Annotated in this window: 55 protein-coding genes, 2 tRNA genes, 5 pseudogenes and 1 riboswitch (1 of these 63 running past the window's edge); of the genes and pseudogenes, 32 read left to right on the forward strand and 30 right to left on the reverse strand. The window is 59.8% G+C overall.

The genetic code is table 11. From position 1 onward, the window contains the following. From AACY31_RS02590 to AACY31_RS02605, 4 genes and pseudogenes are all read left to right on the forward strand, one after another. Positions 1–499 (forward strand): RHS repeat-associated core domain-containing protein (locus AACY31_RS02590; protein WP_339503821.1); only part of this gene is annotated, 499 nt, incomplete at its 5' end. Between the two features lies 1 nt (position 500). Beyond that, positions 501–860 carry a hypothetical protein gene (locus AACY31_RS02595; protein ID WP_339483354.1) on the forward strand — a complete coding sequence of 120 codons (360 nt, stop codon included), beginning with the start codon at positions 501–503 and terminating at the stop codon, positions 858–860. Between the two features lie 182 nt (positions 861–1042). Beyond that, positions 1043–1153 (forward strand): annotated as a pseudogene (locus tag AACY31_RS02600) (PAAR domain-containing protein); the annotation flags it as partial. 273 nt (positions 1154–1426) lie between these two features. Next, positions 1427–1645 (forward strand): hypothetical protein, encoded by a 219-nt coding sequence (locus AACY31_RS02605; RefSeq protein WP_028621461.1) that lies wholly within the window; start codon positions 1427–1429, stop codon positions 1643–1645. Between the two features lie 66 nt (positions 1646–1711). On the opposite strand, the gene AACY31_RS02610 is transcribed toward AACY31_RS02605, so the two are convergent. The 6 genes from AACY31_RS02610 to dapA all read right to left on the reverse strand — a co-directional run bounded on the left by AACY31_RS02610 (position 1712) and on the right by dapA (position 6408). Continuing rightward, the gene (locus tag AACY31_RS02610) at positions 1712–2035 is read right to left on the reverse strand and encodes a hypothetical protein (RefSeq protein ID WP_339483353.1); all 324 of its coding nucleotides are present in this window, start codon (positions 2033–2035) and stop codon (positions 1712–1714) included. Between the two features lie 684 nt (positions 2036–2719). Continuing rightward, positions 2720–2809 (reverse strand) — tRNA-Ser (locus AACY31_RS02615). Between the two features lie 83 nt (positions 2810–2892). Further along, positions 2893–3606, reverse strand: coding sequence for a phosphoribosylaminoimidazolesuccinocarboxamide synthase (purC, locus tag AACY31_RS02620; RefSeq protein WP_339491474.1), 714 nt, complete (start codon positions 3604–3606; stop codon positions 2893–2895). A gap of 27 nt (positions 3607–3633) precedes the next feature. After that, positions 3634–4392 (reverse strand): MBL fold metallo-hydrolase, encoded by a 759-nt coding sequence (locus AACY31_RS02625; protein WP_339483351.1) that lies wholly within the window; start codon positions 4390–4392, stop codon positions 3634–3636. Positions 4393–4396: 4 nt separating this feature from the next. Then, on the reverse strand, positions 4397–5512 hold the full coding sequence (gene bamC / locus AACY31_RS02630; protein WP_339483349.1) for an outer membrane protein assembly factor BamC: 1116 nt from the start codon (positions 5510–5512) through the stop codon (positions 4397–4399). A 17-nt stretch (positions 5513–5529) separates the two neighbouring features. Next, entirely contained in the window at positions 5530–6408 is an 879-nt protein-coding gene (gene dapA / locus AACY31_RS02635) for a 4-hydroxy-tetrahydrodipicolinate synthase (protein ID WP_339483348.1), read from the reverse strand. Between the two features lie 315 nt (positions 6409–6723). Between dapA and AACY31_RS02640 the strand changes: the two genes are divergently transcribed. Together AACY31_RS02640 and AACY31_RS02645 are read left to right on the forward strand one after the other, a co-directional pair. Next, positions 6724–7284 (forward strand): glycine cleavage system protein R, encoded by a 561-nt coding sequence (locus AACY31_RS02640; protein ID WP_003184325.1) that lies wholly within the window; start codon positions 6724–6726, stop codon positions 7282–7284. Positions 7285–7294: 10 nt separating this feature from the next. Further along, a complete protein-coding gene (locus AACY31_RS02645; protein WP_339483346.1) occupies positions 7295–7768 on the forward strand; it encodes a peroxiredoxin in 474 nt (157 codons plus the stop codon). A gap of 138 nt (positions 7769–7906) precedes the next feature. Here AACY31_RS02645 and AACY31_RS02650 read toward each other — a convergent pair whose 3' ends face one another. Both AACY31_RS02650 and AACY31_RS02655 read right to left on the reverse strand, forming a co-directional pair. Beyond that, positions 7907–8977 (reverse strand): AI-2E family transporter, encoded by a 1071-nt coding sequence (locus AACY31_RS02650; RefSeq protein WP_339483345.1) that lies wholly within the window; start codon positions 8975–8977, stop codon positions 7907–7909. A 31-nt stretch (positions 8978–9008) separates the two neighbouring features. After that, the gene (locus AACY31_RS02655) at positions 9009–9248 is read right to left on the reverse strand and encodes a sulfurtransferase TusA family protein (RefSeq protein ID WP_339483344.1); all 240 of its coding nucleotides are present in this window, start codon (positions 9246–9248) and stop codon (positions 9009–9011) included. A gap of 98 nt (positions 9249–9346) precedes the next feature. On the opposite strand from AACY31_RS02655, the gene AACY31_RS02660 reads away from it, so the two are divergent. Beyond that, positions 9347–10780, forward strand: a complete 1434-nt coding sequence (locus AACY31_RS02660) for a M48 family metalloprotease (RefSeq protein ID WP_339483342.1) — start codon at positions 9347–9349, stop codon at positions 10778–10780. A 61-nt stretch (positions 10781–10841) separates the two neighbouring features. Here the strand turns inward: AACY31_RS02660 and AACY31_RS02665 are convergent, their stop codons facing one another. The 4 genes from AACY31_RS02665 to rpoE form a co-directional block, all read right to left on the reverse strand. Further along, positions 10842–12272, reverse strand: coding sequence for a DegQ family serine endoprotease (locus tag AACY31_RS02665; protein WP_339491477.1), 1431 nt, complete (start codon positions 12270–12272; stop codon positions 10842–10844). A gap of 234 nt (positions 12273–12506) precedes the next feature. Next, positions 12507–13454, reverse strand: a complete 948-nt coding sequence (locus AACY31_RS02670) for a MucB/RseB C-terminal domain-containing protein (RefSeq protein ID WP_339491478.1) — start codon at positions 13452–13454, stop codon at positions 12507–12509. A 12-nt stretch (positions 13455–13466) separates the two neighbouring features. Further along, the gene (locus tag AACY31_RS02675) at positions 13467–14054 is read right to left on the reverse strand and encodes a sigma-E factor negative regulatory protein (RefSeq protein WP_339483337.1); all 588 of its coding nucleotides are present in this window, start codon (positions 14052–14054) and stop codon (positions 13467–13469) included. Between the two features lie 31 nt (positions 14055–14085). Further along, positions 14086–14667, reverse strand: coding sequence for an RNA polymerase sigma factor RpoE (gene rpoE / locus AACY31_RS02680; protein WP_003172477.1), 582 nt, complete (start codon positions 14665–14667; stop codon positions 14086–14088). A gap of 559 nt (positions 14668–15226) precedes the next feature. Here rpoE and nadB point away from each other — a divergent pair. Beyond that, complete coding sequence (nadB, locus tag AACY31_RS02685) at positions 15227–16843, forward strand: L-aspartate oxidase (protein ID WP_339483336.1); 1617 nt, start codon at positions 15227–15229, stop codon at positions 16841–16843. On the opposite strand, the gene AACY31_RS02690 is transcribed toward nadB, so the two are convergent. Both AACY31_RS02690 and AACY31_RS02695 read right to left on the reverse strand, forming a co-directional pair. Beyond that, complete coding sequence (locus tag AACY31_RS02690) at positions 16812–17264, reverse strand: protein YgfX (RefSeq protein WP_339483335.1); 453 nt, start codon at positions 17262–17264, stop codon at positions 16812–16814. The two genes, nadB and AACY31_RS02690, sit on opposite strands and share 32 nt — an antisense overlap. Further along, on the reverse strand, positions 17248–17502 hold the full coding sequence (locus AACY31_RS02695; protein WP_003184348.1) for an FAD assembly factor SdhE: 255 nt from the start codon (positions 17500–17502) through the stop codon (positions 17248–17250). Before AACY31_RS02695 ends, AACY31_RS02690 begins: the two co-directional genes overlap by 17 nt. A gap of 149 nt (positions 17503–17651) precedes the next feature. On the opposite strand from AACY31_RS02695, the gene ygfZ reads away from it, so the two are divergent. Together ygfZ and AACY31_RS02705 are read left to right on the forward strand one after the other, a co-directional pair. Next, positions 17652–18593 carry a CAF17-like 4Fe-4S cluster assembly/insertion protein YgfZ gene (gene ygfZ / locus AACY31_RS02700; protein ID WP_339483333.1) on the forward strand — a complete coding sequence of 314 codons (942 nt, stop codon included), beginning with the start codon at positions 17652–17654 and terminating at the stop codon, positions 18591–18593. Between the two features lie 35 nt (positions 18594–18628). Next, positions 18629–19450, forward strand: a complete 822-nt coding sequence (locus tag AACY31_RS02705; protein ID WP_339483332.1) for an HDOD domain-containing protein — start codon at positions 18629–18631, stop codon at positions 19448–19450. Positions 19451–19601: 151 nt separating this feature from the next. Here AACY31_RS02705 and AACY31_RS02710 read toward each other — a convergent pair whose 3' ends face one another. Continuing rightward, positions 19602–20993 (reverse strand): sensor histidine kinase, encoded by a 1392-nt coding sequence (locus tag AACY31_RS02710; RefSeq protein WP_339483331.1) that lies wholly within the window; start codon positions 20991–20993, stop codon positions 19602–19604. Continuing rightward, complete coding sequence (locus AACY31_RS02715; protein WP_339483329.1) at positions 20986–21657, reverse strand: response regulator; 672 nt, start codon at positions 21655–21657, stop codon at positions 20986–20988. The genes AACY31_RS02710 and AACY31_RS02715 overlap by 8 nt, the downstream gene beginning before the upstream one ends. A gap of 235 nt (positions 21658–21892) precedes the next feature. Between AACY31_RS02715 and AACY31_RS02720 the strand changes: the two genes are divergently transcribed. The 5 genes from AACY31_RS02720 to AACY31_RS02740 all read left to right on the forward strand — a co-directional run bounded on the left by AACY31_RS02720 (position 21893) and on the right by AACY31_RS02740 (position 27304). Beyond that, positions 21893–23185 carry an OprD family porin gene (locus AACY31_RS02720; RefSeq protein ID WP_339483327.1) on the forward strand — a complete coding sequence of 431 codons (1293 nt, stop codon included), beginning with the start codon at positions 21893–21895 and terminating at the stop codon, positions 23183–23185. 78 nt (positions 23186–23263) lie between these two features. Next, positions 23264–24256: a Bug family tripartite tricarboxylate transporter substrate binding protein gene (locus AACY31_RS02725; RefSeq protein ID WP_339483325.1), complete on the forward strand. Its 993-nt coding sequence runs from the start codon at positions 23264–23266 to the stop codon at positions 24254–24256. A gap of 55 nt (positions 24257–24311) precedes the next feature. After that, positions 24312–24773: a tripartite tricarboxylate transporter TctB family protein gene (locus AACY31_RS02730; protein ID WP_339483323.1), complete on the forward strand. Its 462-nt coding sequence runs from the start codon at positions 24312–24314 to the stop codon at positions 24771–24773. 1 nt (position 24774) lies between these two features. After that, positions 24775–26289 (forward strand): tripartite tricarboxylate transporter permease, encoded by a 1515-nt coding sequence (locus AACY31_RS02735; protein WP_339483322.1) that lies wholly within the window; start codon positions 24775–24777, stop codon positions 26287–26289. Beyond that, positions 26282–27304, forward strand: a complete 1023-nt coding sequence (locus tag AACY31_RS02740) for an AbrB family transcriptional regulator (RefSeq protein WP_339483321.1) — start codon at positions 26282–26284, stop codon at positions 27302–27304. Before AACY31_RS02735 ends, AACY31_RS02740 begins: the two co-directional genes overlap by 8 nt. An 86-nt stretch (positions 27305–27390) precedes the next feature. Here the strand turns inward: AACY31_RS02740 and ung are convergent, their stop codons facing one another. Continuing rightward, on the reverse strand, positions 27391–28083 hold the full coding sequence (ung, locus tag AACY31_RS02745; protein ID WP_339483319.1) for a uracil-DNA glycosylase: 693 nt from the start codon (positions 28081–28083) through the stop codon (positions 27391–27393). 132 nt (positions 28084–28215) lie between these two features. Between ung and AACY31_RS02750 the strand changes: the two genes are divergently transcribed. Continuing rightward, positions 28216–29328, forward strand: a complete 1113-nt coding sequence (locus tag AACY31_RS02750) for an enoyl-CoA hydratase/isomerase family protein (protein WP_339483317.1) — start codon at positions 28216–28218, stop codon at positions 29326–29328. A gap of 197 nt (positions 29329–29525) precedes the next feature. Here the strand turns inward: AACY31_RS02750 and AACY31_RS02755 are convergent, their stop codons facing one another. After that, the gene (locus AACY31_RS02755) at positions 29526–29933 is read right to left on the reverse strand and encodes a hypothetical protein (RefSeq protein ID WP_339483315.1); all 408 of its coding nucleotides are present in this window, start codon (positions 29931–29933) and stop codon (positions 29526–29528) included. A gap of 172 nt (positions 29934–30105) precedes the next feature. Beyond that, a riboswitch (guanidine-I (ykkC/yxkD leader) is annotated at positions 30106–30206 on the forward strand. Positions 30207–30304: 98 nt separating this feature from the next. Between AACY31_RS02755 and AACY31_RS02760 the strand changes: the two are divergent. The 7 genes and pseudogenes from AACY31_RS02760 to AACY31_RS02790 form a co-directional block, all read left to right on the forward strand. Beyond that, positions 30305–30450 (forward strand): annotated as a pseudogene (locus AACY31_RS02760) (ABC transporter permease); the annotation flags it as partial. A gap of 229 nt (positions 30451–30679) precedes the next feature. Next, positions 30680–31297, forward strand: a pseudogene (locus AACY31_RS02765) (GGDEF domain-containing protein); the annotation flags it as partial. Next, complete coding sequence (locus AACY31_RS02770; RefSeq protein WP_339483313.1) at positions 31290–31508, forward strand: cysteine-rich CWC family protein; 219 nt, start codon at positions 31290–31292, stop codon at positions 31506–31508. The pseudogene AACY31_RS02765 and the gene AACY31_RS02770, both read left to right, overlap by 8 nt. Before the next feature lie 35 nt (positions 31509–31543). Beyond that, positions 31544–32236: a pseudouridine synthase gene (locus AACY31_RS02775; protein ID WP_339503825.1), complete on the forward strand. Its 693-nt coding sequence runs from the start codon at positions 31544–31546 to the stop codon at positions 32234–32236. A gap of 311 nt (positions 32237–32547) precedes the next feature. Continuing rightward, complete coding sequence (locus AACY31_RS02780; RefSeq protein ID WP_053178410.1) at positions 32548–33432, forward strand: alpha/beta fold hydrolase; 885 nt, start codon at positions 32548–32550, stop codon at positions 33430–33432. 162 nt (positions 33433–33594) lie between these two features. Continuing rightward, a tRNA-Gly gene (locus AACY31_RS02785) sits at positions 33595–33668 on the forward strand. 127 nt (positions 33669–33795) lie between these two features. Continuing rightward, complete coding sequence (locus AACY31_RS02790) at positions 33796–34377, forward strand: hypothetical protein (protein ID WP_339491485.1); 582 nt, start codon at positions 33796–33798, stop codon at positions 34375–34377. A gap of 1230 nt (positions 34378–35607) precedes the next feature. Here the strand turns inward: AACY31_RS02790 and AACY31_RS02795 are convergent. Further along, the gene (locus AACY31_RS02795) at positions 35608–36090 is read right to left on the reverse strand and encodes an Lrp/AsnC family transcriptional regulator (RefSeq protein WP_339475731.1); all 483 of its coding nucleotides are present in this window, start codon (positions 36088–36090) and stop codon (positions 35608–35610) included. A gap of 144 nt (positions 36091–36234) precedes the next feature. On the opposite strand from AACY31_RS02795, the gene AACY31_RS02800 reads away from it, so the two are divergent. The 3 genes and pseudogenes from AACY31_RS02800 to AACY31_RS02810 all read left to right on the forward strand — a co-directional run bounded on the left by AACY31_RS02800 (position 36235) and on the right by AACY31_RS02810 (position 38100). Further along, positions 36235–36864, forward strand: a complete 630-nt coding sequence (locus AACY31_RS02800) for a LysE family translocator (protein WP_339475733.1) — start codon at positions 36235–36237, stop codon at positions 36862–36864. Between the two features lie 608 nt (positions 36865–37472). Then, a pseudogene (locus AACY31_RS02805) lies at positions 37473–37649 on the forward strand (type II toxin-antitoxin system HicA family toxin); the annotation flags it as partial. Positions 37650–37689: 40 nt separating this feature from the next. Then, positions 37690–38100 (forward strand): type II toxin-antitoxin system HicB family antitoxin, encoded by a 411-nt coding sequence (locus AACY31_RS02810; protein ID WP_339476459.1) that lies wholly within the window; start codon positions 37690–37692, stop codon positions 38098–38100. Positions 38101–38252: 152 nt separating this feature from the next. On the opposite strand, the gene AACY31_RS02815 is transcribed toward AACY31_RS02810, so the two are convergent. Continuing rightward, positions 38253–38399, reverse strand: coding sequence for a hypothetical protein (locus AACY31_RS02815; protein ID WP_003198724.1), 147 nt, complete (start codon positions 38397–38399; stop codon positions 38253–38255). A 176-nt stretch (positions 38400–38575) separates the two neighbouring features. Between AACY31_RS02815 and AACY31_RS02820 the strand changes: the two genes are divergently transcribed. Further along, the gene (locus AACY31_RS02820) at positions 38576–38980 is read left to right on the forward strand and encodes a low affinity iron permease family protein (protein ID WP_339475736.1); all 405 of its coding nucleotides are present in this window, start codon (positions 38576–38578) and stop codon (positions 38978–38980) included. Between the two features lie 88 nt (positions 38981–39068). On the opposite strand, the gene AACY31_RS02825 is transcribed toward AACY31_RS02820, so the two are convergent. Together AACY31_RS02825 and AACY31_RS02830 are read right to left on the reverse strand one after the other, a co-directional pair. Further along, entirely contained in the window at positions 39069–39572 is a 504-nt protein-coding gene (locus tag AACY31_RS02825) for a DUF4142 domain-containing protein (RefSeq protein WP_339475739.1), read from the reverse strand. A gap of 343 nt (positions 39573–39915) precedes the next feature. Beyond that, positions 39916–41265 (reverse strand): sensor domain-containing protein, encoded by a 1350-nt coding sequence (locus AACY31_RS02830; RefSeq protein ID WP_339475742.1) that lies wholly within the window; start codon positions 41263–41265, stop codon positions 39916–39918. 248 nt (positions 41266–41513) lie between these two features. Between AACY31_RS02830 and AACY31_RS02835 the strand changes: the two are divergent. Beyond that, positions 41514–41727 (forward strand): annotated as a pseudogene (locus tag AACY31_RS02835) (CopG family ribbon-helix-helix protein); the annotation flags it as partial. A 74-nt stretch (positions 41728–41801) separates the two neighbouring features. Here the strand turns inward: AACY31_RS02835 and fos are convergent. After that, positions 41802–42218 (reverse strand): fosfomycin resistance glutathione transferase, encoded by a 417-nt coding sequence (fos, locus tag AACY31_RS02840; RefSeq protein ID WP_339491531.1) that lies wholly within the window; start codon positions 42216–42218, stop codon positions 41802–41804. A gap of 258 nt (positions 42219–42476) precedes the next feature. On the opposite strand from fos, the gene AACY31_RS02845 reads away from it, so the two are divergent. Next, on the forward strand, positions 42477–43712 hold the full coding sequence (locus tag AACY31_RS02845) for an aminotransferase class I/II-fold pyridoxal phosphate-dependent enzyme (protein WP_339475745.1): 1236 nt from the start codon (positions 42477–42479) through the stop codon (positions 43710–43712). Between the two features lie 13 nt (positions 43713–43725). Next, entirely contained in the window at positions 43726–44889 is a 1164-nt protein-coding gene (locus tag AACY31_RS02850; protein ID WP_339475748.1) for an MFS transporter, read from the forward strand. Here AACY31_RS02850 and yiaY read toward each other — a convergent pair. After that, positions 44886–46034: an L-threonine dehydrogenase gene (gene yiaY / locus AACY31_RS02855; protein WP_339475751.1), complete on the reverse strand. Its 1149-nt coding sequence runs from the start codon at positions 46032–46034 to the stop codon at positions 44886–44888. The genes AACY31_RS02850 and yiaY overlap by 4 nt on opposite strands. Positions 46035–46174: 140 nt before the next feature. Between yiaY and AACY31_RS02860 the strand changes: the two genes are divergently transcribed. Beyond that, positions 46175–47194: a DUF4917 family protein gene (locus AACY31_RS02860; protein ID WP_339503827.1), complete on the forward strand. Its 1020-nt coding sequence runs from the start codon at positions 46175–46177 to the stop codon at positions 47192–47194. 103 nt (positions 47195–47297) lie between these two features. Here the strand turns inward: AACY31_RS02860 and AACY31_RS02865 are convergent, their stop codons facing one another. The 6 genes from AACY31_RS02865 to AACY31_RS02890 form a co-directional block, all read right to left on the reverse strand. Further along, complete coding sequence (locus tag AACY31_RS02865; RefSeq protein WP_003198702.1) at positions 47298–47642, reverse strand: YegP family protein; 345 nt, start codon at positions 47640–47642, stop codon at positions 47298–47300. Between the two features lie 82 nt (positions 47643–47724). Next, complete coding sequence (locus AACY31_RS02870; RefSeq protein WP_339475757.1) at positions 47725–48306, reverse strand: DJ-1/PfpI family protein; 582 nt, start codon at positions 48304–48306, stop codon at positions 47725–47727. 140 nt (positions 48307–48446) lie between these two features. After that, entirely contained in the window at positions 48447–49664 is a 1218-nt protein-coding gene (locus AACY31_RS02875; RefSeq protein WP_339491493.1) for a class I SAM-dependent methyltransferase, read from the reverse strand. A 210-nt stretch (positions 49665–49874) separates the two neighbouring features. After that, positions 49875–50492, reverse strand: coding sequence for a TPM domain-containing protein (locus AACY31_RS02880; RefSeq protein WP_339475763.1), 618 nt, complete (start codon positions 50490–50492; stop codon positions 49875–49877). 27 nt (positions 50493–50519) lie between these two features. Next, positions 50520–51263, reverse strand: coding sequence for a TPM domain-containing protein (locus tag AACY31_RS02885; RefSeq protein WP_339503829.1), 744 nt, complete (start codon positions 51261–51263; stop codon positions 50520–50522). A 40-nt stretch (positions 51264–51303) separates the two neighbouring features. Next, a complete protein-coding gene (locus AACY31_RS02890; RefSeq protein WP_339475768.1) occupies positions 51304–51912 on the reverse strand; it encodes a LemA family protein in 609 nt (202 codons plus the stop codon). A gap of 251 nt (positions 51913–52163) precedes the next feature. Here AACY31_RS02890 and bglX point away from each other — a divergent pair, with 251 nt between their 5' ends. Beyond that, positions 52164–54344 carry the 5' portion of a beta-glucosidase BglX gene (gene bglX, locus AACY31_RS02895; RefSeq protein ID WP_339475771.1) on the forward strand. Its footprint extends 111 nt past the window's final position, so only the first 2181 of its 2292 coding nucleotides appear in the window; its start codon is at positions 52164–52166; its stop codon lies off the right edge, out of view.

The raw sequence follows: 54344 nt of genomic DNA on the forward strand, positions 1-54344 counted from the left end.
GGACATCCGCAATTCGTTGCGCTTTCAAGGGCAGTACTTCGATGTGGAAACCGGGCTGCACTACAACCGCTATCGGTACTATGATCCACAGGTCGGGCGGTTTATTGGCAAGGACCCGATTGGGTTTGCGGGTGGACTTAATGTCTATGCGTATGGGCCGAATCCAGTTGGGTGGATTGACCCGCTCGGGCTGGCAGCCAACAGAGGAAGAATCCAAGCTCAAGGGACAAAACTTGAACAGTCGGTAAGTTGGAACCAAGACTCACCACTTACCGCTGCTGATGCAAAATTAAAACTAGATGAACTCAAGGGAAAACTAGGCCGTCAAGATTTGAGAGCTAGGGAAGAAGCCTTCGGCAAAGCCGAACGCTTTATTGATAATGCTTGCGCCTGTGGTGGTGTTAGCGCCCCCGTGAGCAAGACATTTATGGTGAGAGATACCGCACACGAACGTGTGGATATAGAAGTTACCTCTGGAACAGCATTTACGGATAAATAATATGTTCAACGATTACCTATCCACCCCAAGCACATACAAAAAACTTGAAAACCACATCAAAGAGCTTTTTATCGAGCTTGTAATTTCACACAACATAGATCTTGAGAGTTTTATTACTCCTTTCTATAAAACTACTTTTTCCAACGGAACCCCCTTTATGGACGCAAATCCCATATTTTCGGTAAAACATCAAAAAACAGGGAGCATATTAAAAATAGTTTTGGATGAAAACCTCAGAAAAACCACTTCCACCACTAAAGAGTCAGAACTAGGGCATGAAACATCCATCATTTCAGCTCAAAAAAACCTCACATCAATTAAAAATGAAATATCTAAGTGGCTCAAAACACTTACCACTTAAATTGGTCATTTTCTATCGCCAGCGCCCACACATATCATTAGCTTAATCGCCAGTAACCACCACAATTTTTCAATCCATAAAACAAGACGAGGCAGTATGAATAAACCGCCCATCTCCACCTTTCCTCCAGCAGAGCGAGACAGCTGTCTTCACCAAGCAGCCAGAGAGAGTGTTATGAAATGATGCCAATAATTCGACTCGGAGATACCACCGACCACGGTGGTATTGTCACCGAATCCATCCCCCACACCAACCTCAACGGTAAACCGATGGCTGGCAAGGGCCACATGGTGAAGGTAGAAGCATAAGGTAGGACTCTCTTAAGAAACGTCTTTTCTAGGCGGTTTCAGGCTACCTGAGGCGTTCTAGTGCCTCTTCCGTCTCTGAGTCAGGAGTAGCTAGTGAGCCACCCCAAAGCTCGGATATTTGGTATTCTGCCGATAGGATCGGTTCTCATTTATAATCTGGTCTTAACCGCTGTGCCCTAGCGCCAAGATTTGCGAATACTGAACCCTCTTCTAAGCTTGCTACCACCGAAACGTCACAAGCATGCAAGGGAAGGCGCCATGGCTCACGAAGTAAAAATCAATCTTCAATCTATGCTGGTGCAGCGTCAGGACGTAGAAGTTGAAGTGAAAAAGGATGGTGGCAAGCTCGGCACTATTCTCATAAGCCAAGGCAACATCGAATGGCTTCCATCAGGCAATCATGTAAATAAATACAATCTCACCTGGACGCAATTCTCTGAGTTTATGGAAGAACACGGAATGCCAAAGAGGATGTAATGCTGACGCTTCGTATGTGAGCCCTGCGTGCAGGGCTTTCTTGACCAGCCCTGCACGCTAAGGACATCAAGATTTGAGAGGCATGTCCTTTACGTAAAAATCGAATCTGTCAGTTGCTCCCGACTCAAACCCTCGCTCGAATTCTTTATCCCAACCAAATACGATCTTGGCAGGCCCTACGAGGTATCCCGTGCGCGTTGTTCCGTGCTCCTCGGGTGTTTTTATAAAATACTTTGGTTCATCCTGCCTGATGGTGCCTCTCAGCATCTCTATCAAAAGGTCCACTTTGGCTGGATGCTTGAGCTTTTTTGATAACTCGGTTTGCCCCGCTTTCTCGTTACCCTCGATTTCATACCGGTAATAGCACGTAGCCTTTTCATCCGTGTCCATGTGGCAATCTCCTGATGGGTAGTGGTCGAGCCTAGACCATCAGAGAGATATTTGTCCTTGGAGCCCGCCAAACAAGGTTGAACACTACGTTAGCTATGTCTCAGGGGGGTTAATATTTTCCTCACCAGAGCTAGCCCGGTATATCTCGCTCAGCTTGTCTGTGTTTTGGAAGGCAGGGAGCCTTTTCAAAAGGGACGGGCTACCGTCCCCTCGTAAACATTAACTAGCGGGTGTGGCACGCATCAGCACAGGTCTTGCAACCATCAGCCGTGGGATAAATTTTCTTTGCTGATGCGACTGCCGTAGAACAGCCAACATGCTCCCCAAGAGATGTCTTATCGCTTGGCATCCAAATGCACCCTGCTTTGTGAACCTCATGGTCGCCCCTCGGTTGCGGCTGGTTGTTGACATAATAAATAGGCATGGAATTTCCTTCCGTTGATTGCCGAATGAACCCGCTTCTCCGTTTGGGGCCCTTGTCTCAAAACCCAGAGAGCAGGCAGCACGACTCAGCCTAGCCCAGTAATGGCTCATAGCAATCAACGTGATCAGATATACAGCAGGCAACATCAGCTAGAGACCTACAGGAAAGCAGATCACAGGCACGATAGTAGTAGAAAGGAGTAGTAGAACCAGAAACGAAAAAACCCCGTAACTCATTGAATTACGGGGTTTTTCTATGTATGGCGGAGAGATAGGGATTTGAACCCTAGGTACTGTCGCCAGTACAACGGATTTCGAATCCGTCCCGTTCGGCCACTCCGGCATCTCTCCAGTGGCGCGCATCATACCAGCACATTCGCCGGAAGCGAACCCCCGAGCGAAATTTTTTCCGTGCTATCAGATGCTTGCGTCGATTACAGCGGCACACCCAGACGCTGGGCGACTTCTTCGTAGGCTTCGATGACGTCACCGAGGCCTTGGCGGAAGCGGTCCTTGTCCATCTTCTTCTTGGTGTCCTTGTCCCAGAGGCGGCAGCCGTCAGGGCTGAACTCGTCACCCAGGACGATGGATCCGTCGCTGAACACGCCGAATTCAAGCTTGAAGTCCACCAGCAGCAGGCCGGCGTCGTCGAACAACTTACTCAGCACGTCGTTGACCTTGAGGGACAACTCCTTCATGCGGACCAGTTGCTCGGCGGTGCCCCAACCGAATGCCACGACGTGGGATTCGTTGATGAACGGGTCGCCCTTGGCGTCGTCCTTCAGGAACAGCTCGAAGGTGTAAGGGTTGAGCCTCATGCCCTCTTCCACGCCCAGGCGCTTGACCAGGCTGCCGGCGGCGTAGTTACGCACGACGCATTCGACCGGGATCATGTCCAGCTTCTTGACTAGGCATTCGTTGTCGCCCAGCAGCTTGTCGAACTGGGTCGGCACGCCGGCGGCTTCGAGTTTCTGCATGATGAAGGCGTTGAACTTGTTGTTCACCATGCCCTTGCGGTCCAGCTGTTCGATGCGCTTGCCGTCGAACGCCGAGGTGTCGTTGCGAAACAGCAGGATCAAGCGGTCAGCGTCGTCGGTCTTGTAAACCGACTTGGCTTTGCCGCGGTAGAGTTCTTCACGTTTTTCCATGATGGGCTCCGCTTGCTAAGTAGTGGGCTAGGCGATATGTCGCCAGTCGAGCCCTGAATCTTGATCGGCCAGTTGCAGCCAGTTCGGGTCGCACCCGAGGGTGTCGACAAAACATTGCCGGGCCAGCTGCGGCAGGTTGTTCTTGCTGCTCAGATGGGCCAGGACCAGGTGTTGCAGGCCTTGCCAGCCCAACTCGGCCACCAGGAACGCCGCCTGGTGGTTGTTCAAATGTCCGTGCTCCCCGCCTACCCGCTGCTTGAGGAAGTAGGGGTAGTGACCACGCGCCAACATGTCGCGGCAGTGGTTGGACTCGATCATCAACGCATCGAGGTCCCGGTAACTGTCCATCACCTTGTCGCAATACGACCCCAGGTCGGTCAGCAGTCCAAAACGCCGCTCGCCGTCACTGAACACATATTGCGTCGGTTCCCGGGCATCGTGCGCCACGCTGACCACGCTGATATCCAGGCAACCGATGCGCAGTTGCTCGCCACCGACCACGAACCCGGCCGGTTCGATGGGCTTGCGCAGGCCTCCCAGCGTCCCACGACTCAGGTACACCGGCAGATTGTAGCGCCGAGACAGCAAACCCACGCCATGCACGTGGTCGGCATGTTCGTGGGTCACGAGTATCGCGCTCAGCTGCGCCGGGTGCACACCCAGGCGCAACAGGCGCTTCTCGGTTTCCCGCAGGGAGAAACCACAATCGACCAACACGTACGTGCCGGCGCTGGCTACCAGCGTGCCGTTCCCCTGGCTACCGCTGCCGAGAACGGCAAAACGCATCGGATCAGCCCAGGTTGTCCTGAATCACGCCCAACACCTTGCGGGCCACATCGGCCGGCGCCACGGTGTTGATGTTTTTCTCGACGGTGACCTGGACGTTGTCGCCGACCTTGCTCAGGCGAACCTGGTAACGCTCGGCACGGGCTTCGATTTCTTCCTTGTTCGGCTTGCTGCCGAACAGGCCACTGAAGAAGCCGGGTTTCTCGTCTTTCCTCTCGGCCTTTTCAGCCAGGTTGATGTAGTACAGGCCCAGACTGCGGTTGATGTCTTCAACGCGCCACTCGCCCTGCTCCAGCGCACGACCAACGCTCGACCAGGCACGGTCCAGGTCGGAGCCGACGTTGAGCACCGGATTGCCGCTGCCGTCTTCGTTCAGGCTGACGCGACTCGGCGCATCGAACTCCTTGGACGCCAGCATCGAGACCGAACCGCCCTGCTCCGCGTTACGACTCATGCTGGCGAGCATGTCGTCCACCAGCGCAGCGTCGAGGCCGGTATTGACCGAACGGTTGGTGAAGGCCACATCGGCGGTGCTGCCGGCAGGCCGCTCAGCGCTGACCACATAAACTTCACTGGTGTTGCGCTGCACGCCCGGCTCGATGCGTACCCGCACGCGGGTTTCGCTGTCGGCCGCGACACCGGCGGCGCTCATGCGCTTGGCCATGGCGGCAGACAGTTCATCGGAGCGCTGCCAGGTGGTGGTGAACTCGCCGGTTTGCGGGCGCTGCTCGTCAAGGCGGAAACCGTTGTCCTGGAAGAACTGGATCGCCACAGGCCAGACTTCGGCCGGTGGGTGCTGGCCCATGACCCAGCGGGAGTCGCCACTCTTCTGCAGGGTGTAATCGCTGGCATCGGCCACGGCCGACAGCGGCTGTGGACGTGGGACGATGTATTCGCCCTTGACGCTGTCGTCAGCTACGTTGCGCGGGATCGGCAGCAGCGGATCGAGGCGCTTGGCAACGTTGACGTCTTGCGGCAGTTGCATCGGTGCAGTCTGTTGCGCCTGCAGGTAATCGCTACCACGGTCGCGGAAGTAACCTTCCGGCCCCCAGACCCATCCACAGCCGCTGGTGCTGGAGATAATCAAGGCAAGTGCGGAAAGTCCGGCCATTCGCTTCATGCGTTGTACTTCCTCAATTAAACCAGGACGCCGGACTGGCGCATGGCCTGCCGCAGCGGTTCGTGACAGGGGGTGCTCAGCCAGGTCAGTGGCAGGCGGATGCCTTCGTGCATCAGGCCCATTTCAACCAAGGCCCACTTCACCGGAATCGGGTTGGCCTCGACGAACAGATCCTTGTGCAACGGCATCAGTTTTTCGTTGATTGCCCGTGCAGTCTCGGCGTCGCCCTTGAGCGCGGCCTCGCACAGGTCGGCCATTTCGCGCGGGGCAACGTTGGCAGTGACGGAGATGTTGCCCTTGCCACCCAGCAGGATCAGCTCGACCGCGGTCGGATCATCGCCGGACAACACGATGAAGTCCTTGCTCACACCATCGACGATAGCCTTGGCGCGCTTCATGTCGCCGGTGGCTTCCTTGATGCCGATGATGTTCGGGACGGTGGACAGGCGGATCACGGTCTCGGCCTGCATGTCGCAGGAGGTGCGGCCGGGAACGTTATAGAGGATCTGCGGGATGTCGACAGCTTCGGCAATGTACTTGAAGTGCTGATACAAGCCTTCCTGGGTTGGCTTATTGTAGTACGGAACGACCAGCAGGCAGGCGTCGGCGCCGGCTTCCTTGGCGTTGCGGGTCAACTCGACGGCCTCGCGGGTCGAGTTGGCGCCGGTCCCGGCGATGACGGGAATGCGACCGTTGACCTGCTTGACCACGGCACGGATGACTTCGATGTGCTCATTGACGTCGAGGGTTGCCGACTCGCCGGTAGTACCGACGGCGACAATGGCATGGGTGCCGTTCTCAAGGTGGAAGTCCACGAGTTTGCTGAGGCTGGCCCAGTCAAGATGCCCTTGTGCATCCATGGGTGTGACCAGTGCCACCATACTGCCCGCAATCATGAAACCGCTCCTGCCGGAAAAAGAGAGCGGTAATGGTACTGGCGCCAAGATGCTTGTACAAGCGAACTACCATTCCCCTAGGCGATGGTTTTCGCTACCCTTCAGGCTTTGATCGGTACCGATAAGCTCATACGCCGGTTTCCAGCCTCCGTTTTCGTCGCCGCAAGCCCCGATCCCGGGTTTGTCCTGGTGCATTTGCGCTATCGCGAAATGCAGCGCAACCCCGGACACAAGGCTTGAGCCGTTCGTTTATTCGGGCCTGGCGCCGTGTCGAGCGGCAAAGGTATCGACCGCTCATCGCTTTAGGAATGCTGCATGTCCACCCCCACAGTCCGCGAACAATTCCTTGTTATCAGTGCCCTTGGCGCCAACCCCATGGAGCTGACTAACGTCCTGTGCCGCGCCAGCCATGAAAATCGCTGCGCCGTCGTGACCTCACGCCTGACCCGTCATGGCGAATGCAGTGCCCTCGTGCTCGAGATCTCCGGCAGCTGGGACGCCCTGGCTCGCCTGGAAGGCAGCCTGCCGGTGCTGGCCAAGAAGCATGCCTTCACCGTCAACGTGGTGCGTAGCGCCGCGCTGGAAAACCGTCCCCAGGCCCTGCCCTACGTGGCCTACGTGAGTTCGGCCTACCGTCCGGACATCATCAACGAGCTGTGCCAGTTCTTCATGGACCATCACGTCGAGCTGGAAAACCTGACCTGTGACACCTACCAGGCGCCACAGACCGGCGGCACCATGCTCAATGCCACGTTCACCGTGACCCTGCCGGCCGGCACCCAGATCAGTTGGCTGCGCGATCAGTTCCTGGATTTCGCCGATGCGATGAACCTGGATGCCCTGATCGAACCGTGGCGCCCACAAAACCCAATGTAAGGAAGCGTTCATGGCCGTTGCCGTCGACCAACCGGTTACCGATTTCCAGGCACCCGCCACCAGCGGGCAGACCGTCAGCCTCGCCGCCCTCAAAGGCAAACAGGTGGTGATTTACTTCTACCCCAAGGACAGCACCCCCGGTTGCACCACCGAAGGCCAGGGCTTTCGGGATCAGTATGCGCAGTTCCAGGCTGCCAACACCGAAGTGTTCGGCATCTCCCGGGACAGCCTCAAGTCCCACGAGAACTTCAAGTGCAAGCAGGAGTTCCCGTTCGAGCTGATCAGTGACAAGGACGAGACCGTCTGCCAGCTGTTCGACGTGATCAAGCTGAAAAAGCTCTATGGCAAGGAATACCTGGGCGTTGATCGCAGCACATTCCTGATCGACAAGGACGGCGTGCTGCGCCAGGAATGGCGTGGCGTGAAGGTGCCGGGGCATGTGGATGCGGTGTTGGCGGCGGCTCAAGCCCTCAACAAGGGCTGAAGTTTTTCATTGTCAGTACTGGCCCCTTCGCGAGCAGGCTCGCTCCCACAGAGTCTATGGAACACCGCAAATCCCCCTGTGGGAGCGGGCTTGCTCGCGAAGGGGGCATCAGCCTCATCGACTCAACCAGATTGACCGCTATAGCAACGGCGCCACCACCGACTCCTTGCTCGGCCACGCATCCAGCACCGCCTTGAACAGCGTCGCCAGGGGAATCGCAAAGAACACACCCCAGAACCCCCACAGCCCACCAAACAGCAGCACCGCACAGATAATCGCCACCGGATGCAGGTTCACCGCCTCGGAGAACAGCAGCGGGACCAGCACATTGCCGTCCAGCGTCTGGATAATCCCGTAGACCGCCATCAGGTAGATGAACTGATCGCTCCAACCCCACTGGAACAGCGCAATCAAGGCCACCGGCACGGTCACCACCACGGCGCCGACATAAGGCACCACCACCGACATGCCCACCAGCAGCGCCAGCAGGGCTGCGTAATTGAGCCCCAGGGCGACGAAGCCGATGTAGGTCACGCCGCCGCAAATGAAAATTTCGATGACTTTCCCGCGGATATAGTTGGCGATCTGTCGGTTCATCTCTTGGGCCACCCGGGTAATCAGCGCCCGCTCACGAGGCAGGTAGCCACGGACCCAACGCCCGATCATTTCCCGGTCCTTGAGGAAGAAAAACACCAGGATCGGCACCAACACCAGGTAGATCATGATGTTGACCAAAAGCGGCAGGCTGGACAGCGAAAACGTCAGCGCCCACTGGCCGAACTTGCCAATCTGGCCGCGCACCACTTCGATGGTCTGCAACACTTGTTCATCGGAGACCAGGTGCGGATAGCGCTCCGGCAGCAGCAACAACAGGGATTGCCATTTGGCGAGCATCCCTGGCAATTCATTGAACAAGGTCACCAACTGGTGCCAGAGCAGCGGCACGATCACCACGATAAACACCACCAGCACCCCCATGAACAGGGCGAACACCAGCCCGACTGCCACAGTGCCGGGTAACCGTAGACGCTCCAGCGTCGTCACCAACCCTTGCATCAGGTACGCCAGCACCATCCCCGCCAGCACCGGCGCCAGCATGCCGCCCAGAGTGAGCACGGCGGTAAAGGCCAGGAATAGCAGCACTGCCAGGACCACAGCTTCTTCATCGGAGAAGTAGCGCTGGATCCAGTCGCGTAACACTTTGAACATTAAAAATCCTTAAGAGACGCTGTCGGTTTTTTCAAGCCTTCTTCAGCCAGTAACGGTAGACGCCGTGATCGTCTTCTTCATGTAGCAGCGTATGACCGGCCAATCGGGCGAAGGTGCGGAAATCACGCTGAGAGCCCGCATCCGTGGCGATCACCTTGAGCACACTGCCGCTGGCCAGGCGATTGAGTTCCAGCTTGGCCTTGAGCAACGGCAACGGACAGTTCAAGCCGCTGGCGTCCAGTTCGGCATCGTGGGCTACAGCTTCAGTCATGGGTTCACTCCGCGGCAGATCGTTGAGCGGCCTAGAATATCTGGTCCCGGGCCCGGTGTCCGGCTACAGTAAGGTCTTTGTCGACTAAGGCTTCGTGCATGACATTTCTGCGCCCCACCCTGCTGACGCTCGCTTGCCTGCTTGCCTCACCGGGCTTCGCCGACGACCTGCCGTCACTTGGCGATGCCAGTTCTGCCATCGTCTCGCCAGAACAGGAGCACCAACTGGGCCGCGCCTGGCTGGCCCTGCTGCGCAGCCAGGTTTCACAGCTCAACGATCCACAGCTCAAGGACTACGTCGAATCCAGCGTCTATAAACTGGTGGAAACCAGCCAGGTCAACGACCGGCGCCTGGAATTCATCCTGATCAACAGCCCGCAACTCAACGCCTTCGCCGCACCTGGTGGAATCGTCGGGGTCAACGGCGGCCTGTTCCTCAACGCACAGACCGAAGGCGAATACGCCTCGGTCATGGCCCACGAACTGGCGCACTTGTCACAACGCCACTTCGCTCGCGGCGTCGAAGCCCAGCAGCGCATGCAAGTGCCAATGATGGCCGCGCTGCTGGCCGGCATCGTGATTGCCGCCGCCGGTGGCGGTGATGCAGGGATCGCGGCCATCGCCGGGACCCAGGCCGCAGCCATCCAGGAACAACGGCGCTTCTCGCGCCAGAACGAACAGGAAGCCGACCGCATCGGCATCCAGAACCTGGAAAAGGCCGGCTACGACCCGCGGTCCATGCCGACCATGTTCGAGCGCCTGATGCGCCAATACCGGTTCGACGCCAAGCCCCCGGAATTCCTGCTGACTCACCCGGTGACCGAATCCCGGATTGCCGACACCCGCAACCGCGCCGAACAGGCCAAGCCGGGCGGTATCGAGGACAGTGTGCGCTATCAACTGATTCGCGCACGGGTCCAGTTGATCTATGAAGAAACCCCGGGCCTGGGCGCCAAGCGCTTCCGGGCACAGCTGGATGAGAACCCGAAGAACGACGTGGCGCGCTATGGCCTGGCGATCGCGCAAATCAAGGGCGGCCAGCTGAATGAAGCACGAGAGAACCTCAAGCCGTTGCTGGCCAAATCGCCTAACGAGATCATCTACAACCTCGCCCAGGTGGACTTGGACATCACCAGCAACAAACTGGCCGACGCTCAATCGCGCGTCGACCGGATGCTGAGCCAATACCCAGGCAACTATCCGCTCAACCAGGTACGCGTCGACCTGCTGCTCAAGCAGAACCGCCCCGCCGATGCCGAGAAGGCCCTGGAGCACCTGCTCAAGGCCCGCCCGGACGATCCGGACGTCTGGTACATGGTGGCCGAGACCCGCGGGCTGTCGGGCAATATCATCGGCCTGCACCAAGCTCGTGCCGAGTACTTCGCACTGGTGGGCGACTACCGTCAGGCCATTCAGCAGTTGGACTTCGCCAAGCGGCGCGCCGGCACCAATTTCCCCCTGTCGTCACGCATCGATGCCCGGCAGCGGGAACTCATGGAGCAGGAACGCATGGTCAAGGACATGATGGGCTGAGCATTCGCCAGGCAAAAAAAAAACGCCTCTTTCGAGGCGTTTTTTTTCAGCGGCTAACCGATCATTCGGCCAGTTTGAAGGTGATGAAGCTCGCACGCCCCTGGCGCAGGACCCGCATCGAGACCGAACGGTTCTTCGGCAACGCCTTGGCGATGTCGGTGAACTCCTTGGCGGAGCCGATGGCTTGGTTGTTCAGGTGCGTAATGATGTCGCCCGGCTGAAGACCGATCAGGGCGGCAGGACCATCCTGCACCTCCTTGATCACCACACCGCCCTGGAGCTCCAGGGTGCGCTTCTGCTCTTCGGTCAGCTCAGCTACCGCCACACCCAGACGGTTGCTGCTGCGCTCGACGCCAGACTTGGACAGCGAATCCAACTCCTTGCCTTCTTCAGGAATGGCACCGACGGTCAATTCGACATTCTTGCGCTTGCCTTCACGAATCACTTCCAGATTGGCCTTGGCGCCGGCCTTGAGGGCACCTACCAAGTGCGGCAGGTCGGCAGACATGACGATCGGCTGGCCGTTCATGCTCAGGATCACGTCACCCACTTGCAGGCCGCCCTTGGCAGCCGGGCCACCTTCCTGGATCTGCGCCACCAGCGCACCGGCCGGTTTTTCCAGGCCGAACGACTCGGCCAGGTCCTTGTTCACTTCCTGGATGACCACGCCCAACCAGCCACGGCTGACCTTGCCTTCGCTTTTCAGTTGGTTGGACACGTCCATGGCAACGTCGATCGGAATCGCGAAGGACACGCCCATGAAGCCGCCCGAACGGGTATAGATCTGGGAGTTGATGCCGACGACTTCACCCGCGAGGTTGAACAGCGGGCCACCGGAGTTACCCGGGTTGATCGGCACGTCGGTCTGGATGAACGGCACGTAGTTTTCGTTCGGCAGGCTGCGACCGATGGCGCTGACAATACCCTGGGTCACGGTGTGGTCGAAGCCGAACGGCGAACCGATGGCCACGACCCACTGGCCGGCTTTCAGGTCCTGGGATTTGCCCAGCTTGAGCACGGGCAGATCCTTGCCTTCGATTTTCAACAGCGCCACGTCGGAACGTGGGTCGGTACCGATCAGCTTGGCCTTGAGTTCGCTGCGATCGGCCAGGCGCACCAGGATTTCGTCGGCATCGGCGATCACATGGTTGTTGGTCAGGATGTAGCCATCAGGCGAAATAATGAAACCCGAACCCAGGGATTGCGCTTCGCGCTGGCGACCACCGCCGGGCGAACGGGGTTGTTGCGGCATGCCGCGCTCGAAGAACTCACGCAGCATCGGCGGCAAGCCTTCCAGGTCCGGCATTTGCTGGTCCGATACGCGGCGCTCCGGCAGCTTCTGGGTCGTGCTGATATTCACTACGGCGGGCGAAGCCTGCTCGACCAATTGCGTAAAGTCGGGCAACTCGACCGCCACGGCAGGAACGGCCTGGCCGAGCACAAGCACGGTGGCAAGAATGGAGAGATAGGTTTTCAAGCGTAGTATCGACATACGGCTCCCGTTACGACGAGCATGGTTAAGCGATATGGAGCAAGGAATACCAGAAAAAGATACGCCGGTATTTTTGTTCCGGAAACAGGCAAGGCCAGGGCCGAGCGGCTCTGACCTATAGAAAAAAAGCTGAGTTTTTGCAAATGAAAATACTGACAGGAAGTTTCGGCACTTCGATCAAGCCCTGGCATCATCAGCCTCTCGCGCAATCGAACCCCCCATGCTGCCAGCAGGCTATTGAGTCGCCGTGACGTCGGCGCGCATGGAAAGCGCAATCCGTTCCGCCGTGCCTATAGGGATCTCACCGACCACCGTGACCATCATTTCACCCTGGGGTGTCGTGAGCCTGCGGGAGACGGCAGCCGTCGGGCCTAGCTGAGTACGAGTATCAGTGGCGCTGGCGCCGTTCAACGGCTCCAGGAACACCGAGAAGCGCGCCAGGCCGTCGTCGTACATCAAGCTGTTGACCTGGACCTGGGTGTCCGGGTCCTTGCGTACAGCGCTGCCAGTCAGTTCGAAACCGGGCGGAAGCCAGTCCGAGTGCCAGGCGTTTTTCACCGCGACGGCCTTGCCAGGATCCTGCGCGACAGCCTTGCATTCGGCGCTGGCTTGCAGATCACCGTCTGTCGGCGCGGCAACGTTCAAGCGGGTGAACTGGAAACGTTCGAGTAACTGGCCCTTGTCATTGAGCAACAGGGACTTGAGCGGCAGGCCGGTCTCTTTGTCCAGGTGCAACTCAAAGCCATAGCGATGCTGGTCCTTGGGCGTCAACGCTACAATGACCGCTTGACGCCCGGCCACGCGCGACTTGCCGATGACGGCCAGGTCATACCAATTCTTGAGTTTTTGCGGATCGAGCGTACGTGAGGTGCCGTCAGGCGTATTGCCCAGCCCCACGATCAAGGAGCCACTGACGCATTGAGTATGCCCATCAATGCGCAGGACTTCCTGTGCCGAGCCGTCGAGCTGGAGTAACCGCTCTCGGACTTTGCCATCCTGGACGCGATGCCAGATGTTATGGGTAGAAAAACTACCGTTGCGCTCGTAAACGAAAGTGCCCTGGAAGCTCTGCTGTTGCTCGGCTTGACTCAGGCGGTTCAACCAATCCTGAGCCTCATTGGCATGGACTGGAATCGCACACCAGCCACCAAGCAGAAGCGCGAATAGAGGTATGGCGCGCAATGGTTTTCCTTATTAACGGTTTTCCAGGCTGGCTGCGCGGGCGTAAGGCAGCGCGCTTTCAGTACCTTTCAGGGCAGCTTGCTGAGCATGCTGACGCAGGTAGTTGGGCAGACGCTGATCATGCCAGCCAGGTTGGCCTTGCAGAACACCGTTGACCATCGGGCCTGCGGTTTCCGAGCTTTCACTGTAACCGGCCAGTACCGCCGGGCCCTGGACCTGTGGAGCCGCCAAGCCTGGCTGGTTGGACTGCTGCGCCATCTGCACGCCGGCAATCTCATCCTGGTTGTACAGGCGCACACCGGCCAGTACGGCCACGGTGACCGACGCGGCTACTGCCAGGCGACCCAGGCTGCGCCATGGTCCGCGAGAAGCTTTTGCCGGTACGGCTTCGTCAGCCAATGCAGCGGAAACGGCCGCAGCGATGTCCAGGCGTGGAAGCAACAAGTCCTTGTGCATCACAGCCCGGGCGATCTGGTAACGAGCCCAGGTCTCACGAGTTTCAACATCGTCGAAGGCATTCAATACCCGACGCAATTCCAGTTCGTCCGCTTCGTTATCCATCACTGCGGACAGCGATTCCTGCAGGGCTTCACGACTCATGGCGTTCCTCTCTTGGCTGTCGCCGCTGTCTCTAGTTTTCCTGCAACAAAGGTTGCAGGGCTTTATCAATGGCCTCCCGGGCGCGGAAAATCCGGGAGCGCACGGTGCCTACAGGACATTGCATGACGCTCGCAATGTCTTCGTAACTCAGACCGTCGAACTCGCGTAAAGTTAAAGCCGTACGCAAATCTTCGGGCAGTTGCTGGATGGTTCGATGGACAGTGCCTTCAATTTCATCCCGCAGCAATGCACGTTCCGGTGACTCGAGGTCCTTGAGACCATGATCGCCATCATAGAACTCGGCATCTTCAGAACTTACATCGCTATCCGGCGGCCGACGGCCGCGTGAAACCAGATAGTTTTTCGCCGTGTTGATGGCGATGCGGTAAAGCCACGTGTAAAACGCGCTGTCCCCGCGAAAATTACCAAGTGCGCGGTAGGCCTTGATGAAGGCTTCCTGAGCGACATCCTGCGCTTCATGGGTGTCGTGCACGAAACGCACGATCAACCCGAGAATTTTGTGCTGGTATTTAAGCACTAGCAGATCGAAAGCTCGCTTGTCGCCGCGTTGGACGCGCTCGACCAGCTGCTGATCCTCTTCCTGGGTTAGCATGAACACTCCTCGATAAGCTCGAAGGAGGCTTGCATTACTAATTGACCGGGCTTGCAAACATAGACTCGGGCTTTTCGCAAAAGTTCTCCCCCTTCCAAGCAAGTTTCCGGCGCGCTCTGATCTCGGCACGCACGAAAAACGCAGCAGGAGATCCCCCGGCTGCGCGAATAATCTGTCGCCGGGCCTGACGGCAGAGACTCCAATCGAAATCTTGCACCAACCCGACGCTGCTCCCTTTTGCAGACAACCGTCTATTGAACGTAGACGCTCGGCAAAAGTTCCCGCTATTTATAGCGCTGTGCACTGAATATCAGGCAACCGTGACGAGATAAACAGCGTTCTGTCCTCGAAACGGCGGCCTTATCAACGTTGCACCAAAACCGACGATCCGACGAAGCGTGTCGCTTTTCTGTCACGCTGGTTTCACATTGCCATGAATGCCCGGCTATTGTGCCGATCCCCCCCTCTATATACTAGTGGGCTGCGTGGCTGCCTGACCCGTTGAACCGGTGTCTTGCGCCAACCCCGACCCGGGTCGCCTTGAGCGGAAACCATTCGAATGAGCCAACAGTTTCAACACGATGTTCTGGTAATCGGCAGCGGAGCCGCCGGATTGAGCCTTGCACTGACCTTGCCTGCGCATTTACGCATTGCAGTACTGAGCAAGGGCGACCTGGCCAATGGCTCGACCTTCTGGGCCCAGGGCGGTGTCGCAGCCGTGCTGGACGATACCGACACCATTGAATCCCACGTCGACGACACCCTCAACGCCGGCGGCGGCCTTTGCAATCCACAAGCGGTGCGTTTCACCGTGGAACACAGCAGGGAAGCCATCCAGTGGCTGATCGACCAGGGTGTGCCGTTTACCCGGGATGAACAATCGGGCACCGAAGACGGCGGTTTCGAGTTCCACCTGACGCGCGAAGGCGGTCACAGCCATCGGCGCATCATCCATGCGGCCGACGCCACCGGTGCGGCGATCTTCAAGACCCTGCTCGCCCAGGCGCGACTGCGGCCGAACATCGAGTTGCTGGAGCAGCGCGTCGCGGTCGACCTGATCACCGAAAAACGCCTGGGCCTGGACGGTGATCGCTGCCTCGGTGCCTACGTGCTCAATCGCGGCACCGGTGAAGTCGACACCTACGGCGCGCGCTTCGTCATCCTGGCATCCGGTGGCGCAGCGAAAGTCTACCTTTATACCAGCAACCCCGACGGCGCCTGCGGCGATGGCATTGCCATGGCCTGGCGTTCGGGTTGCCGGGTGGCGAACCTGGAGTTCAACCAGTTCCATCCCACGTGCCTTTATCACCCGCAGGCCAAGAGCTTTTTGGTGACCGAAGCCCTGCGAGGCGAAGGGGCCCATTTGAAGCTGCCCAACGGCGAACGCTTCATGCAGCGCTTCGATCCGCGCGCCGAACTGGCACCACGGGATATCGTCGCCCGGGCCATCGACCACGAAATGAAGCGTCTGGGTATCGATTGCGTTTACCTGGACATCAGCCACAAGCCCGAAGCGTTCATCAAGAGCCACTTCCCGACGGTGTACGAACGCTGCCTGGAGTTTTCCATCGACATCACCAAGCAGCCGATCCCGGTGGTACCGGCGGCGCATTACACCTGCGGTGGCGTGATGGTCGACCAACAGGGCCGCACCGACGTGCCGGGCCTGTATGCCATTGGCGAAACCAGCTTCACCGGCCTGCATGGTGCCAACCGCATGGCCAGCAACTCGCTGCTGGAGTGCTTCGTCTACGCCCGCTCGGCGGCGTCAGACATCCTGGCGCAATTGCCGCAGATTGCCGTTCCAGCCGCCCTGCCCTCGTGGGACGCCAGCCAGGTCACCGATTCGGACGAAGACGTGATCATCGCCCACAACTGGGACGAACTGCGGCGATTCATGTGGGACTACGTGGGCATCGTGCGCACCAACAAGCGCCTGCAACGGGCGCAGCATCGGGTGCGCTTGCTGCTGGATGAAATCGACGAGTTCTACAGCAACTACAAAGTCAGCCGTGACCTGATCGAGCTGCGCAACCTGGCCCAGGTGGCCGAACTGATGATTCGCTCGGCCATGGAGCGCAAGGAAAGCCGGGGCCTGCATTACACGTTGGACTACCCGAACCTGCTGCCCGAGGCACTGGACACTATCCTGGTGCCGCCCACCTACGCCGACTGAACCTCAGCCGTACCCGCAGGCGCCGATGGACATCCGGCGCCAGCGCGTCGCGGGGTACGCACAGCGAGCGGACTCGCCGTTCACCCTGCAAGCGAAAACGCAGCACGATGATCATCGGCAGCGCCAGGCTATCGGGGCGCAGCTGCACAGCCCGCCACCCATCGGCCCGGCTCCAGAGTTGCCAGCCAGCGGCATTTCGACGCAATCGGCAAAAGGCCCGACGATGGGTCAGCAATACATGTCGGGGGATTACCCAGGCGCCATGGGCCAAGCACAATACGACGCCAAGCGCCGAGAACCCGGATGGGACGGACAACAGGAACAAAGCCCCCAGGGCGAACACCTGGGCCAGCAGATAGGCCGCCAGCAGTTGCCCGGAGGCCTGCCAGCGGCATTCGAAGGGATTACTTGGGCTGGACACGGTCCAGAATCATCCGGACCATGCGCTGCAACTCAGGGTCTTCAGATTCGCTACGCTCCATGAACCAGCCGAACATGTCCTGATCCTCGCATTCGAGCAGGCGGACATAGCACGCGCGGTCCACTTCATTGAGATGGGGATAAACCTCTTTGACGAATGGCACCAGCAACACGTCCAGCTCAAGCATACCGCGGCGGCTGTGCCAGTAGAGGCGATTCAGTTCAACATCTTCGACCATGGAGCGCTCCTCAAATAGAGCGCAAGTATACAGCCCCCGCCGCAGTGGAACAGACCGCTTTGGTCGGGCACCACCGATCCTTTGTGAACTACCCATTTCAAGGGCGCCCCCTTATGATGTCTACCAGACCTTTTACCCTGCGATGACCCATGGCTGATTCCGCTTTTTTCTGCACCCTGTCCCACGAAGGCGTCCTCGCGGTCCGCGGCGTGGATGCCGGCAAATTCCTGCAAGGCCAATTGACCTGCAATCTCGACTACCTGAGCGACAGCCGGGCCAGCCTCGGCGCCCGCTGCACCCAGAAAGGCCGGATGCAATCAAGTTTCCGCATCCTGCTCGAAGGCGACGGTGTGTTAATGGCCATGGCCGCCGAACTGCTCGAACCGCAACTGGCCGACCTGAAAAAATATGCCGTATTCTCCAAATCCAAGCTCACCGACGAAAGCGCGGCCTGGGTTCGCTTCGGACTGGAAAACGCCGACAAGGCACTGGCCGGCCTGGGCCTCGAACTGCCGAGCGACACCGACAGCGTGGCTCGCCATGAAGCCTTGATCGCCATCCGCGTATCTCCCGGCCGCGCCGAACTGTGGGTGCCCGCCGAACAGGCGCAGACGCTGCGAACCCGTCTGGGCACAGAATTGGCCGAGGCAGGCTTGAGCCCTTGGCTATTGGGCCAGGTCCGCGCCGGGATCGGCCAGGTCATGCCGGCCACCCGCGAACTGTTCATCCCCCAGATGCTCAACCTGCAAGCCGTCGGCGGCGTCAGTTTCAAGAAAGGCTGCTACACCGGCCAGGAAATCGTCGCCCGCATGCAATACCTGGGGAAGCTGAAGCGACGCTTGTATCGCCTGCAGCTGGACGCCAGCGAACTGCCGGAACCCGGCACAGCGCTGTTCTCCCCCACGCATGGCAGTTCCATCGGCGAAGTGGTGATTGCCGCCCGCGGCGAGGGAAACATTGAGCTGCTGGCGGTCTTGCAGGCCGAAGCAGCAGAAGACGACAATTTACACCTCGGCACCTTGGAAGGCCCACGCCTTCAACTGTTGGACCTGCCTTACGAACTGGACCGCGACCGCGAAATCCAGCGTTGATCGCAGCATTTGTCGCAACACCCTAGAGAACCGAAATGAGCTATTTGGCGGATAAGGTCCAACGGGATTTGGTGCAGGCCATCGATAACGATGACTTGGTTCTGCCAACATTACCGGAAGTGGCCCTGCAGATTCGCCGGGCCGCCGAAGACCCGGAAATCAGCGTCAGCAACCTGAGCAAAGTGATTGGCCGCGATACGGCCCTCTCGGCACGCCTGATAAAAGTGGTCAACAGCCCGCTGTTGCGCGCCACCCAGGAAGTCACCGACCTGCACACGGCCATCACCCGCCTGGGCGTCAACTACAGCAGCAACCTGGCCATCGGTCTGGTCATGGAGCAGATTTTCCACGCCCGCTCCGAGGTGGTGGAGCTGAAGATGCGCGAAGTCTGGCGCAAGAGCCTGGAGATCGCCGGCGTCAGCTATGCGCTGTGTCGCGGTTACACCCAACTCAAGCCCGACCAGGCTGCGTTGGGTGGGCTGGTGCACCAGATCGGCGTGCTGCCGATCCTGACGTATGCGCAAGACAACAATGAATTGCTGTCGGACCCGGTCAGCCTCAACCATGTCATCGAAACGATTCACCCGGTGCTGGGGGACAAATTACTCAGCGTCTGGGAATTTCCGGAGCAGTTGGTGAAGCTGCCGGGGTTGTATCTGGATTTCACCCGGGACTCCAGGCAAATCGATTATGTCGACCTGGTGCAGGTCGCGGCGCTGTATTGCTACAAGGACACCGACCACCCCCTGGGCAAGATTGACGTGTTCGGGGTTCCCGCCTTCAAGAAACTGGGCATCGACCCGGAGAACCCGGCCCGGTGCGCGGATATCGAAGAAGCGCGGTCGATGTTCTATTAAGCAGGTCTGACACCGACGAACTCGTAGTCAGGCCTGCATTTGTGAGCTGTGGCAACAGGATTTGTGGGAGCAACGCTTGCTCGCAAAACAGTCGCCTCTTTATATAAAGACCGTCTCGCCATTATCGCGGGCACGCCTTGCTCCCACAGACTCAGTCTGAGCTTGCAACAAAGCTCACCCGTACCTTCAACCCGCGCGCCTGCCCGTCGTGCAGGGTGATCTGCGCCAGGTGCGCACGGCAGATTTCGCCGACGATCGCCAATCCCAGCCCCGAACCGGCCACTTGCTGGTTGCGTCGATAGAACCGTTCGAACACCCGGTCCCGCTCGTGCAGCGGAATGCCAGGGCCATCGTCCTCGACCTCCAGCACCGCCGGCGCAGAGACCCGCAGGATTACATTGCCGCCCGATGGGGTATGGGCCAGGGCGTTGTCCACCAGGTTGCTCAACAACTCGTTCAATAAGGTCGGCTCGCCCCGCAGCCATACCGGCTCGTCGGCTTCCAGGGCCAGCGCCACCCCTCGCGCATGGGCCAGCGGGGCCATGGCCATGCCCAGCTCACGGGCCAACTGACTGAGATCAAGCCGTTGCGCGCCGCCCTCGGCAATGGCCCGGGCGCCGTTTTCCACGCGCGCCAAGGACAGCAGTTGGTTAGCCAGGTGGGTTAGCCGGTCAGTGCCCTGGGCCGCAGTTTCCAGGGTTTCACGCCAGGTCGCCGGTTCACTGGCACGCAAGCCCAGCTCAAGACGCGCCTTGAGCGCGGCCAAGGGCGTGCGTAGCTCATGGGCGGCATCAGCGATGAACTGCGCCTGACGCTCGAATTGCCCGCGCAGACGCTCGGTGAAATGGTTGAGGGCCCGCACCAGCGGCCACAATTCGTGCTGCACTTCCACCAGTGGCAACGGCCGCAAATCGTCCCACTGGCGCTCCTCCACCGCCGTGCGCAAGCGCTCCAGCGGGCGCAACGCCGCGCTGACTGCAAACCACACCAACAGCAGCGCGCCCACGGCCAGCATGCCCAGGCGCAACAGCGTGTCGGCCATCAGTCCGCGGGCCATACTGACCCGCGCCTCTTGAGTCTCCGCCACACGAATTTCCGCCATGCCGTTCATGTTCGGCTCGCTCACGGCCTTGAGCAGGCTCACCACCCGCACGTTCTGCCCCTGGTACTGGGCGTTATAGAAGCGGGCCAGGGCCGGGTAGTCGTCCGTGCGCGGCGTCCCGGGCGGCGGGCCGGGGAGGTTTTCGTAGCCGGAAATCAACTTCTTGTCGATGTCATTGACCTGGTAATAAATCCGTCCGGCGCTGTCGTAGGCGAAAGTGTCCAAGGCCACGTAAGGCACATCCGCGCTGAGACTACCGTCACGCTGCGAAAGGCCCGCGGCGATGGTGCGGGCCGAGGCCAGCAGGGTCCGATCGTAGGCGGTGTCGGCAGCCTCGCGACCGTTCCAATAGGCGCTCAAACCGCTGGCAAGCATCAACACCACCAGCAGCAGGGCCAGGTTCCGAAGCAGCCGCCAGCGCAGGCTGTCGGGCTTATGCATTGCGATTTTCCAGCAGGTAGCCCAGGCCGCGGAACGTCACGATCGCCACCGCATGACCATCGAGTTTCTTGCGCAAGCGATGGACATAGATTTCGATCGCATCGGGGCTGGCCTCTTCGTCCAGACCGAACACCTGGGCCGCCAGTTGCTCCTTGCTCATCACCCGCCCCGGCCGGGCGATCAACGCCTCCAGCACGGCTTGCTCGCGGGACGTTAGGGTCAACAGTTCATCGTCGAGCGTAAAGCGGCGTGTGTCCAGGTCATAAACCAGTCCGCCACAGCGCTGCTGGCGTTCGCCGCCCAGCACGCTACGGCGCAACAGTGCCTTGACCCGGGCCTCCAGCTCAGTGAGCTCGAATGGCTTGGCCAGGTAATCGTCGGCACCGAGGTTCAGGCCATGGACGCGGTCCTTTACGTCGCTGCGGGCGGTCAACATCAGTACCGGCAAGGTCTTGCCGCGAGACCGCAGACGCGCCAGCACCTCGAAACCGTCCATGCGCGGCAGCCCGACATCCAGGACCGCCACGGCGTATTCCTCACAGCTCAAGGCTAGGTCGGCCGCGACGCCGTCGTGCAGCACGTCCACGGTCAAACCGGTGCTCTTGAGCGCCTGGGCAACGCTTTCGGCGAGCTGCAGATGGTCTTCGACGAGCAGGACACGCATGGGTTATTCCTCGATTCAGGGATGGCCGACACCATTCTTTGGCGCGGAGTTTACAGCCGCATCCGCCACTGTGAAGCCAAAAAATACGCTGAAAACTGTTGAAAGGTTGGCGAAAGGTTGGGCCGTTAGAGTCCTCTCCACGGACAGTCTCGACTGCCGTCGCGACGCACATCGTGAACGAAAAACGCCTCGAAGCGTTTTCGCCAAAATAAGAACAATAAAGCGGAGTACCACCATGCTGTCCATGCAGCCCCAGGCCCCAGCGCCTGCTCGCCTTTCCCGCTTCAACCAGACCGCGCTGGCCAGTGCCGCCGCCCTCGCCGGCTTTTCGCCGATGAGCCAGGCAGCCTTCATCGAAGACAGTACGGCAACCTTCGAAACCCGCAACATGTATTTCAACCGCGACTTTCGCGACGGCACCAGCGCGCAGCAATCCAAGCGCGACGAATGGGCCCAGGGGTTCATGCTCAACCTGCAATCGGGTTACACCGAAGGCACCGTGGGATTCGGCATCGATGCCTTGGGGATGCTCGGCGTCAAACTCGATTCCAGCCCGGACCGTACCGGCAGCGGCCTGTTACCCACCCACGATGACGGTCGCGCCGCTGACGAATATGCCAAGCTGGGCCTGACCGCCAAGGTGAAAATCTCCGCCACGGAGCTGAAAATCGGCAGCCTGATCCCGGAGCTACCGATCCTCAAGCCCAACGATGGGCGCATCCTGCCGCAAACCTTCGAGGGCGGCCTGCTGAGCTCCAAAGAGATCAAGAACCTGACCTTCACCGGCGGGCGCCTGGACAAAGCCAAGGATCGCAACGACAGCAATTACGAAGACATCGCCCTCAACAACAAGAACAGCCGTTTCTCCGGCAGCGTGGCAGGCGATCATTTCGACTTTGCCGGTGTGGACTACAAGTTCACCGACAAGATCACCGGCCGTTACCACTTCGCCCAGCTCGGCGAAGTCTACAGCCAGCATTTCCTCGGTCTGGTCGCCTCGCAAGCCTTCGGCCCCGGCACCCTCGGCACCGACCTGCGACTGGCCATCAGTGACGATGACGGCGCCGCCCGTGGCGGCAAGATCGACAACAAGTCCATCAATGGCTTGGTGAGCTACGCTTTGAGCGGCCACAAGTTCAGCGCCGGTTATCAGCATATGTCGGGCGACAGCGCCTTCCCGTATGTCGATGGCAGTGACCCGTACCTGGTGAACTTTGTACAGATCAACGACTTTGCCGGCGCCGACGAACGCTCCTGGCAGGCACGCTACGACTATGACTTCGGCAAGATCGGGATTCCCGGCCTGAGCTTCATGAGTCGCTACGTGAGCGGCGACAACATCTCGCTGCGCAACGGTGACACTGGCAAGGAATGGGAACGCGACAGCGAGATCAAGTACGTGGTGCAGAGCGGCACGCTCAAGGACGTTGCCGTACGCCTGCGCAACGCGACCTACCGTTCCAATTACTCGGCCCGCGATGCGGATGAAATGCGCGTGCTGGTGAACTACAGCGTCGCACTCTGGTAATGGACCCACTGCCGGATGCGCCAGTGTCCGACAGCGTCAAACATGCAATACACAACAACAACTCCTGTGGAGACAACAATGAACCTATCACTGCGTAAAGTAGCCCTGGCCGCCGGATGCCTGATGTTCGCCGGGCAGTTGCTCGCCGCCGATCCATCCAAAGAGCCCAAGCGCCCCGAATGCATCGCCCCGGCGGCACCAGGCGGCGGATTCGACCTCACATGCAAACTGGCGCAAAGCGCGCTGGTCAACGAGAAACTGCTGACCAAACCCATGCGAGTGACCTACATGCCCGGCGGTGTCGGCGCGGTGGCCTACAATGCAGTGGTCGCCCAGCGTCCGGCCGACGCCGGTACGCTGGTGGCCTGGTCCAGCGGTTCGCTGTTGAACCTGGCGCAAGGCAAGTTCGGTCGTTTCGATGAAAACGCCGTGCGCTGGCTGGCGGCCGTTGGTACCAGTTACGGCGCCATCGCGGTGAAGAGCGACTCGCCCTACAAGAACCTCGACGATCTGGTACAGGCCCTGAAGAAAGATCCAGGCTCGGTGGTGATCGGCTCCGGCGGTACCGTCGGCAGCCAGGACTGGATGCAAACCGCCCTGGTCGCCAAGGCCGCCGGTATTGACCCGCGCAAACTGCGCTACGTAGCCCTTGAAGGCGGCGGTGAAATCGCCACTGCCCTGCTCGGTGGCCATATCCAAGTGGGCAGTACCGACATCTCCGACTCCATGCCGCACATCCTGAGCGGCGACATGCGTCTGTTGGCGGTGTTCTCCGATAAACGCCTGGACGAGCCGGAAATGAAAGACATCCCGACCGCTCGCGAGCAAGGCTACGACATCCTCTGGCCGGTGGTCCGCGGCTTCTACCTCGGGCCAAAGGTCAGCGACGAAGACTACGCCTGGTGGAAAAACGCCTTCGACAAACTGCTGGCCTCCGAAGAGTTCGCCAAGCTGCGCGACCAGCGTGAGCTGTTCCCGTTTGCCATGACCGGCCCGGAACTGGATGCCTATGTGAAGAAACAAGTGGCTGATTACAAGGTGCTGGCCAAAGAGTTCGGCCTGATCCAGTAACCGTCTCTGTTCTCGCGGCGGCGCTGGTACTGTCAGCGCCGCCCAGGAGTTAGTCATGCTCACCATCCAACGTATTTTTGCCGCGGTGTTGCTACTGGTCTGTATCGGCCTGGCGCTGATGGCTTGGCCCTATCAAGCGGCCTTCTCCTACGAACCGGTCGGTCCCCGCGCCTTTCCCTTGCTGATGATCGGGTTGATGGGGCTGGCATTGCTGTACATGCTGTTCCGCCCGACGCCCATCGTGCACAGCGACGAAGACCCGCACCTGGACCGCGAAACCTTGCAGAAAATCGGTATCTGCGTGGCACTGCTGCTGGTATTCGCCGGGACCTTCGAACCCCTGGGCTTCATCCTTGCCAGCATCCTGACCGGCGTGCCGATGGCGCGCCTGTACGGCGGTCGCTGGGTGCCGAGCGTGGTGATCATCAGCCTGATGGCCATCGGTCTTTATCTGTTGTTCGACAAGCTGATGGACGTGCCGCTGCCCCTGGGCCTGCTCGACGTCCTGGAGAATTGATATGGATACCCTGAATTATCTCGGCCAGGGTTTTGGCGTTGCACTGACCCCCTATAACCTGGTCACGGCATTGGCCGGCACCCTGATCGGCACCGTGGTCGGCCTGCTGCCGGGCCTGGGCCCGATCAACGGCGTGGCGCTGCTGATCCCGATTGCCTTTGCCCTGGGGCTGCCGCCGGAATCGGCGCTGATCCTGCTGGCGGCGGTGTACCTGGGTTGCGAATACGGCGGGCGTATCAGCTCGATCCTGCTCAACATCCCGGGTGAAGCCTCTACCGTAATGACCACCCTCGACGGCTACCCGATGGCCCGCCAAGGCCTGGCCGGCGTAGCGTTGTCGCTGTCGGCGTGGAGTTCGTTCATCGGCGCATTCATCGCCACCTGCGGCATGGTGTTGTTCGCTCCCCTGCTGGCCAAATGGGCGATTGCCTTCGGGCCGGCGGAATATTTCGTCCTGATGGTGTTCGCCATTGTCTGCCTCGGCGGCATGGCCGGCGACCGGCCGCTCAAGACGTTCATCGCAGCCCTGATCGGCCTGTTCCTGTCTTGCGTCGGGATCGATGCCAACAGCGGCGTGTATCGCTTCACCGGTGACAACATCCACCTGACCGACGGCATTCAGTTCGTCGTGTTGGTGCTGGGCCTGTTCTCCATCAGCGAGATCCTGTTGCTGCTGGAAAAAACCCATCGCGGCCAGGAAGCGGTAAAAGCCACCGGGCGGATGATGTTCAACTTCAAGGAAGCGGCGTCAGTCTTCACCGTGAACCTGCGCTGCGGCGTGCTCGGTTTCATCATGGGCGTGCTGCCGGGTGCTGGTGCGACCCTGGCCAGCGCCGTGGCCTACATGACCGAGAAACGCATCGCCGGCGCCAGTGGTACATTCGGTCAGGGTGACAAGCGCGGCCTCGCCGCCCCGGAAACCGCCATCGGTGGCGCGGCCTGCGGTGCGCTGGTGCCGATGCTGACCCTCGGCGTTCCCGGCTCGGGCACCACCGCGGTGATGATCGGCGCGCTGTCGCTGTACAACATCACCCCTGGCCCCCTGCTGTTCCAGCAACAGCCAGACATCGTCTGGGGCCTGATCGCGTCGTTGTTCGTCGCCAACGTCATGCTGGTGGTGCTCAACATTCCGATGATCCGCGTCTTCACCCGGATCCTGGCCGTGCCGAACTGGGCGCTGGTACCGGTCATCGCGATCATCACCGGGATCGGTGTCTATGCGGTGCACGCCACCACGTTCGACCTGTTCCTGATGATCGGTATCGGCATCTTCGGCTATATCCTGCGCAAGCTGGAATTCCCGCTGTCGCCGGTGCTGCTGGGCTTCATCCTCGGAGGCCTGATGGAGCAGAACCTGCGGCGCGCACTGTCAATTTCCAACGGTGCGCTGGAGATCCTCTGGTCGAGCCCGATCACCCTCGGCTGCTGGGTGCTGACGGCGATCATGTTGTTCATGCCATTGTTGCGGATTTGGCGTCGCCGCGCCGCACAACGTCGCCCCCTGGCCAATGTCTGAAACGACCTTCAGACAATGGTGGGGAACACCGCTGGTCGGCCTGGCCGGCGGTTACCTGGCCAGCCTGATCGGCTGGCCTTTGCCCTGGATGGTCGGCTCGTTGCTGGCGATCATTCTGGTGCGCTGTCTCACGCCGTGGCAGTTGATGGAAATCCCCGGCGGCCGTAAATGCGGCCAATGGGTGGTGGGCATCGGCATCGGCCTGCACTTCACCCCCGTGGTGATGGAGCAGGTCCTGAGCCACTTCGGCCTGATCTTTTTCGGCGCGCTGATCACCAGCGTATCCAGCGTGGTGAGTGTCTGGCTGATGCGTCGCACCGGCGAGGACCGCGCCACCGCATTCTTCTCGAGCATGCCGGGCGGTTCCGGCGAAATGGTCAACCTCGGCGCCCGCAACGGCGCGGACCTCAGTCGTGTTGCGGCGGGCCAGAGCCTGCGGGTGCTGGTGGTGGTGCTGTGCGTGCCGGCGGCCTTCAAGTACCTGTTGGGCGAAGGCGCCCCGGTGCAACATCCCACGACGGTGGACTGGCTGTGGCTGGCGATGCTGTTCCCGGCGGGCGCCCTGCTCGCCTGGGTCTGGGAACGCTTGCGCCAACCCAATCCCTGGTTGTTCGGGCCGTTGCTGGTGAGTGCGGCGGTGAGCGTCGGTTGGGACCTGCACATCGGCCTACCCAACGGCGCCAGCCAGATCGGCCAGTGGCTGATCGGCAGCGGATTGGGTTGTCATTTCAACCGACAGTTCTTTCGACGGGCACCGTCGTTCATGGGGCGCACCCTGGTCGGCACGGTGTTGACGATGCTGATCGCCACCCTGGCAGCCTTGGGCCTGAGCACCCTGACCCACTTGGACCTGCGTTCACTGACCCTCGGCATGATGCCCGGCGGCATCGCGGAAATGAGCCTGACGGCCGAGACGCTGCAACTATCAGTGCCATTGGTGACGGCGTTGCAGGTGATGCGCTTGCTGTTTGTGCTGTTTCTGGCGGAGCCGTTGTTCAGGTATTGGAACCGGTAGGAACTGCCGAAGGCTGCGATCTTTTGATCTTTATCTTTCGCTTGGGATTCAACAGGCAGTGAAAAGATCACAGGCTTCGCCAGCGCCTAGAGCGGGGGCAATCGCCAATCAATGGGCGCTTCGCCATGTTGCTCGAGGAACTTGTTGGTCCGACTGAAATGCCCGCACCCCAGAAAGCCACGATAAGCCGACAACGGCGACGGGTGAACCGAGGTCAGCACCAGGTGCTTGGTGGCGTCGATCAGTTTCTGCTTGCTCTGGGCATGGGCGCCCCATAGCAGGAAGACCAGGTTCTGCTGGTGTTCGCTGACCACTTCGATGACCCGGTCGGTGAAATGCTGCCAGCCCTTGCCCGCGTGGGCGTTGGCGTTGGCGCGCTCCACGGTCATGGTCGTATTGAGCAGCAACACGCCCTGGTCGGCCCAGCTTTGCAGGTAGCCGTGACTCGCGATGTCGATGTTCAAATCGCGCTTCAATTCCTTATAGATGTTCACCAACGACGGGGGCGCCGGCACGCCCGGTTGCACCGAGAAGCACAAGCCATGGGCCTGGCCCGGGCCGTGGTACGGGTCCTGGCCGAGAATCACCACCTTGACCTTGTCCAGCGGCGTGGAGTTGAGGGCATTGAAAATCAGCGGTGCCGGTGGATAAATTTCCTTGCCGGCGGCGTATTCCAGACGCAGGAATTCGCGCAACTCTGCCATGTAAGGCTGGTCGAACTCGGCACGCAGTGCCTGCTTCCAGCTCGGTTCAAGTTTGATACGGTCGTCGGCAGTCATGGTTGCATCCGGTAAAAAACAATGGGCGCACCCTAGGAAAGCCTACATGGCTTGTCAATTGATCTGACGCAGAGCCGGCACTTTCCTACGCAGCGGTCATACTGATTATTCAAATTTCTGATCGAGGTCACGATGAATCTGCACTTCGAAGAGCTCACCGGCATCGACGGTGCCCGTATCGGCATCGCCACCCTGGACGCCGAAAAATCCCTGAACGCCCTGTCCCTGCCGATGATCAACGCCTTGCGTGACCGTCTCGATGCCTGGGCCCGGGAACCGCAGGTCGTTTGTGTGTTATTGCGCGGCGATGGCGCCAAGGCATTTTGCGCCGGCGGTGAAGTGCGCAGCCTGGTAGAGGCCTGCCGAGCCCACCCCGGCGAAGTGCCGCCGCTGGCGGCACAATTCTTCGCGGCGGAATACCGCTTGGACTTCAACCTGCACACCTACCCCAAACCCCTGCTGTGCTGGGGCCACGGTTATGTGCTGGGCGGCGGCATGGGGCTGCTGCAAGGCGCCAGTACCCGCATCGTCACACCAAGCAGTCGCCTGGCAATGCCGGAGATCAGCATCGGCCTGTACCCGGATGTCGGCGCCAGTTGGTTCTTGTCACGCCTGCCCGGCAAGCTCGGGCTGTTTCTCGGCCTGACCGGCGCGCACATGAATGCCCGGGACGCCATCGACCTGGGCTTGGCCGACCGTTTTTTGCTGGATGAACAACAGGACGACCTGATCGAAGGCCTGCTGCAGCTCAATTGGCAGGAACAAACCGAGATGCAGCTCAACAGCCTGCTCAAGGCCCTGCAACAGGAAGCGGTCGGCCAAATGCCCGAAGCCCAATGGCTGCCACGTCGGCAGAAAATCGATGAATGGCTGGATGTCAGCGATGTGCGCTGCGCCTGGAAAGCCCTCAGCCTGCTGGTGGACCACCCGGATCCACTGATTGCCCGGGCGGCCAAGACCATGACCGACGGTTCGCCGTTGACCGCTTATCTGGTCTGGGAACAGATCGCCCGGGCCCGGCATTTGTCCTTGGCCGGCGTGTTCAGGATGGAATACACCTTGAGCCTCAACTGCTGCCGCCATCCGGAATTCAGCGAAGGCGTGCGCGCGCGGCTGATCGACAAGGACCACAAGCCCCATTGGCACTGGCCGGACATCAACCATGTGCCCGAAGCGGCGGTTGAGGCGCACTTTCACAAAGCGTGGGAGGGGCGGCATCCGTTGGCGGATTTGTCCAACGAGTAAAACCCCTGGGTGACACTCTGTGGGAGTGACATCTGTGGGAGCAAAGCTTGCTCGCGACAGCGATATACCAGTCACCGGGAAGCTAACGGATCCCCTGTCATCGCGAGCAAGCTTTGCTCCCACAAACGTTATCCCACAGGTTTTATTGCACGCACAAAAAAGCGGCGCTCAATGCGCCGCTTCTTGTTGCCCAAAGGTCAGCGGTGGTTGCGTCGTCCATCGTGATCGCCACGTCCACGATCATAATCACCGCGTCCCCGATGATCACGCCCGCCTCGACCCCGTCGGTCATCATTCCAGCCACCCCGGTTATGGCCGTCCCAGCCACCCCTATTCGGATAAGACCGGTACGCCGCTCGCGGTGGCGAGTAGTGGCGTGGGGCGGGTTGGTAATACCGCGGCGGCGAGTAATAGCGCGGCGCCGGTTGGTAATACCGCGGGGCGTAATAGCCACGCGGTGCCGAATAATACCCACCACTGTAATAGGCCGGCCCGGGGGAGGTATAGACCTCGGAACGGTAGTAGCTCGAGTCTGCATCGTAGTAAGGTACGCAGGCCGAAAGTGTCAAACCGAGAAACGCAATGAGCAGCAGTCGTCGATACATGGCGGCCTCCTGGACCGCGAATGGGCCACATCAGCGACGCTGATGGGCGACAGTCATCTATTGGGTGACTGACGATTAATCTGACAGTGAAATCGGGATCTGGTGCGTCCCAGTAACAAGTTGAAACATGTAGCTTTTTGCCTCATGCCGTTGCGCAGCGGCACCACCATTTGCAATGGCAGACTAGGGTTCCGACTCGCTTCTAGCGAGAGGTTGGTCCGAGAGTTGACGACCTCCAGTTGAGGTTACATGGCGGGACAAAGCCCGGTAGCCAAGGCATCGTCCTCAAGGGCGAGGGCAAGAAGCTGCGCTTTGACCCGACCTACGTACAGCTGACTGCCGACGCCCCGCTGTAAACCGCAAGGCCTGGCATGCGCCTGAACAACCGCTACCCGGATCGTCCCAGCCTCTTGTTGCTGGTGATCCTGCCATTCGCGCGGGTGTTGTTCGCCTTACCCTCAGCGGCGAATACCTGCTCTGGCAAGACACCGCGTCGAGCCTGCGTCGGTTGGGCATCGAAAAATACATGACCTCGGTGCGCAAACCTGCAAATCCGAATGTCTTTTCCCACAAGGCCACTAAACTGACTTCATTGGGTCTGCGCCAAGGGAAACGCCATGTCGCTCCGTTCGCCGTTGTATTCCCAGCGCAAGCCGCTCCTGGCCGTGGTGGCGCTGCTCGGTACAGGTTTCCTGATCATTGCGTTGCTGGGCTATTACGCAGCCCATGCCTCGGTACGCGATCACATCCTCAAGACACTGTATTTGAACCTGCTGATCGGCATACTCGTGACGCTGGCGGTCCTGGCAATCCTCTGCCGGTTGATCAAACGCTACCAACAGCGCATCGACGCCCAAGCCACCCTCGACAGCCTGACCGAATTGCCGAACCGCCGTGGCTTCGACCTGCTGGCCGTGCAAGCGCTGCACGAAGCTCAGCGCGAGCCCAAACCCTTGGCGGCGTTGCTGCTGGAATTGGACGATTTCAAGCAGTTGGACACCACCCATGGTCACATCGCCACCGATCAACTGCTGACCGGGTTCACCCGCGACCTGACGCAAAGCCTGCGGCATTCGGACATCGTGTGTCGCTGGAGCACTGAAGCCTTTGTCGTCCTGCTCAAGGACACCGATGGACAGACCGGTCTGAAAATCGCTGAGAAAATTCGTCAGCACATCGAAAAGCAGCGCTATTTCTGCAGTGGAAAACAATTGCTGGTCACCGTCAGCCTCGGCCTCACCACCTTGCAGGACGAAGACACCTTGCACAGCCTGCTGTCGCGGACCGATCATGCGCTGCAACGCGCCCGGCAGACCGGGTGCAACCGAACCTGCGTGGAAATGCCTCACTCCAGTTATGAATAAACCCGACCTTTGCCCGGCCTGCGGCGGTGCCAATGACTGCACCCTGGCCGACCCTCGAACTGCCGACCGGGCTTGCTGGTGTTACGGCGTGAGCATCGACCCGGCCGTGCTCGAGGCATTGCCAGCCGCGCAGCGTGATCAGTCCTGCCTGTGCCCACGCTGCGCCCAGGTCGAAGCCCAGTTACGCGCCAAGCCCCAGCCGATCGCGTAAGATGCCCGCCCTCCGTTGCCTTGCCTGAATTGCCCATGCGCGTCGACCGTTTCCTCAGTAATCTGCCGCGATTCAATCGTCAACAAGTGCGCCTGTTACTGGTGGAACGCCGGGTGCGGATCGATGGTCAGACCGTCAGCGATCCCCATGCCCCCGTCCGTGAATTCAGTCGCGTTGAAGTCGACGACCAAGTGCTGCAAGCAGGCCGGCCGGCGCGCTACTTCATGCTGCACAAACCGCCCGGCTGTGTCAGTGCGACCCGCGATCCGCAACACCCCACGGTGCTCGATTGGCTGGACGAACCGGACAAGGACGACCTGCACATCGCCGGGCGCCTGGATTTAAACACCACCGGGCTGATGCTGATCACCAATGACGGCACTTGGTCGCGGCGCCTGACCCAACCGCAAACCAAACTGCCCAAGGTCTACTACGTCGAAACCGAGCAAATCATCGCGGCCGAATACGCCGACACCTTCGCCCGGGGCCTGTACTTTGCCTTTGAAGACCTCACCACCCAACCAGCAGAGCTGACACTGCTGGGGCCCAGATCGGCGCGGTTGAGCATCGTTGAAGGGCGCTATCACCAGGTCAAGCGCATGTTCGGCCACTTCAATAACAAGGTGCTGCGCCTGCACCGCGAGCGGATGGGCCCACTGACGTTGGACGCCCATCTTGAGCCGGGCCAGTACCGCGCCTTGAGCCCTGAAGAAGTCCATCTCATCTGAACCTGCTACCGCTGGGCAGAAGTGTCGAACAATTTTTTGATAGGTACTTGCGCAACGGGCGCCCCCCTGCTTGAATCAGGTCGTCGGCCGAAATGTGACCGACGAGTCACAACATACTTCCAAGAAACTTTTTGCCGGCTGAAACCCTCGGGTTCCGCCTTGTCCCGCCGGCGAACTGCCCACCTATAACAATACCCGTCGACCGTTTTTTTTGGATCGACATGGGCTTTATCTTCCAGGCGTATGCCTACCTGTCACATTGCCCGTGCAATCTCATTGCGCGCATACCCGCTTGCCAGGAGTCTTATGACATGAGGCCAGAAATCGCTGTGCTGGATATACAGGGTCAGTATCGGGTTTACACGGAGTTCTATCGCGCAGACGCCGCACAAAAGACCATCATCCTGGTCAACGGCTCAATGGCCACCACTGCGTCGTTTGCACAGACCGCCAAAAACCTCTACCCGCAATTCAATGTTGTGCTGTACGACCAACCCTACGCGGGCAAGTCAAAAGCTCACAACCGACATGAGCAAATGCTGACGAAAGAGATCGAGGGCCAGATTCTCCTGGAACTGATCGACCACTTCGCCGCCGAGCACGTGCTGTCGTTTTCCTGGGGTGGCGCCGCCACGCTGACCGCCTTGGCGCAGCGACCAAGGCGCATCGAAAAAGCGGTGATCAGTTCGTTCTCGCCGGTGCTCAATGCGCCAATGCGCGACTACCTGGAACGCGGTGTGGATTACCTCGGCAGCCTGGACGGCGACCGTGTCGGGCACTTGGTCAACAGCACCATCGGCAAGCATTTGCCGCCGCTGTTCAAGCGCTTCAACTATCGCCACGTCAGCAGTTTGGCCGAGCATGAGTACGGGCAGATGCACTTCCACATCAGCGATGTGCTCCACAGCGACCAGCTGTGCTACGTCAACGCCGCGAAAAAGATCAACGTACCGGTGTTGTTCCTGAACGGCGAATGGGACGAATACACTGCGGCCGACGACGCCAGGCTCTTTGCCGATCACGTACAGCACAGCAGCTTCAGCACGCTGCAAGCCACCGGGCACTTCCTGGACATGGAACACAAAGCCGCCTGCCGCGACAGCCGTAACGCCTTGATGGGTTTCCTCACACCGGAACACCACGAAAGCCGACCGCGCTATAGCTACGTGCAGGGCTACCATGCACTGGCTATCTGAAACGGCGTCCTGGCGAGCAAGCACTGTTCTGCACCTTCAGCAACGGGGCTTGCCCGCCAACGACGGCTCTGGTTTGAGGCTCGCGTAGACGACTGACAGCACGTTGCGTGAAGAAAAACTTCAAATCCGTGCCCACATCTGGTACAAAGTCAGCCGCTCTGAGCGGGTGTCGTATAATGGCATTACTCCAGCTTCCCAAGCTGATAACGAGGGTTCGATTCCCTTCACCCGCTCCAATCGAATTCTGGTCCTGCGTCGTATGCTTTTTGGCGGGGGATTAAAAAACCGGCTCTTGGTTGCCGGTTTTTTTTGGTCTGGTGTTTTGTGGGATTTGCGCCCGAGCACCTATGAAGGAGAGCAAGGATGCACCTGATTGACTCATATCTGCCTACGTATCAGTTCAGTGAATTGCATACCGCGGATATCCCCGCAGCCCCTTCCCATGCCATGGCGGCAATCCTCGCCCACCGCCCCGAAGACGATCGTTTTTTTCGGTACGCAATCAAGCTTCGCGAACTCCCCATGCGCCTGCTGGGCCGATCTCGGCACCCAGACACTGATCAACGCGCTTCATTCGGCATGGATAATTTCACGTTGCTTCAGCGCGATGGCGACGTAGAGGTCGCCTACGGGCTCGCCGGCAAGCTGTGGAAAGCTGACTACGGCCAAGTCGTTGTCGCAGATGCCGAAGCGTTCGAGGCATTCAATGAGCCGGGGAATGTGAAGTTGGTCATAAGCTTCACCTGCCAGTTGCTGCGACCGGGCCTGACGAGGGTCACCACGCAAACGCGGGTGCATTGCCTCGACGCGGATGCGTTGCGAAGTTTTACGTCGTACTGGTATTTGATTCGCCCGGTCAGCGGGCTTATTCGTCGGCGCATGCTGAAGGCTATTGCGAGGCGTTGCGCAGCAGGCGCTTTGAAGAGCAGTACGCCAAGAGCATGAATGAACGCTCATGAAGAAGATTTCACCGCGCCCTCGCCAAGAGGGGAATTGGTAGGCGGCAAGGGTGCCGACCAAATCAGGCAGGGCTGTGCCGAAAAAAGTATTTGGGCGACAGAGAATCAAACATGTTTTGCGACAAAAGCGACGACGGCAAACAGAGTCAGGGCGAACGCAGCGCCTATGCTGAACGGCAGCAACGTAACGCGCAGCGTGGTCGGAGCCGGGCGTCTCACCTCTTCAGCTAACGCGTCTACCTCTTGGTGCAATTGCTCGATGCTTGCTTGGTAACTTCGATGCGTAGGCATGTCGCCCCAGCGATGTATGTAGGGTTATTGGTCTCTCATGGATCAAGCCATGAGGGTTGCAAAGGCGCCGAGGTATGGCTTGATAGCCGCAGCGACAGCGTTTCGCTCATCAATTCGCGCAAGGCGAACCATGAGCTCGTCAAGACGTTGAACAGAGCCCAATGAATCTTGGGCTGATTTGACGGCAGCATCTCAGTTTGCCTGAGCAGAAGCCCGCGCAGCTTTGATGACCTCTGCTTTCTGCACAACATCACGTTGGGAGGCGTTAGCCTTGCCAATGATGCCCATCAAGATCTCTCGCCTGGTCTCGGCACAAGTGTTGGTAAAAAACTCAGTCAATGCGCTGGTTTTCCTGACCCTATCTGCACACATCGGTTTACCTTCTTAGCGGCTCAACGAGCTGAGCCTGATCGTGGGGCTGGGAAATCAGCACAACCGACAATATCGTATGATTCCCATGGAAATTTGTAGGCAAAATCCGAGAATTACGTAGGGGGTGCGCTTACGTTGCTTTTCGGCGAGTTTTCGCCTTGTTGCCCTTGCCCTTCGATGGCTACTCTCCCGACGTCGCTGCAAATTCAGCGACCGGGCCTAGGAACCCGCTGAATTCAAGGCGCACAGCGCCCATAAAATTGCAGGCGCTTTTTGTGTTTGCGATGATGTTTTATGGTGGCTGTGCGTGGGACACCCTCGGGTGTGCCGGGTGCCTTGACTCCCGGTTCCTAGCCCACGTACGGCCGCCACCCGAATCTAGGAAAGGATGGCGGCGGTTTCTCAAGTCAAGGAGTGAATCTATGCGAAACGTAATTCCATCCTAGTACGTTTGAGAATGGGAGCCGCGAGACTCCCACCTAACGACAGAACAAAAAGCCCCGGTGTTTTTCACAGCGGGGCTTTTTGTATCTTGGCCGCCCACTTGTGTCGTTCATTGCTCGGTCCCCGGTAAATGCCCCAACGGCAGCGCCCCCGGCGTCTTCACCGTATGAATCGCAAAGTTGCTGCGGATATCACTCACACCCGGCAGTTTCAGCAGCCGCCCAGTGAGAAAACGATCGTAAGCCCGCAAATCCGGCACCACCACTTGCAACAGAAAATCCGATTCGCCTGAAACCAGAAACGCCGAGATCACTTCCGGCAACGCCGTGACGGCCTGGCGAAACACTTCGGCTTGTTCGTCGTTGTGCCGTTCAACCTTCACGCCGACAAATATCGTTAATCCGAGGCCCACTTCATCGCGGTCCAGGACGGCTTGGTAACCGCGAATGACACCGGCTTCTTCGAGTATTCGCACGCGGCGCAGGCAGGGTGACGGGGACAGGCCGATTTCTTCGGCCAGTTGCACATTGCTCAGGCGGCCATCGCGTTGCAGCGCGGCGAGGATTTTGCGGTCAAAGGCATCCAGTTTCATTAATTGGCAGTTTCCAATGGAATGACGCGAATAGCTGGCAGGTTATGCCAATTGGCGCAGCTTTAGAAGCCGACTTCGCAACCACCTGCCCTGCCCCTGCGCCATAGACTTGGCACTTGCGAATCGTCGATGAAGGGGTGTGGCATGGCAGAGCTCTGGTTGTTCCTGATGGCCTTGATGGTGGTCTACGTATTGCCCGGGCCGGACATGATTCTGCTGCTACAAACCGGGGCCCGTCAGGGCAGGGGCGCGGCGCTAGCGACGGCGGTGGGCCTGGGGATTGCTCGGGGGTGTCATGTTGCATTGGCGGCGCTGGGGCTTTCGGCCTTGTTCAAGACCGCGCCGTGGACGTTCGACATCGTGCGTCTGGCCGGTGCTGCTTACTTGTTATGGATCGGTTTTCAATGCCTGCGGACCACCTTGTTGCCGAGTTTTGAAGCTGCCGCAATCGAGGTCGGGAAACGGCGTTGCTACCAGGCGATTCGGCGTGGGCTGCTGACCAATCTGCTCAATCCCAAAGCCTTGCTGTTTTGCTCGGTGTTATTGCCGCAGTTCATCGATCCACGGGGCGGGCCGGGGCTGGGGCAATTCGTGACCCTGGGCGTGATGCTGGTCGGCGTCGGCCTGCTATTCGATAGCGCCTACGCGTTGGTGGGTGTCGCACTCGGTCGCTGGCTTCAGCGTTCGCCTTCGGCCCAGCGCGTGCAGCAGTGGTTATTTGGCAGTCTTCTGATTGGTTTTGCGGTACGGCTGACGTTTGTGCAGCAGTCATAGGACCTGGGGATAGGCTGATCGGACTCACAGATGGGAGCCCGGCAAATCGTACCGAAAAAACTGATGGCTGCTTCACAGCCCAGCGGAAGTCGGGCTCGCTCACGAATGCGTCGGGGCAGCTTGCGATGATGTTGACTGTGCCGACGCCATCGCGAGCAGGCTCGCTCCCACATTTTTTCCGAGTTGCTCTCAGGGATCGCATTCACCACAAATCCCCTGTGGGAGCGGGCTTGCTCGCGAAAGCGGTGTGTCATTTAACATTGATCCTGGCTGACCCGACGCATTCGCGAGCAAGCCCACAGGTTCCCGTTTCGCTTCTTAACTGACTGGCATTAGTCCCAAGTGGTCGGCATTTTTCAGCAGCAGCTAAACATCCAGGCTGCTGCGCCCCCCAGCGGGAGCAAGTTCCCTCGCCACACAAGCAATACGTCCGGCTTCACATCCCGAAATAAACCCGCCCCACCCCGCTGCCGTCCTTGTGCGACGCCGCTTCTAGACTTCGTTGCGATGACTGCGCATACCTCCCGAGGTTGCCTTCGGCGGTTATAGTGTTGATCACTCACCTCCAGTAGGTATAGTACCCACCAAGCACTCCACACGGAAGTGTTGTGAATAGCCGATTTTTGATAAGCCAGATCATTGCAGACGGTTGGTATCTGGTACGAGTTCGGGGCAGCCACCATCACTTCAAGCACCCGACCAAGCCGGGGCTGGTCACGGTTCCTCATCCGAAGAAGGACCTGCTCAAGAAAACGGCCATCAGTATTTTGCAACAGGCGCTGCTTCAGCCGGCCCGTTGCGCGACGTTCGTGGAGGACGATGAATATGCTTTACCCGATTGCGATTTCCATGGGCGATGACAAGCACGCCTGGGGGGTTGAAGTGCCGGATATTCCCGGATGTTTTTCCGCAGGCGACGACCTGGACGAGGCCATGGCGATGGCGCGTGAGGCCATTGAGGGGCATTTCGAGATTCTGGCTGAGGACGGCTCGCCGATTCCGCCGGCCAACACCGTCACCCTACACGCCGCCAATGCGCAATATGCCGGCTGCACCTGGGCGCTGGTGGACATTGATGTGACCAAGTACCTGGGCAAGGCGCAGAAACTCAACATCACGTTGCCCGGCTACCTGCTCAACCGAATCGATGAATATGTGTTGCACCATCCTGAAGAGAAGAGCCGTTCCGGCTTCCTCGCTTCGGCAGCGCTCAAGGTGTTGCAGCAAGGGCGGTGACCATCAATGCTGGAGAAAGAACTTGTGGGAGCGAGCCTGCTCGCGATAGCGGTGTGTCAACACCCTTGATGTTGCTGACCCAACGCCATCGCGAGCAGGCTCGCTCCCACAGGGTTTTGCGACAGCCCATTGGAGGGGTTGCGGGCGGCGGTCTATTTCTTTTCCGCTCCCGACTCTTGCATCTGCACCGAGGACTTAGTGCCATCGGTGTTGTCCTTGGTCTCGTTACCCGAATTGTCGAAGCAGCCTTGCAGGGCGAACAAACAGCAGGCAAGGCAAACAGTGCGTGCGAGGTTCATGGTGGACTCCGAAGCTGAGGGCCTTAAGGAGTGACCCGCCAACATGGCAATTGGTTGCGATGATTTTCAGGCTGCACGAAAAACCTTGCCGAACAGCGGCGCCTGAAAATGTAAGCAGAATTTTCATCAATTCATTGCTGTCACAAAGGACAGGTGCATCCATAAGGAACACAGCAATGACCTTCGCAAAAATCGCTCAAAAACTGGCCCTTTGGGCGGGGAGCCCCAAGACGTTTCTGGGGGCCATCGTGTTGTTGGCACTCTGGGCCCTCAGCGGGCCTTTTTTCCAGTTCAATGACACGTGGCAACTGATCGTCAACACATCAACAACGATCATTACCTTCCTGATGGTATTCCTGATTCAAAACACGCAGAACCGCGATACCGACATCTTGCACCTCAAGGTCGATGAGTTATTACGAGCGACCAAGGAGGCACAGAATGCAATGCTCGGCCTTGAGTCGCTGGACCTAAAGCAACTGGAGGCGTTGAGAAAGCATTACCAGGCCATGGGCCAGGGCGAAGCCAAGAGTCTTGAAGGGTTGGACGAAAAGAACAAAGTAGACCTGAACCAGTGCTGACGCAGATGCGCTGGAGGGTTCTCCTTTTGGCGGGCAAAAATCAGCCGGGACGCGAACGTCCCGGCCGTGAGTACAAAAACACAGCAGATCAGCGGCTGGCCTGCAGCGCCCTGGCCATTTCGAGATGGGTCTGCAGTTTAGGCAGGGTTTCATCGGCGAAGGCCTTGATCTCAGGCACTTCGGTGGTCTGGGCCTGCTGCTGGATCTGCGCGATGGCCTCTTCGGTGGCCTTGACCTGGCTGGCGGCATACGCAGCTTCGAACGACTCGCCTTCCTTTACCTGCGGCATCAGGGCCTTGGCCTTGTCCGCCACCTCCTCCCGGGGGGCGACAGGCAGGTCGAGCTTCTTGGCGATCTTCGCCAGGTGTTGATTGGCCGTGGTGCGGTCGTTGATGACCATGATGGTGTAATCCTTGACCTCCCTGGATTCGGCCTTCCCATGGGCCATACGACTGGCCTCGATGTCGGCCATGCCTTTGGCTGAAGCATCGTTGATGAATTCGGCAGGCGATTGGGCCCAGGCACTGCTGGCACCCAGGCCCATCAACACGATGAGACTGGTGGTGCGAAAAAAGCTGGCCATACGACTCATGGTAGCGCCCTCCTCTGATGAAAGTTCTGGTGGGTTATCCACCGTTGAATCAGAACCCACCATGAATTCAGCGATACGTGCGACCCGGCTTCCGGCCAATTTCGGCTTTCGGCGGGCTTTTATCGACGGTCGTGATGGTGGTTCTCCCACTTTTGCGACCCGATTCGGACACCTTCGTTCGATCATGAGCAATGTTTATCGGATAAATACCGCTTGAACCGGGCATGGTCCAACCCTCCCTATTCGTGAATGCAGGGCGCGCAGAGCCCTTCTTATATTCGAATTGGATACGAGATGAAGGTTTGAGAAAGGTACTTGTGCCACGACGAACGGTCGCACCCTATCAGATGCCGAACGTCCTGTGATTGTGGCGTTTGGCGGCATACATCGCCTCGTCGGCGTGGCGAAACAGGGCGACATCTTCAGTGCCATGGTCCGGGAAACAGGCCACGCCGATGCTCGGTTCGATGCTCAGGCAGTGCCCTTCCAGACGTAGCGGCTGGACCAGTGCATGGCGGATTTTTTCCTGCACGCTTTGGGCATCCTCCAAGGCCTGGATGCTGTGCAGCAGCACCACGAACTCGTCCCCGCCAATGCGCGCCACGGTGTCGGTGTCGCGGATACATCCCTTGAGACGCTTGGCCACCGCTTGTAACAGCATGTCGCCAACCCCGTGGCCATAGGTGTCGTTGACCTGCTTGAAGCGGTCAAGGTCGATGTACAACAAGGCCATGCGCCCGGACGCAGCGCGAGCGGCCGCCAGTGCGCACTTGAACCGCTCACGGAGCAATTCACGGTTGGGTACCTGGGTCAACTGATCGTACTGAGCCATGTGCTGCAACCGGGCATGCAACTGCTTGCGCTCGATGGCAATGGTGATCTGTGCGCAGACGTATTGCAGCAGTTCCTTGTCCTGCTCGGTATAGCGCTCGGTGTCTGGCGCGCTCTTGACGATCAGCGCGCCAATCGTGCCACTCTGCGAGTTCAGCGGCACACCCAGCCAGCACGGCGCGTCTGGCTGCGCCACAAGGTCGTCGAACTCCGGCGGCAACTGGCTGCAACCGGGCGTCAGGAGGATTGACTGGCCACTGCGAATCACCTCGGCGCACAAACGCGCGGTGACCGTGCCCGGTAATTCGGGCTGCCCTTCCCGGTCGTTGACGTGATAGGGGAAGTTAAGTTGCGAACATTGTTCGTCACACAACGCCACCGAAAAATTCAGCGCCGGCAGCCACTCGCCAATAATCAGGTGGATGCGCTCGAACAGCGCCAGCAGGTCCGCCGCGGCATGGGCCGCCTCGGAAATCGCATATAACGCGGCCTGTCGGGACTCAGCCTGCTTGCGTTCGGTGATGTCCCGGGCCACGGCAATGCGCAGTTGGTCCACCGGCGACCAGCGCGCCGACCACAGGATGTGCACCACCCGCCCGTCCTTGCGCAGGTAACGGTTCTCGAAATTGAGCTTGGGCTCGCCGTCCATGATCTCCCGCGCCGCCTCGAGGGTTCGCTGGCGGTCGGCAGGGTGCACCAGATCGATCATCGGCAGGCCGATCAGTTCCTGCGGCGTGTAGCCAAAGATCTGTTCGCAGGCAGCGCTGACAAATACGAAACGCCCTTGGCCGTCGACGGCACACACGGCGTCCAGCAGAAGGTCGATGTAGCTGGCCAGCGGCGCGGAACTTCGAGTTTCCATGGGGCTGGTGGTTATCCGGATAATGCTGCGGTGAGCGGAGCGGGTGATCGTCAGTTCGTAATGCTGACATAGCATCCAAGACTAACGCGCCCCCACGATACGATGAGAATAGCGCAGGCGATCAGACTGTAGAGGATGAGCCTCGTTATCGGGCGAACATTCACACATACAATGGAGACCAACGGGACTGGCGGCACTTCAAGGACGACGTAGGATGTTGTATTACAAATCACTACATCGAGATCATCATATCCGTCATGTCATTGCGCTTGCCCGATGAAGTCGCCGAAACCCGGCGGTATTGGCCAAGGCTACCGGCGCAGCAAGTCATTCCTGGCCGTCGATGCGCTACGCGGATACCTGGCCCGTGAAGCCTGGCAGATCAAGGAAATCCAGGAAGCCTTGCATGAGGCCGATGCAGCTGATTTCGCCAGCAACCAGGGGGTAAACGCGGTTGCAAACCCTGCGGCTGTTCGACACACGACGATGACCGCCCAACGCCTGATAGGCCAGTCACTCGACTCGATACAGCCCCATCACGGCGCCGAAAAAAACGCCATGCCGGCATACGGTGCCTGCCGACAGGCCTTCAACCGAGACGCCAGGTCACCCACATGGACTTCGAGTTTGTGCCCGTCCGGGTCGAGAAAGTAGAACGAATCACCCTCGCTGCGATTGTCTCGCCACGATGACACCTGGGCTGCGTTCAGCCGCGCCACCAGTAGCGGGAAATCCCCGGCATTGATGCTGAAAGCGTAATGGGTGTAGTCCGCCGCCGGCACGGGCCTGCGCAACGGGTCGAAAGCCAGGCACACCCACAAACCTGGCAGCGACAAATAGGCCCCGCTGTCCCACTTGGCTTCGAGACGCAGCTGCAATAGCTCGCCATAAAAAACCACACTGCGATCCAGGTCGGTGACGGCAAGGGTCAGATGATTGAGGCCTGAGAGCATCAGCAAGCTACCTTCCAGAAAAGAGTGATAACCCCGCGGGCTTGGGGCAAATCCAGGGTGCTCCGAAGCTCCGACACCACTGATGGATTCCCCGTCCAAGGTCCTAGGCAAAGTCCTACGCAGAAATCTCCAGTGACACTCAAGCACGCCGGAAACAGCCGATTCAAAGCCCTGCACAACAATCTGTAAAGTCTGGAAACACACCGCTATCGAAACACCCCACGGACAGCACCACCCACCAAGGAATGTAATCGCACCATGAACCAGACTGCTCAAGCGCCCCATCACTTCACCCACTACCGCAAGGTGATTTCCCTCGCAGACCAGAACTGGCAGGGCACTGAAGCCGGAAAAATCTCAGGGCTGAATGTCGAGGTCAAGACACCCAATGTGCTGGTCGACCAATACGGTCGCACCTTTCATCATTTCTGTACCACGTCCTACCTGGGCCTGGACTATCACCCCGCGTTGCTGGACGGCGCCATGACTGCCCTGTGGGAAACCGGAACCCTGCGGGTCGCCAACTCAAGGAATCGCTGCAAGCTGTCGATCCTGGACCAGTACGAAACCCAATTGTCGGAGCTGTTCGGGGCCAGTTGCCTCAGTGCCCTGTCGTGCAGTGCGGCAAGCGCCGGAATCCTGCCGCTGCTGGCCAGCGGCGCGTTCACCAACCAGTGTTCGCCGGTCATGGTGTTCGACAAATACGCCCATTACTCGATGAACCACAGCAAGGCCGCCTGCGCCGATGAAACCCAAGTCATCACCTGTCCGCACAACGACATGGATTTCATCGAAGACCTGTGCAAACGCCAGCGCTGCGTGGCATACGTGGCCGACAGCGCCTACAGCATGGGCGGATTGGCGGACCTGGACAGCCTGATGTATCTCAAGCAGCGCTATGGCCTGTTTCTCTATCTGGACGATTCCCACGCGCTGTCGGCGGTCGGGGAGTTCGGCGCAGGCCTTGTCCGTTCGCGCATCCCAGCCGTGGACGAGCGCACCCTGATCGTTGCTTCATTGGCCAAGTCATTCGGCGCCAGTGGCGGGCTGGTCATGCTTGGCAGTGAACGGCACAAGGCGCTGGTGCAGCGTTACGGTGGGCCGAGCTATTGGTCCCAGAGCCTGAACGCAGCGGCCATCGGCGCTGGCATGGCGTCGATTCGCCTGCACCGCAGTCGAGAATTCAGCGCCCTGCAGGAGAGTTTGCAAGCTAATATCCGCTTCTTCGACAGCCTCGTGCGCACTGAACAGCGTGGCAATCCCATGGCAATCCGCATGCTGCCCTGCGGTGAAGCGGCCCTGGCCAACAGCCTGGCCGTCGAACTGGCCGAACTGGGATATTTCACTTCAGCGGTTTTTTTCCCCGTAGTGCCGCAAGGCAAGGCCGCCATTCGCATTACCCTGCGCGCCGACATGGAGCCGAACGTGATTCGCTCGTTTTGCGAAAAGATCACCGAACTGCTGCTGACCCACGGGCGTGACATCCGCCCTTGAGACAGGACGCTCGATGAAGAACCGTACAACCCTGATCGTCACCTGCACCACCGTTTTCCTGGCACAACTGGGCATGAGCATCTACTTGCCGGCCCTGCCCGATATCGCCCGGGACCTGGGCGCCGATGCGTCCCGGGTTTCCTGGGGCTTGTCGGTGTACCTGATCGGCATGGCGTTGCCCATGTTGCTGTGGGGCAGCCTGAGCCAGCGGCTGGGGCGCAAGCCGGTCTTGCTGGCGGCCTTGGGGCTGTACGGTTTGGGCAATCTGGCCCTGCCGCTGGGCACCACCGTGGAGGCGTTCCTGACGCTCAGGTTGATTCAGGGCATCGGCGCCAGCGGTATCTCAGTGATGGCGCGGGTATTGATTCGGGACAGTTTCAGCGGCGACCTGTTGGCCAAGGCGCTGTCATGGATATCGATCGCCTTTGTGATTGCCCTCGGTATCGGCCAGTACCTGGGCTCGCTGATCCAGGCCGCTTTTGGCTGGGAGGCGATTTTCTACGGTTTGGGCGCCGTCAGCCTGGCCATGGCAGCGGCGGTGTCCCGGGCCAGGTTCCCGGTGCTGGTGCAAGCCGGCAACGGGCAATCGGCATGTGGCATCTACGGGCACATTCTCCGGCAACGCGCGTTCCTGCTGCCGGCCTTGGCCGGTGGACTGGGTTACGGCGTGATCGTCGCCTTCAACACCGCCGCGCCGCTGATCCTGCAGGAGCGCTTCCACTGGTCGCCCATTGAATACGGCCTGCTGGGCTGGCCGGTCAGTGCCGCGTACTTGCTTGGGGCGCTGGTGGTGAACGCTTTTGTACTGCGTACTGGTCAACGGCGAATGATGGGCTGGGGCATCGCGCTGGTGTTGGGCGGGAGCACGACCATGCTGGCAGGCAGTCTCACCCTGAGCAGCATCGCGCTGCTTTTCTGGTTGCCGTATTGCTTTGCGGTGTTCGGCCAGTCGTTGAACTACCCCATCAGCTTGTCCCTGGCCAACGAAGGTTCACCGGTGGCCGGCGCTTATGCCATGGCATTGAGTGGGTTCCTGCACCAACTGATGGCCTCGGTGATCGGCGCCATGGCCAGCCTGTTGTTGAGTCAACAGGCTTGGCCACTGGCGGCGTTGTGCGCACTGCTAGGGGCGGCGGCGATGCTCTGTGTGAGGTTCGTGCCGCCCCGGGTTGCTTAGAACGCGCTGCGGAAAATCTCTTCGATCTGTCGTTGGTCCGCGGCCCGTGGGTTGGTCAGGCCACAGGCGTCTTTCAAGGCGTTGGCAGCCAGCACCGGGACGTCGTTGAGGCGTACGCCCAGGTCACGCAAACCGGTCGGAATGTCCACGTCCAGGGCCAGTTTGCGGATCGCCGCGATGGCGTCCCGGGCCCCCTCTTCCGGACTGAAGCCGCGCGTATCTGCGCCCATGGCATGGGCCACATCGGTCAGGCGAACGGCGCACACCGACGCGTTGAAGCTCTGCACATGAGGTAACAGCACCGCGTTGCACACACCGTGAGGCAGGTCATAGAAACCACCCAGTTGATGCGCCATCGCGTGCACAAACCCTAGCGACGCATTGTTGAACGCCATCCCCGCGAGGAACTGCGCGTAGGCCATATTCTCCCGCGCGGTCAGGTCATTGCCGTCACGCACGGCCAGGCGCAGGTTGTTGCTGATCAGGGTGATGGCCTTCAGGGCGCAGGCATCGGTGATGGGATTGGCGGCAGTGGAGACATAAGCCTCGATCGCGTGGGTCAGTGCATCCATGCCGGTGGCGGCCGTCAGGCCCTTGGGCATCGCCACCATCAGCGCCGGGTCGTTCACCGACATCAATGGGGTCACGTTGCGATCGACAATCGCCATTTTCACGTGGCGTGTCTCGTCGGTGATGATGCAAAAACGGGTCATTTCGCTGGCGGTACCCGCCGTGGTGTTGATGGCGATCAGCGGCAACTGCGGCTTGCTCGAACGGTCGACGCCTTCATAGTCGCGAATCTGCCCGCCGTTGGTGGCGCACAGGGCGATGCCCTTGGCGCAATCGTGGGGTGAACCGCCGCCCAGCGACACGACGAAATCACACTGGCTCTCCTTCAGCAACCCCAGCCCGAGCTCGACATTGGCGATACTTGGGTTGGGCTTGGCGCCGTCGAAAATCACCGAGTCGACGTCTTGTATCGCCAACAACTCAGCCACCTTGGTGGCGACGCCGGCCTTGGCCAGCCCCGCATCGGTGACAATCAGGGCTTTGCGAAAGCCGTAGTTGCGAATAGCGGTCATCGCTTCATCGAGGCAGCCCAGCCCCATGATGTTCACGGCGGGAATGAAAAAAGTGCTGCTCATGGGGTCACGCTCCTGGTTGAGGCCGGATCGGCAGGGCCTACAGAATGACCGAGTAGTCATGACGTATCTTGATCTGGCTCAAGACTGGGTCGTGATAAAGTCGCGCCCTGCCTTTGCCACGTTTTGAGATGATCCTTGCGATGACCGATTTCCAGGAATACGACACCCGGCTCGAAGACTGGGAGGCCTTGCGCGCCGACACCGCCTTCAGCGGCCTGCTGGTGGGCAATGGAGCCAGCCGCGCAGTGTGGGATGATTTCGGCTATGACTCGCTGTTCGAAAATGCCCGCACCGTCGAGGAAAAACCCCTGAGCCCGTCGGAGCTGAGCGTGTTCGACGCGATGCAGACGCGCAGTTTCGAACAGGTGCTCGCGGCGCTGAAAACCACCAGTCGAGTGAACAAGGCCCTGGCCGTCAGCTCCGCCGCGCCGCGCAATCGCTACTACGCGATCAAGGAAGCACTGATCAACACCGTGCATGCGGTGCACATACCATGGCGCCTGGTGCAACCATCGACCCTGGCGACGCTCAACCAGGAGCTGAGCCACTACCACACGGTGTTCACCACCAACTACGACCTGCTCAACTACTGGGCGATCCAGCAGGCGCCCGAGACCATCAGCGACCTGTTCTTCGGTGAAAACCACAGTTTCGACCTGAGCCAGGCGACCACGGACAAACCACGCCTGCTATATCTGCACGGCGGCCTGCACCTGGTACGCAACCAGGACGGCACGGCGCGCAAACTCACGTCCACCGAAGGCACCTTGCTGGGCAGTTTCGCCATCAACAACACGATCAAGACCCTCGACGACGTACCGTTGTTCGTCAATGAAGGCCCGAGCCAGGACAAGCTCAAGACCATCCGCAGCAGCGATTACCTATCGTTCTGCTACGACCAGTTGCTGCAGCAGGGCGACAACCTGTGCCTGTTCGGCCATGCCCTGGGCGAGCAGGACAACCACATCGTGCAAGCCCTGCGCCTGGCCGCACCGAAAACCGTAGCGATTTCGATCTACCCCCGTAGCCAGGCGTTCATCCAGCATCAGAAGCGGCATTACGCCAAAGTCTTCCAGGGGCTGGAGGTGCAATTACGCTTCTTCGATGCCAAGAGCCACCCACTGGGCGATCCGAAATTGTCGGTGCCGGTGGAGGTTTAAAGGCCAGGTAAAAACGTGTGGAGGGGGATGTATGTGTGGGAGCAAAGCTTGCTGCCACACATAAATCCCCCTCCACAGGCTAGGCGCCCTTATTGCTGCCCTGTCAGAGCGCAGCCACCGTCTTGTCCTTGATGACCGTCGTCGGTCCGTTGGCCTTGACGCTGGCAATGCCTTTGTCCCTGGCCGCGTCCGATGAATAAGCCTCACTGCTGCCAATCACTTCATGGTTGGCCGCCTTGAGGTTGAAGTACGGATGGCCATCCTTGGTGTTCTTAAGTTCATAGCGCTCGGTCAACGGACTGTTTTTCTGCACCGACGCAATGCCACCGTCGACACCGCTGCGGGTGGTGTACAACTCACTGGTCAAGATTGTCTCGGCGTTGGCCGCTTTGAGTACAAACCGAAACTGGCCGCTGCTGCTTTTGCTGATTTCGTACCATCCAGACATGATTTTTCTCCTGGCAATAGAAGACAAGCCCCGAGAGCAAAGACCCAGCGCACTTACCCTGCCAGTCCGCTGTGCCGCGCCATTACAACGTGATGGCCGTGCCCAGCAGCGTCAGGAACCCCGCCAGCCAGTTTGGATGCGCGGGCCACGCCGGTGCCGTTGCGAGATTGCCCTGGACATGGCCTTCGGTCACGGGGATGTCGATATAGGTCCCGCCCGCCAGCCGTACTTCTGGGGCACACGCCGGGTAGGCGCTGCATTCACGTCCTTCGAGGATCCCCGCCGCCGCCAGCAACTGCGCACCGTGGCACACCGCGGCAATCGGCTTGCCCGCCAGGTCGAAATCACGCACCAGTTGCAGGACGGTTTCATTCAGGCGCAGGTATTCCGGCGCTCGCCCTCCCGGCAGCAGTAGCGCGTCGTAGTCGGCGGCCTGGACGTTGGCGAAGTCATGGTTAAGGGCAAACAAGTGCCCCGGTTTTTCACTGTAGGTCTGGTCGCCTTCAAAATCGTGGATCGCCGTGCGCACCGTCTGCCCCGCGGTTTTGTCCGGGCACACGGCGTGCACGGTGTGGCCGATCATCTGCAGGGCCTGGAACGGCACCATGACTTCATAATCTTCGACGTAATCGCCGACCAGCATGAGGATTTTCTTGGCGGCCATGGGAAGAGCTCCTTTGGGATGCGTGAGTGGTTAACGCATTAAAGGTAGCCCGGAGTGTTGGCAGGCGGGGGATAACCGCTCATTACCTGACGGGATGCACCTCTGCCCTTGCGGGAACGGGTCCTGTGGGAGCACCAGCCTCAGGCAAGGTAACCATCGGCCCGCAGCAGCGTTTCGAGGCAGTGCTCGGTAACGTGGTAGAAGGCCTTGAGTTCCTGAATCTTGGCCAGCAGCTCGGTGGGGTCCGCAGGCTCGGCGCGTTTGACGGCCAGGATCATCTTGTTCTTGTTGGTGTGGTCCAGGGAGATGAACTCGAAGACCTTGGTCTCGTAGCCGCATGCTTCCAGGAACAACGCCCGCAGGCTGTCGGTGACCATTTCCGCCTGCTGGCCAAGGTGCAGGCCGTATTGCAACATCGGCTTGAGCAAGGCCGGGCTCTGGATCTGCAAGCGGATCTGCTTGTGGCAGCACGGCGAGCACATGATGATCGAAGCGCCCGAGCGAATGCCCATGTGGATCGCGTAGTCGGTGGCGATGTCGCAGGCGTGCAAGGCGATCATCACATCCACCGCGCTCGGCGCCACGCTGCGCACGTCACCGTGCTGGAAACTCAAGCCCGGGTGTTCCAGCCGCGCGGCGGCTTCGTTGCACAGCTTGACCATGTCTTCGCGCAGCTCGACACCGGTCACCACGCCTTCGGCCTGCAAGGTGTTGCGCAGGTAATCGTGGATGGCAAACGTCAGGTAACCTTTGCCCGAACCGAAATCCGAGACCCGCACCGGTTTGTCCAGGGCCAGCGGCGAAGACGTCAGCGCATGGCTGAAGACCTCGATGAACTTGTTGATCTGCTTCCACTTGCGCGACATCGCCGGAATCAGCTCGTGCTTGTGGTTGGTCACGCCCAGGTCGGCCAAAAATGGCCGGCTCAGGTCGAGGAAGCGATTTTTCTCACGGTTGTGCTCGGCAGATGGCACTTCCCGCAGTTGCTGGGGCTTGCTCTTGAACAGCGAGCTCTTACCCTTCTTGCTGTACTCCAACTGCGCCTCGTCGGTGACCGCCAGCAAATGCGCGTTTTTGAACGATGCCGGCAACAGTGCAGCAATGGTTTCCACACCTTCGGCCAGCGGGAAATTCTTGGTGATGTCGCGGGTCTTGTAGCGGTAGACGAAGGACAGGCACGGCTGGTCCTTGACCGTCAGCTGCTTGATGATCAGCCGCTGGAGGTCCGCCTCTTCACCCACGTACTTGGCCAGCACCAGCTTGATGAAGCCGTTCTGCTCAAGGCTGGTGCGCAGCAGCTCGATGAACTGGGCGTGATGATCCGGCGCGGGACGGACGGGCGTTGCGATGGCGGACATGAAAAAACGGCCTCGGGCGGGGCGAATCGGGAATGGCGGTATTTTAGGGGGGATGGGCAGCGAGGGCACGGAAAAGTTCGTGTGACGAGCAGTAACCTCTGTGGGAGCAAGGCTTGCCCGCGATGAATACGCCGCGCTTTGGCAGGCCAAACCGAGTGATCGTTCATCGCGAGCAAGCTTTGCGCCCACAGGTTTGTGCTGGCAGAAACTTCAGCCCAGCACCACCAACCGATTCGGCAATTCATTGCGCTCCTGGGTCACCGGCACGTGCTCCTTGAGCAATTCGCCGCAAGCTTCGATGCAGGTCACGAAACCCTGCAGGGTGTGCCCTTGGCGAACCTGCTGGGTGAACACTGCGACGATGGCATCCCAGCATTTGTTGTCCAGGCGCTTGGAAATGCCTTCATCGACCAGGATTTCCACGTACCGCTCCGCCTCGCAGACAAAGATCAGCATCCCCGTGCTACCCACGGTGTGGTGCAGGTTCTGTTCGAGGAATTGCCGGCGCGCCAGGTTGGAGGCCCGCCAGTGACGCACGGAACGGGGGATCAGGTGCGTGGTGATCCTGGGGATGCGAAACACCAGGCACAGCACAATGAAACTGACCCACTGCACCAACAACAGGCTGTGCATCGCCAGCCAGCCGCTGAGGTAATGGACCACACCGGGTACCACCAGGGCCAGCAGGCTGGCCCATAACAGTGGGATATAGGCGTAGTCGTCGGCGCGGGCGGCCAGCACCGTGACCAGTTCAGCGTCGGTATGCCGCTCGACCCGGGCGATGGCCTCGGCGACCTTGCGTTGTTCGTGTTCCGTCAGTAATGCCATGTTAAAAGTGCCCGCTCATTATTATTGTCACCAGCCGCCCGACGAACCGCCGCCCCCGAAACTGCCACCGCCACCGCTGAAGCCCCCGCCACCTGCGCCGCTGAAACCTCCCCCACCGGAACCGCCAGAGCCGCCACGACCCGCCGGCAGGATACCGAGCATCTGGCAGACCAATATCGTCAAAATAAACAGGATCACCAGGAAAACGAACAGCCCTGGATGGCGCTCGACAAAATCGCCCTGCCCCTGCTGCCCATCCGCACGGTATACCGGCGCCGGCTCGTCCAACGGGCTGCCGCCCAGCACCACCAGCATCGCCGCGACACCGTCGCTGATGCCTTTGTTGAAGTTGCCGCTCTTGAAGGCCGGGGTGATCACCTGGTTGATGATCACCGAACTCTGCGCATCGGTCAGGCGATCCTCCAGGCCGTAGCCCACCTCGATGCGCAGCTTACGGTCATCCCGGGCGACGATCAGCAGCGCGCCGTTGTTTTTATCCTTCTGCCCGATGCCCCAATGGCGCCCCAGTTGATAACCGAAGTCTTCGATGCTGCTGCCCTGCAGGTCCGCCAGCGTGACCACCACCACCTGTTCGCCGGTGGCCTGTTCGTGGGCCTTGAGCTGCGCTTGCAGTTGCGCGCGCACCGACGGTTCGAGCATCTGCGCGGCGTCCACCACCCGCCCGGTCAATGCCGGAAATTTCAGCTCGGCCTGGGCCGTGATGGCAAACATCCAGAGCAACAGCACCAGGCCAAATTTCAACACGCGCATCGCAACTCCTGCGTGGGAGCAAGCTCGCTCCCACAATTTTTTAGAACTTCACTTCAGGGGGTTTTTCGGCATTGACGCTGGTGGCCTCGAAGGTTTCGCGGATCGGCAGGTCGCTGTACATCACGCTGTGCCACAGGCGCCCCGGGAACGTGCGGATTTCGGTGTTGTACTTCTGCACGGCCAGGATGAAGTCGCGGCGGGCCACGGCGATGCGGTTCTCGGTGCCTTCGAGCTGCGATTGCAACGCCAGGAAATTCTGGTTGGCCTTGAGGTCCGGATAACGCTCGACCACCACCATCAGCCGGCTCAACGCGCCGCTCAACTGGTCCTGGGCCTGCTGGAACTGCTTGAGTTGTTCCGGGTTGTTCAACGTGTTGGCGTCGACCTGGATCGACGTCGCCTTGGCCCGTGCTTCAATCACTGCGGTCAGGGTTTCCTGCTCGTGCTGGGCGTAGCCCTTGACGGTTTCCACCAGGTTGGGAATCAGGTCGGCGCGGCGCTGGTACTGGTTCTGCACCTGGCCCCAGGCGGCCTTGGCCTGTTCGTCCAGGGTCGGGATGTTATTGATGCCGCAACCGGCCAGCACCGTGGTGAGCAGCATCAGGGCCAGCATCGGCAAGCTGCGAAGGTGGTTCAGTCGTGGATTCATTGGAGGAAGCGCTCCCTGGCATGACATTGGAAAAAACCGGCCACCTATCTCACCGGCGCCTGGGGCATAATCTGCCGCCGCACTGGATTGAAACGGGTCGATGGGCTAAAAAATGCGCAGTGCGAAACTAAGTTCAGCCCAATGGGTTCGAAAGTGTGCTGCATTTAACTGAACAACAATAGCCGCTCCTCACATTTTGGCTGACCGGCGTGTCCTGATTACCGCCCTTTAGGCTTGCGAGAAAATTATTCATGAAGAAGCTGTGTTTGCTGGGCCTGTTTGTCAGTCTGGCCAGTCAATCCGTATTAGCCGACAACCTGCCAGCCCCCATAGAGAACAAGGACGCCTTCATCAGCAACCTGATGAAGCAGATGACCCTCGACGAGAAGATCGGCCAATTGCGCCTGATCAGCATCGGCCCGGAAATGCCCCGGGAGATGATTCGCCAGGAAATCGCCGCCGGCAACATCGGTGGCACGTTCAACTCCATCACCCGCGATGAAAACCGTCCGATGCAGGACGCGGCCATGCGCAGCCGGTTGAAGATCCCGATGTTCTTCGCCTATGACGTGATCCACGGCCACCGCACGATTTTCCCGATCCCCCTGGCCCTGGCCTCGAGCTGGGACATGGACGCGATCTACCACTCCGGCCGCATCGCGGCCAAGGAAGCGGCCGCCGACAGCCTGGACATCACCTTTGCGCCGATGGTCGACATTTCCCGCGACCCTCGCTGGGGCCGCACCTCCGAAGGTTTCGGCGAGGACACCTACCTGGTGTCGCGCATCGCCGGGGTGATGGTCAAGGCGTTCCAGGGCAACGGCGCCAACGCGGCCGACAGCATTATGGCCAGCGTCAAGCACTTCGCCCTGTACGGCGCGGTGGAAGGCGGCCGGGACTACAACACCGTGGACATGAGTCCGTTGAAAATGTACCAGGACTACCTGCCACCCTACCGCGCCGCCATCGACGCAGGTGCCGGTGGGGTGATGGTCGCGCTGAACTCCATCAACGGCGTGCCGGCGACCGCCAACACCTGGCTGATGAACGACCTGCTGCGCAAGGAATGGGGCTTCAAGGGCCTGGCGGTCAGTGACCACGGCGCCATTTTCGAACTGATCAAGCACGGCGTCGCCAAGGACGGTCGCGAAGCGGCGAAACTGGCGATCAAGGCCGGTATCGACATGAGCATGAACGACTCGCTCTATGGCAAGGAACTGCCAGGGTTGCTCAAGGCCGGCGAAATCGAGCAGAGCGACATCGACAACGCAGTGCGCGAAGTGCTCGCAGCGAAATATGACATGGGCCTGTTCAAGGACCCGTACCTGCGCATCGGCAAGGCCGAGGACGACCCGGCCGACACCTACGCCGAAAGCCGCATGCACCGCTCCGACGCCCGTGACGTGGCGCGCCGCAGCCTGGTCCTGCTGGAAAACCGCAACCAGACCCTGCCCCTGAAGAAGACGGCGAAAATCGCCCTGGTCGGCCCGCTGGCCAAGGCACCGATCGACATGATGGGCAGTTGGGCCGCGGCCGGGCGTCCTGCACAATCGGTCACCCTGTTCGACGGCATGACCCGTGCCCTGGGCGCTGACTCGAAGCTGATCTACGCCCGTGGCGCCAACATCACCGGCGACAAGAAGGTGCTCGACTACCTGAACTTCCTCAACTTCGATGCCCCGGAAGTGGTAGACGACCCGCGCCCGGCCCAGGTGCTGATCGACGAAGCAGTGAAAGCCGCCAAGGATGCCGATGTGGTGGTGGCCGCTGTAGGCGAATCCCGTGGCATGTCCCATGAATCGTCGAGCCGTACCAAGCTGAACATCCCGACCAGCCAACGCGAACTGATCAAGGCCCTGAAGGCCACCGGGAAACCGCTGGTGCTGGTGCTGATGAATGGCCGTCCGCTGTCGTTACAGGACGAGAAGCAGCAGGCCGATGCGATCCTGGAAACCTGGTTCAGCGGCACCGAAGGCGGCAACGCCATCGCTGATGTGCTGTTCGGCGACTACAACCCGTCGGGCAAACTGCCAATCACCTTCCCACGCTCGGTGGGACAGATTCCGACCTACTACAACCACCTGAGCATCGGCCGGCCATTCACGCCAGGCAAGCCGGGCAACTACACCTCGCAGTACTTCGATGACACCACCGGCCCGCTCTATCCGTTCGGCTATGGCTTGAGTTACACCGAGTTCAGCCTGTCGGACATGGCCCTGTCGTCGACCACGCTGAACAAGACCGGCAAGCTCGATGCCAGTGTGACACTGGAAAACACCGGCAAGCGTGACGGCGAAACCGTGGTGCAGTTGTACATCCAGGACGTGACCGGTTCGATCATCCGTCCGGTGAAGGAACTGAAGAACTTCCGCAAGGTGATGCTCAAGGCCGGCGAGAAGAAAGTCATCCACTTCAGCATCACCGAGGACGAC

This window comes from Pseudomonas sp. RL_105y_Pfl2_101, assembly GCF_963970585.1.
Lineage (GTDB): Bacteria > Pseudomonadota > Gammaproteobacteria > Pseudomonadales > Pseudomonadaceae > Aquipseudomonas.

What these genes read in the sequence shown, in the direction of transcription:
- AACY31_RS02595 (WP_339483354.1), top strand. Translation starts at nt 501, where the DNA reads ATGTTCAACGATTACCTATCCACCCCAAGCACATACAAAAAACTTGAA.
- AACY31_RS02605 (WP_028621461.1), top strand. Translation starts at nt 1,427, where the DNA reads ATGGCTCACGAAGTAAAAATCAATCTTCAATCTATGCTGGTGCAGCGT.
- AACY31_RS02610 (WP_339483353.1), bottom strand. Translation starts at nt 2,035, where the DNA reads ATGGACACGGATGAAAAGGCTACGTGCTATTACCGGTATGAAATCGAG.
- purC (WP_339491474.1), bottom strand. Translation starts at nt 3,606, where the DNA reads ATGGAAAAACGTGAAGAACTCTACCGCGGCAAAGCCAAGTCGGTTTAC.
- AACY31_RS02625 (WP_339483351.1), bottom strand. Translation starts at nt 4,392, where the DNA reads ATGCGTTTTGCCGTTCTCGGCAGCGGTAGCCAGGGGAACGGCACGCTG.
- bamC (WP_339483349.1), bottom strand. Translation starts at nt 5,512, where the DNA reads ATGAAGCGAATGGCCGGACTTTCCGCACTTGCCTTGATTATCTCCAGC.
- dapA (WP_339483348.1), bottom strand. Translation starts at nt 6,408, where the DNA reads ATGATTGCGGGCAGTATGGTGGCACTGGTCACACCCATGGATGCACAA.
- AACY31_RS02640 (WP_003184325.1), top strand. Translation starts at nt 6,724, where the DNA reads ATGTCCACCCCCACAGTCCGCGAACAATTCCTTGTTATCAGTGCCCTT.
- AACY31_RS02645 (WP_339483346.1), top strand. Translation starts at nt 7,295, where the DNA reads ATGGCCGTTGCCGTCGACCAACCGGTTACCGATTTCCAGGCACCCGCC.
- AACY31_RS02650 (WP_339483345.1), bottom strand. Translation starts at nt 8,977, where the DNA reads ATGTTCAAAGTGTTACGCGACTGGATCCAGCGCTACTTCTCCGATGAA.
- AACY31_RS02655 (WP_339483344.1), bottom strand. Translation starts at nt 9,248, where the DNA reads ATGACTGAAGCTGTAGCCCACGATGCCGAACTGGACGCCAGCGGCTTG.
- AACY31_RS02660 (WP_339483342.1), top strand. Translation starts at nt 9,347, where the DNA reads ATGACATTTCTGCGCCCCACCCTGCTGACGCTCGCTTGCCTGCTTGCC.
- AACY31_RS02665 (WP_339491477.1), bottom strand. Translation starts at nt 12,272, where the DNA reads ATGTCGATACTACGCTTGAAAACCTATCTCTCCATTCTTGCCACCGTG.
- AACY31_RS02675 (WP_339483337.1), bottom strand. Translation starts at nt 14,054, where the DNA reads ATGAGTCGTGAAGCCCTGCAGGAATCGCTGTCCGCAGTGATGGATAAC.
- rpoE (WP_003172477.1), bottom strand. Translation starts at nt 14,667, where the DNA reads ATGCTAACCCAGGAAGAGGATCAGCAGCTGGTCGAGCGCGTCCAACGC.
- nadB (WP_339483336.1), top strand. Translation starts at nt 15,227, where the DNA reads ATGAGCCAACAGTTTCAACACGATGTTCTGGTAATCGGCAGCGGAGCC.
- AACY31_RS02695 (WP_003184348.1), bottom strand. Translation starts at nt 17,502, where the DNA reads ATGGTCGAAGATGTTGAACTGAATCGCCTCTACTGGCACAGCCGCCGC.
- ygfZ (WP_339483333.1), top strand. Translation starts at nt 17,652, where the DNA reads ATGGCTGATTCCGCTTTTTTCTGCACCCTGTCCCACGAAGGCGTCCTC.
- AACY31_RS02705 (WP_339483332.1), top strand. Translation starts at nt 18,629, where the DNA reads ATGAGCTATTTGGCGGATAAGGTCCAACGGGATTTGGTGCAGGCCATC.
- AACY31_RS02710 (WP_339483331.1), bottom strand. Translation starts at nt 20,993, where the DNA reads ATGCATAAGCCCGACAGCCTGCGCTGGCGGCTGCTTCGGAACCTGGCC.
- AACY31_RS02715 (WP_339483329.1), bottom strand. Translation starts at nt 21,657, where the DNA reads ATGCGTGTCCTGCTCGTCGAAGACCATCTGCAGCTCGCCGAAAGCGTT.
- AACY31_RS02720 (WP_339483327.1), top strand. Translation starts at nt 21,893, where the DNA reads ATGCTGTCCATGCAGCCCCAGGCCCCAGCGCCTGCTCGCCTTTCCCGC.
- AACY31_RS02725 (WP_339483325.1), top strand. Translation starts at nt 23,264, where the DNA reads ATGAACCTATCACTGCGTAAAGTAGCCCTGGCCGCCGGATGCCTGATG.
- AACY31_RS02730 (WP_339483323.1), top strand. Translation starts at nt 24,312, where the DNA reads ATGCTCACCATCCAACGTATTTTTGCCGCGGTGTTGCTACTGGTCTGT.
- AACY31_RS02735 (WP_339483322.1), top strand. Translation starts at nt 24,775, where the DNA reads ATGGATACCCTGAATTATCTCGGCCAGGGTTTTGGCGTTGCACTGACC.
- AACY31_RS02740 (WP_339483321.1), top strand. Translation starts at nt 26,282, where the DNA reads ATGTCTGAAACGACCTTCAGACAATGGTGGGGAACACCGCTGGTCGGC.
- ung (WP_339483319.1), bottom strand. Translation starts at nt 28,083, where the DNA reads ATGACTGCCGACGACCGTATCAAACTTGAACCGAGCTGGAAGCAGGCA.
- AACY31_RS02750 (WP_339483317.1), top strand. Translation starts at nt 28,216, where the DNA reads ATGAATCTGCACTTCGAAGAGCTCACCGGCATCGACGGTGCCCGTATC.
- AACY31_RS02755 (WP_339483315.1), bottom strand. Translation starts at nt 29,933, where the DNA reads ATGTATCGACGACTGCTGCTCATTGCGTTTCTCGGTTTGACACTTTCG.
- AACY31_RS02770 (WP_339483313.1), top strand. Translation starts at nt 31,290, where the DNA reads ATGAATAAACCCGACCTTTGCCCGGCCTGCGGCGGTGCCAATGACTGC.
- AACY31_RS02775 (WP_339503825.1), top strand. Translation starts at nt 31,544, where the DNA reads ATGCGCGTCGACCGTTTCCTCAGTAATCTGCCGCGATTCAATCGTCAA.
- AACY31_RS02780 (WP_053178410.1), top strand. Translation starts at nt 32,548, where the DNA reads ATGAGGCCAGAAATCGCTGTGCTGGATATACAGGGTCAGTATCGGGTT.
- AACY31_RS02790 (WP_339491485.1), top strand. Translation starts at nt 33,796, where the DNA reads ATGCACCTGATTGACTCATATCTGCCTACGTATCAGTTCAGTGAATTG.
- AACY31_RS02795 (WP_339475731.1), bottom strand. Translation starts at nt 36,090, where the DNA reads ATGAAACTGGATGCCTTTGACCGCAAAATCCTCGCCGCGCTGCAACGC.
- AACY31_RS02800 (WP_339475733.1), top strand. Translation starts at nt 36,235, where the DNA reads ATGGCAGAGCTCTGGTTGTTCCTGATGGCCTTGATGGTGGTCTACGTA.
- AACY31_RS02810 (WP_339476459.1), top strand. Translation starts at nt 37,690, where the DNA reads ATGCTTTACCCGATTGCGATTTCCATGGGCGATGACAAGCACGCCTGG.
- AACY31_RS02815 (WP_003198724.1), bottom strand. Translation starts at nt 38,399, where the DNA reads ATGAACCTCGCACGCACTGTTTGCCTTGCCTGCTGTTTGTTCGCCCTG.
- AACY31_RS02820 (WP_339475736.1), top strand. Translation starts at nt 38,576, where the DNA reads ATGACCTTCGCAAAAATCGCTCAAAAACTGGCCCTTTGGGCGGGGAGC.
- AACY31_RS02825 (WP_339475739.1), bottom strand. Translation starts at nt 39,572, where the DNA reads ATGAGTCGTATGGCCAGCTTTTTTCGCACCACCAGTCTCATCGTGTTG.
- AACY31_RS02830 (WP_339475742.1), bottom strand. Translation starts at nt 41,265, where the DNA reads ATGGAAACTCGAAGTTCCGCGCCGCTGGCCAGCTACATCGACCTTCTG.
- fos (WP_339491531.1), bottom strand. Translation starts at nt 42,218, where the DNA reads ATGCTCTCAGGCCTCAATCATCTGACCCTTGCCGTCACCGACCTGGAT.
- AACY31_RS02845 (WP_339475745.1), top strand. Translation starts at nt 42,477, where the DNA reads ATGAACCAGACTGCTCAAGCGCCCCATCACTTCACCCACTACCGCAAG.
- AACY31_RS02850 (WP_339475748.1), top strand. Translation starts at nt 43,726, where the DNA reads ATGAAGAACCGTACAACCCTGATCGTCACCTGCACCACCGTTTTCCTG.
- yiaY (WP_339475751.1), bottom strand. Translation starts at nt 46,034, where the DNA reads ATGAGCAGCACTTTTTTCATTCCCGCCGTGAACATCATGGGGCTGGGC.
- AACY31_RS02860 (WP_339503827.1), top strand. Translation starts at nt 46,175, where the DNA reads ATGACCGATTTCCAGGAATACGACACCCGGCTCGAAGACTGGGAGGCC.
- AACY31_RS02865 (WP_003198702.1), bottom strand. Translation starts at nt 47,642, where the DNA reads ATGTCTGGATGGTACGAAATCAGCAAAAGCAGCAGCGGCCAGTTTCGG.
- AACY31_RS02870 (WP_339475757.1), bottom strand. Translation starts at nt 48,306, where the DNA reads ATGGCCGCCAAGAAAATCCTCATGCTGGTCGGCGATTACGTCGAAGAT.
- AACY31_RS02875 (WP_339491493.1), bottom strand. Translation starts at nt 49,664, where the DNA reads ATGTCCGCCATCGCAACGCCCGTCCGTCCCGCGCCGGATCATCACGCC.
- AACY31_RS02880 (WP_339475763.1), bottom strand. Translation starts at nt 50,492, where the DNA reads ATGGCATTACTGACGGAACACGAACAACGCAAGGTCGCCGAGGCCATC.
- AACY31_RS02885 (WP_339503829.1), bottom strand. Translation starts at nt 51,263, where the DNA reads ATGCGCGTGTTGAAATTTGGCCTGGTGCTGTTGCTCTGGATGTTTGCC.
- AACY31_RS02890 (WP_339475768.1), bottom strand. Translation starts at nt 51,912, where the DNA reads ATGAATCCACGACTGAACCACCTTCGCAGCTTGCCGATGCTGGCCCTG.